Genomic DNA, 50,643 nt, shown 5'->3' on the forward strand with positions numbered 1-50,643 from the left:
TATGCCAGCCATAAGTCTCCAAGGTCTACAAAACGCCACGGAAAGCGGCCGAACAAAAGGTGCAGAAGCGGAGGAAAGGCACTCCACTGTGGACAAGAATCTCACCATACGGACGCGCTGCCACGATGTGGTCGCCGGTCCCAAACAGCGGACGCGGATCCCACACTTTGGCATCGTCGGGCGGCGCCGGCAGAGAGTCGATCTCTCTACAGGTTGTCGTTCGTGGAGGACTTGTTCAACTCGACGAACTCACCGCGATCCGCTTCGTCGAGGCTGTTCATGAGGCGACGGGTGTTCCCCCGATTGCCGTAGACATGCAGCGTCTCACGCAGGCTGCTGTACTCGTCGTACGAAATGATGATCGCCGCTTTGCCGCCGGGACGGGTGATGACCGTAGGTTCCTGGCCCCGGGAGTGCTGGCCCACGACGCGGCCAACGGATCGGCGCCGGCCGCGATAGACAGCCGATAAATCGGACTGGTCGCGGTTCTGCGGCGCGGGTAGAAAGGCGTAGGCCATCGCACGACCCGGGGAGACATACCGATGAGCAAGATCGAAGCGCGTATCGCCGAGCTCGGGCTGACGCTGCCGCCGCCGCTGCAGCCGCCGGGCGGCACCCGCCTGCCGTTTCACAACGTGCACGTGGTGGGCACGCTCGCGTACATCGCCGGGCACGGGCCGCAAGCCCCGGACGGGTCGCTGGCACGTCCGCTCGGCAAGGTGGGTGCCGAGGTCAGCGTCGAGCAGGCGTACGAGGCGGCCCGGCTCACCGGCCTGGCGATCCTGTCCAGCCTGTCCCGCACGCTCGGCGACCTGGACCGGATCGCGGCGTGGGGCCGGGTCTTCGGCATGGTCAACGTGGCGCCCGGCTTCGACCGCATGCCGGAGGTCATCAACGGCTTCTCCGACCTGCTCACCGAGGTCTTCGGCCACGAGGTCGGCGGGCACGCGCGCAGCGCGGTCGGGCACGCGGCGCTGCCGTTCGGCATTCCGGTGGAGATCGAGGCAGAGGTGCATCTACACGCGTGAGCACGGCACGAGCCCGGCCGCGGACGACGGACGGGCATCCGCGCTCGACGAGCTAGGCTGGGCGTACGCCGGATCCGCTCATCCTCGCCGATATCTCTTCGCCATCCCCGGGCGGAGCCGGAACGCTAGGGGGCGGCAATGGGCGGGCCTTGGTACGTGACCCGTGATCTCGGGGCGGGGCTCACGCTCACCCACGCGAGTTCCGGCCAGCTGCGGTACAACGGGCCGCCCAGCCTGGTGCCGCCCGGCGGTGACGTCGTCACGAACTTCTGCCTGCACCTGCACGGCGCCACCGAGCTGGTGCAACGCGACCGGCTGGCGGAGGTGGACGCCGGTCATGGCGTCATGTACGACCACAACCGCCCGTGGTCGATGCGGTTCACCCGGCCCGGCCAAGGACTGATCCTCCGGTTCCCCCGCGAACGGCTGCCCCTGGACCGCGGCGACGTGGACCGGGCGCTCGCCCGTACGATCGCTCCGGGCCTCGGGACCATGCGCATGCTGTCCGGTTATCTGCGCGAACTGGACGCGGTGGCGGCCGGCCTGAGCGAGTCACGTCTGCGCGAGGCCGGCCTGGTGGCGCTCGACCTGCTCACCATGACGCTGCGCGGCGTCGTCGACGACACCGACTCGGCGGCCACGGACGCGACGTTGCGGATGATGCGCCGCTACGTGCGCGACAACCTGCACGACCGCGACCTGACCGTGGCGACGCTGGCCCGCCGGCACCTGGTGTCGGTGCGGCACACGCACACGCTGTTCGCCGGGGCGGGCAGCACGCCCGGCGGCTACATCCGGGAGCAGCGCCTGCTGGCGGCCCGGGCGATGCTGTCGGATCCGCGGTACCGGGACGCGACGATCGCGGAGATCGCGGCCGTTGGCGGATTCCTCGAGCCGCGCACGTTCGAACGGGCGTTCCGCCGCCGGTTCGGCAGCACGCCGGGAGTGTGGCGCCGCGGCCGGGCGCAGAAAACGTCCGTCAGGGGGGCAGAGTCTGCCCTGGTATCGATCCCCCGGGCCGGGTGGAATCAGCGCTAACGGCCGGACGAAGGGGGATACATGGATACCGAAGTGACCGTCGCGCTGGTGCACGGCGCCTACGCGGACAGCTCGTCGTGGAACGGTGTCGTCGAGCGGCTGCTGGCCGAGGGCATCCCGATGCGGGCGGTGGTCAACCCGTTGCGCGGCATCGCGCTCGACGCGGCGTACGTGGCCGGTGCCTTCGGGCAGATCCCGGGCCGGGTGCTCGCGGTCGGTCATTCGTACGGCGGCGCGGTCATCACCAACGCGGCGTCGCGGGCGGAGAACGTGGCCGGGCTCGTCTATGTCGCGGCGTTCGCACCCGACGACGGCGAGACGCTGCAGGAGATCGAGAGCGGATCGCAGGACAGCGTGCTGCTGCCGAAGCTGCGTCCGTCGCACTACCCGATCGGGACCGGGCCGGAGACCGCCGACGAACTGTGGATCGACCCGGCGGCATTCCACGAGGCGTTCGCGGCCGACCTGAGCGAGCAGCAGTCCGCGGTGCTGGCGGCGACGCAGCGGCCGATCGCGGTCGCGGGCTTCACCGAGAAGACCGCCGACCCGGCGTGGAAGAAGCTGCCGTCCTGGGCGGTCGTCCCGACCGAGGACCACGCGGCGGGTTCGGACGTGCTGCTGTCGATGGCGAAGCGGGCCGGCGCGGAGATCACCGAGACCCCCGGGTCGCACGTGATCATGATGTCCCGCCCCGAGATCGTGGTCGACACGATCAAGAGGGCGCTGCACGCCGTCGCCTGAAAGCACGCTCCGGGCCGGCCCCCCACCGGCCCGGAGCGTTACCTCAGCTCACCTTCGTGCGCGCCCGCGACGAGCCGAACGGCGGCGTGCGGGTGCCGTAGACCCGCTCGGCGTAGTCGCCGTACAGCCGCGGCGCCGCCTCCGTGATCACCGGCCGCGCCTCTTCCGGGATGTTGTTCAACGCGTCCTGCACCGCGGACGGCGCGCCCTCGTACATGATGATGCCGAACATCAGCGGCAGCTGCTCCGGCGGCGTCTCGCCGGCGCCCTCGGCCACCATGCCGTCCCACTCGTCGGCTGAGATGTGCTTCTCGATGAGCGGCAGGACGAACCGCTCCTCCATGCCGAGGTGCTCAGTCAGGATCGGCAGCAGGTCTTCGAGCGTGTGCAGCACCGCGTCCCGGTGGGCGACACCGGCGTCGGTGCGCCAGGCGGCGATCTGCTTGGTCAGGTCCTCGCCGTACGCCGCGATCTTCTCGTGGTGGCCCTCCATGCCGTGCACCAGCGGCAGGATCTCCTCCGGGCAGCGCTCCAGCAGCCGCGGCCAGATGTGCATGTCCTCGCCGTGGTGGTGACGGTGCAGCACCGACGAGATCAGCTCGATGTGGTCGGAGATGATCTCGGCGCGGTGCCGGTCCCCCTCGAACACCCCGTGCACCAGCTCCGGCATGAAGCCGAACTCACGCCGGAACGCCGTGTGCACCATAACCATCTCGCGGGTCATCGCTCCGGGCACTTTTGTGTTGGTCATTTTTGTTCCCCCCTGGGATCTTCATCCGAGCAACAAACGGGGACGACATCGGGCCGGTTCAGGGGATGAAGCGCGGCGTGACCCAGGTCACGCCGTGATCTACCTACGCAGCGCGGAGCCGAACGGCGGCGTACGGGTGCCGTAGACGTGCTCGGCGTAGTCCCCGTACGCGCGCGGCGCCGCCTCGGCGATGATCGGGCGCACCTCCTCGGGCAGGTTGCCGAGCAGTCGGCGGACCGCGGCGGGCGCACCCTCGTACATCATGATGCCGAGGATCAGCGTCCTCTTCTCCGGCGGGAAGTGGTTGCCCTGATCGGCCGCCAGCTCGGCCCACTCCGACTCGGCGATGTGCTTCTCGATGAGCGGCAGCACGTACTTCTCCTCCATGCCGAGATGCTCCTCGAGAAGCGGCAGCAGCTCGTCGATCGTGCGCGCCACCGCCGCGCGGTTCTTTCCACCGGCGTCGGCTCGCCAGGCCGCGATCCCCTTGCTCAGGTCGTCGAGCAGTTCGTGGATCCGTTCGTGCTGGCTCTCCATGCCGTGCACGAGCGGCCGGATCTCCTCCGGGCAGCGCTCCAGCAGCCGCGGCCAGATGAGCCGGTCCTCGGCCGTGTGGTGCGCCTCGAGCACCATGTCGATCAACTCGATGTGGTCGGCGACCGACCCGGCACGCGCCCGGTCCCCGTCGAAAACACCCCGGACCAGTTGTGGCATCAAACCGAATTCGCGCCGGAATCCGGTATGCACCAAGACCATGGCCCGCGTCATCTCTCCGCTTTGCACTGCATCCCCTTTGTGACCCATTGCCGCCCCAAGGACAGAGACGCACACGGGTCAGCCGGGTTCATGTGGCGTTCATCCCTCCGCCCGCACCACCGCCCGGCCGGAGAACGCCAGTCCCAGCGCCCCGGCGACGGTGACCCCGAGCGCGATCGTCGTCAGCGCGGACAGCAGCAGCGTGTTCCGGCCGCCGACCCCGGCGACCAGCGGACCGCCGAGCAGGCTCCCGAGGGCGGTCGAGGGAATGGTCAGCGCGTTGCGGGCGGCCAGCACCCGGCTCCGCGCGTGCGGCGGACTGAGCTGCTGGAACAGCGTGGTGCAGATGGCCGTGAACGGCCCGTAGATCAGTCCGCCGACGGCGAACCCGACCAGCCCCGGCACGACCGGGCCGGTGAGCCCGAGGGGCAGCAGCGCCACTCCCCAGCCGACGACGATCACGACCACCACGAGCCAGGGCGAGAACCGGCGCAGCATCCCGGCCCCGAGCGCGCCCAGCGTGGCGCCCGCCCCGAAAACGGTCCAGTACAGGCCGAGCAGCCCCGCCGAACCGTGCATCTCGTCCGCGACGTGCACCGGCAGCGCGACCTCGACCGGCCCGTACAGGAAGAAGAAAACGCACGTCACGATCAGCAGGCCGAGCAGGCGGGGCTGACCGGAGATGGTGCGCCAGCCACCGGTCGTGGTTGCCTCCGGCACGGGCGCGACCGCCGGTTTGCGGCGCCACACCGTCAGCGCGAGGAACGCGAAGCTGGCCGCGTCGGCGCCGATCACCCAGCCCGGCCCGGTCAGCGCCGTCACCCCGCCGGCGAGCGCCGGGCCCACCACGATCGCCGCCTGCGTGAAGGTCGACAGAATCGCGTTCCCGGCCACCCGGTCCTCGTCCGGCAGCGATTCGGCGATCAGCGTGTACGCCCCGGCACTGCCCCACGCGTGCAGCAGGGACGAAACGGCGAGCAGGACGACGTACAGGATCGGGTTGAGCAGACCGGCGACCGCGAGTAAAGCGATGATGCCGAGCGCGACGGCCCGCAGGGAGGCGTCCGCCGCGACCAGCCGGAGGGCGGGCAGCCGGCGCACCAACCGGGAGAGCGCCGCCGCACCGACCGTGGCGGGCAGCGCGTAGGCGGCCACCGCGAGCCCGGTCCAGACGCCGGCCCGGCCGCTCGGGGCGATCTGCACGGCGAGCCAGGCCACCGCGACCATGCTCATGCCGTCGCCGAGCGCGGAGACGAGCATCGCGGGCATGATCGCGCGGAGGTCCGGGTGGCGCAGGACGCGTAAGACGTTCATGAACATCACTCTGCGGTGACGATCGCCGGACCCACATCCGTGCCGACCACGGAAAGCACCACGGAGCTTCCCGCACGGTCGACGCGGGCATGACGGCGGCCGCGTACGGCAGGATGGCGCTATGGCGGACATTTCGGAGTCGGCGTCGGCGCCCCGCGCACCGCTCGCACCGCTGTCACCGCTCTCGCCGCGGGAGGCCGAGGTGCTCGCCCTGCTTGGCGACCACCTGAGCAACGCGGAGATCGGCGCGCGGCTGTTCATCTCGGTGCGCACCGTCGAGTCGCACGTGTCGTCGCTGCTGCGCAAGCTCGAGGCACCCGACCGGCGAGCCCTTGCCAACCGCCCGTCCCGTACGCCTTCCGCACTGCCCGCCCCCGTGACCCCGCTCGTCGGCCGCGTGCCCGAGCGGGCTGCCCTGGCCGACACGATCAAGCTGCACCGGCAGGTCACTGCGGTCGGCCCCGGCGGCGTCGGCAAGACGCGGCTGGCGCTGGCGGTCGCGGCCGCGGTGGCGCCGGAGTTCGCCGACGGGGTGCGGTTCGTCGATCTGGTCCCGATCACCGATCCGGCGATGGTCGGCGCGGCGGTGGGCGCGGCCGCCGGTATCGGCGAGCAGCAGAGCCGCGACATGGACGAATCGGTCATCAGCGCTCTGACCGACCGGCACGCTCTGCTGGTCCTGGACAATTGCGAGCACGTACGCGACGGAGTAGCGCCCTTCCTGGAGAAGTTGCTCGCCCGCTGTCCCGAGTTGTCCGTTCTCGCCACCAGCCGCGCGCGACTGATGGTCCCGTTCGAGCGGGTCCACCAGGTCGGCCCGCTGTCCCTGCCGGACGCCGTGGACCTCTTCGAGGAGCGCGCCGCGGCCGTGGGCTGGCCGCTCGACCCCGGGCAGCACGACCGCGTGACCGAGATCTGCGCCGACCTCGACGAGGTGGCACTCGCGATCGAACTGGCCGCCGCCCGGCTTCCGGCACTGGGCCTGGACGGCTTGCTGAGCGTGCTCCCGGACCGCTTGCGCCTGCTGACCGGCGGCGCCCGCGCGGACGACCGGCACCGCTCGGTCCGCACGATGCTGGACTGGAGTCACGCCCTCCTCGACCCGGCGGACGCCGTGCTGCTGCGCCGCGTCGCGGTCTTCGTGTCCCCGTTCACGGCGGCCGCGGCCACCCGGATCGCCGCCCGCGCCGATGTTGTCGAGGGGCTGGCCCGGCTCACCGAGCAGAGCCTGCTGGCGGCGCTCCCGGCCGCGGACGGCACCCGCTACCGCATGCTGGAGATCATTCGCCAGTACGGGGTTTCGCAGCTCGCCGAAAACGACGAGCTGGCCGGCGCGTGGGCCCAGCACCTCATGTGGTGCTCGGCGCTGGCCGCCGCACTGGTCGCCGAGATCGGTTCACCGTCGTGGCGGGCTCAATTCGACGCGGCGGCCGACGAACTGCGCGCCGCCCTCGGCCGGACCCCGACCTACTCGCTGGCGATGTCCCTGGGCGAGCTGTCCTTCGCCCGGAACCTGCTCGGCGAGTCGCAGCAGCGGTTCGAGCAGGCGGCGGCCCTCGAGGGTGATCCGGTCGCGGCGCTGCGGTCCGCGGCCGCGGTGGCCGGCTGCCGGTTGCGCGGCGACGACATGTACCGGCTGCATCGCGCCGCCGCCGAGGCCTCGGGCCAGGCACGCGACCTGGCGAACGCGGCGACCAGCGCGTTCCGCTTCTCCGGGGTGTTCGAGCAGGTCCCGCCCTCCGCCGAGACGGCGGCGCTGCTGGGCGCGGCCGGTAAATTGGTGGCAGCCGATCCGGTCGACGTCGCCGCCGTGGCTTTGGCCGAGGCCGGGGTCGCCGCCGACGCGTTCGGCGCCAATCAGGGGCCGTCCTCGAACGCGGTCTCCACCACCCTGGCCGCCGCCGAGCGGGCCGTCGGCCTCGCCCGGCTCACCGGAGACCCCCTCGTCGTCTCCCCCAGCCTGGACGCGCTGGCCGGCGCGCAGAGCTGGGGCGGTGACAGCTTCGGCGCCGCCGCGACCGCGCGCAGCCGGGTGGAGATGCTCGCCCCGCTGCCGGTGACTCCGGAAAGCACCCACGAGCTGACCGACGCGCTGATCTCCGGCGTCGACACCGCCCTGGGCGTCGGTGACCTGCCGACCGCGCGGCGATGGGCCCGGCAGCTCGCCGCGATGCCGATGCTGGCCGAGGTGGGCCACCACGCCACGGCCTGGCTCATCGTCACCGACGCGCTGGCCAGGGACGTCGACGACGTCCTGGCCGCACGGTTCCTGGAGGCGTGGGAGCGCGCCGGCCGAGTACGAGCGCCGCGTCTGGCCGCCGCAGCGCACGCGATCGCGATGATTCACGGGCTACAGGACGAACCGGGCGAGCGGGCCGCGTGGCTGGCCGTCGCGGACGGGCTCGGATCGACCCCGACCCGGGCCGCCGGTTACGGGGCCGTCTTCGACGCGATCGTGGAACTCCACCATGGACGGCCCGCGTCGGCGTGGGAGCATGTCGCGGCCCCGCCCGAGGACGTGTGGAAGTGGGTCACGTGGAGCTGGCTGCACTGGTACGTGGCGCTGCGCGCCGAGGCGGCGGTGCTGTCCGGGCGTTCGGACGCGGCCGGCCTCATCGTCGCCGCCCGGCACGTCGTCGCGGGCAACCCGATCGCCGACGCCCAGGTGGAACGCGCGGCAGCCCTGCTCACCGGGGACGCGGACCGGATACGGGCCACCGCCGCGGCTTTCGAGGCGGCGGGCTGTTCCTATCAGGCGGCTCGGACGGGCGTACTCAATGGAATGTCTCTGCGAAAGCCGGGGTCATCGACCGGCCGCTGACCGGTTCGACGAACAGGTCGGTCAGGAAGAGGTCGGCGGCGAAGTCGAGGCTCACGCCGGTTTCCTTGCGGGTGGCGGCCTGCAGCACGGCACCGGACCGGAGGGCGGCACGGGCCACCGCGGCCGGTAACCGGCGAACCCGGCGCGGGTGGCCGGCCGCCGCGGCCATCCGGGTGAACATCTCGTGCCAGGTGACGTTCTCGTCGGCGACCGGGATGTTCTCGTTGCTGGCCTTCTCCAGCGCGTCCGCCGCCGTTTCGGCCACGACGGTCGCCGAGGTCACCGCGGTGCCGCCGGGCGGGGCCAGCAACGGGGACCGTGACTTGGCCCAGGTCTGCAGCGGGCCGGCCCAGTTCGGCAGCCGGCCGTTCGCGCGGCCGAGCACGAAGGGCAGCTCCAGCACGGCGAGCGGCAAACCGGGGCCGGCCGCGTCGCGTCCCTCGCGCGCCTGTTCGGCTCGGCAACGCACGTACATGTGGCGGTCCGACAGCTGCCATTCCGGGTGCAGGCGATCGAAGTACGTGTAGTACGAGCCCATCAGCACGGCCCGGGTCAGCCCTTCCTGGCGGGCCGCGGTCATCAGGCGTACGACCGGGTCGACCAGATCGTGGCGGAAAGCCGGATAGATCGGCTTGGGCAGGGGTCGTTGTTCCTCGGTGCGCAGGGCGACGACGACGCCGTCATGACCGGCCAGCAGCGGTCGCAGGTCGGTGGGCTGATGGAGATCCACCGAGTGATCGGCGTTGCTGCGGCGCGCCAGCGTGGTCACCTCGTGGCCGCGCTCGCGCAGCGTCCGGGTGATGTGGGTACCGAGGAGGCCGCTCGCGCCCGCGACAAGAATTCGCACCGCTCGATGTTCTCACGGCGCGGCGCGTGACACGCCGCGCCGTGAGATCACATCACTTGGCGTCGGCCAGCACCGTCAGCGCCTGAGCGGCCTGGAAGTACTTGTTGCGGCCCAGCTCGCCGATGGTCTTGATGCCGAGCGCCTGGCGGATGAGCGCCCCGCCGGCCTCGCTGACACCGGCGAGCGCCTCGACCGGCGCGTCGATGATCTCGGCCAGCGACTTGTCCTGCCAGGCCTTGTCGACGACCGTCGACAGATCGGCGTTGACTGCCATCAAGTTCTCCGTCCAGATGGGAACATTTTGCGCGGGCGAGCTTAGTGGATCAACGCTTGGCGGGTCCGGGCCGCCTGACGTTTGCGGCGTGTGTCTCGTCCCACCGGTATGAATATCGTTCTGTGGATCATCGCCGGGTTCCTGGCCACGGGCTTCCTCTTCGCGGGCACCACCAAGCTGCTGTTCACCCGGGAGAAACTGGCGTCGTCGCCGGGCGGTGGCTGGGCGATGCAGTTCAGCCCGCGCTTCATCAAGACGTTAGGCGTGCTGGAGATCCTCGGCGCCGTCGGCTTGATCCTGCCCGCGGCGCTGGACATCGCCCCGATATTGGTGCCGCTGGCCGCGGTGGGCCTGGCCATCGTCATGATCGGCGGGTCGGTCGTGGTGTATCGCCGGCACGACTACCGGACCGTCGCGGTGAACACGACCTATATGGCGCTCGCGCTCTTCGTGGCGTTCGGTCGCGCCTGACCGCGCCGGCGCAGGATCGCCACGGTCAGCTTGGCGACCACGACCTCGTAGAACGCGGCACCCAGGTTCGCGCCGCCGAGAAAGATGAGCGCCTCGTCCGCCGTGATCGTGTCGGTGACGGCCGCGGCCCCGAAAGCGGCCGCGTAATAGGGCACCTCCTTGGCGATCTCGGTGCCGGTGTACGCGACGGCGGCCGCCACCCGCTTTGCCCGCCGGCCGCGTACCAGGTCATACGCGGCCTTGGACAACACGTTCGTGCTCGTCCCCGTCGCCGCCAGCAGCTTCCCGTTGGCGAGCAGGTTCGCGCGCAGCCCGGCCGCCCAGGCCGCGTAGCTCACCACGAGAAACACCAGCACCCACCGATGTCCGAGGTCGTCGAGCAGCCCGGACGCGACCAGTCCGCCCCCGGCCACCGCCGCGAAGGCGTCCAGCGCCCAGGTGGACGCCGCGGTGGCCGCGATGCTGACGGTCCAGGCCGCGAACGGCGACATCGTCAGGCCTCGACGTGCGTGCGCATGCCCGTCACCCGCCGACGGCCGCGAGCAGGGTCTGGCGGCCCGGTCCGGGTAACGCGTAGGTCGGCGCGCCCCCGCCGAACTTCATGATCTTCTCGGCCATTCCCGGCTGGGCGACCAGATCGTCCGGGGTGGCCAGCATCGAGGCCAGCGACTGATATCCCCGGGCGACGTCCGGATCCACGAGCCCGGCCGCGATGATCGCCCGGCTGAACGCCCACTTCGGGTCGTCCGGCTGATAGGGCACTCCGGCGGCGTCCGCGTCGAGCTCGGCCAGCCGGTGCCGGTCGAACCAGAGCGTGCCGCGATACATCGGCTCCACGGCCGCCGCGGTCCACTCATGGAACAGGCTCGTCAGTTTGTCGTGTTCGTCAACCCCGGTTTCCCGTACGGCGTCGCGCAGTCCCTTCGCATGGATCAGACCCATGGTCGCGCCCCGGCCCAGCGAGGGGTTGGTGCACGCCCACGAGTCGCCGACCGCGAGCACGCCGGTCGCGATCGGTGCGCCGTCCACGACGAATTGGCGGTGGCGGTCCTCGATCCCGGCTATCACCTCGACGCCCGGAGTGGGGGTGCCGTCGGCCCAGCCGGCCGCGTTCGGATACTCCCGCAGGGCCGCGTGCCAGGTCTCCGGGTCGCGCAGGCCGCGCAGTGCCTTGTCGCGGCTGCTTGTTACGAAGGTGACGCTCCACGTGTCGTTGTCCGCCGGGAGGGTCAGGATCGAGAGAGACTCGTAGCGTTGCAGCATGGTGGCGCTGCCCTCCGGCCGCTCACCCTTTTTCATGAAATGTCGCCCGAAGTAGACAAAGCCGCTGTCTTCGCGCTCCTCCACCGGCCGGCGCGCACCCGCGGCCTCCAGCCACGACCCCAGCGCCGAACGCCGGCCACCGCAGTCGACGACCAGGTCGGCCCGTAAAGCATGGCCGCCTTCGGCCAGCACTCCGGTCACGCGCGGCACCGGTCCGCCGTCGGTGATCAGTCCGGTGACCGCCACCCCGCGCCGGACCGTTACGCCATCAGTGCGCGCCGCCACGCTCACGAGCACCGCCTCCAGAACGGGCCGGCGGCCGGTCACCGTCTCGAACCGTTCGTCACCGTCGCGCCACGGCCCCCGCAGATTCGCCGGCAGCAGGTCGAGTGGATTCATCCGAAGCCCGCCGACCGCCTCCAGCTCCTCGATCACCTCGGGCAGCTCGGCCTCCATCTCGATCCGCCACCGGGACGGCATCACATGCGCCAGCCGGAACTGGTTGACCCCCGGCCGTTGCCAGTCCTCCCACGCCCGAACCGCCGTGGGTGCTTCGTGCGGGTCCCGCTCCAGCACCGTGACCCGGTGCCCGTCCCGGGCGAGCAACATCGCCGTGGAAAGCCCGCACATGCCCGCGCCGAGAACGATGATCTGTCCCATCGGATGTCCCCCTGTGTTGGTGAGACATTGATGGTCGGCCTTCCGGCGGCTCACCTTCGAGGTCAGATGCCGGTCAATGGCTGTCCAAACGGGGTCCGGCGGCGGACAGTGGGGGGATCCGCAACCCGGGATCAGGGGAGGTCATCGGCGTGGCGGCACACTTAGGCGACCTGCTGGACGCCGCGCGCAGGCAACGCTTCGTCGGCCGCGAACGCGAGCTGGCCAGCTTCGACGCGGCATTATCCGGCCAGACCCCGACCCGGGTCCTGCTCGTGCACGGCCAGGGCGGCATCGGCAAGACCACGCTGCTGACCGAGTTCCGCGCGCGTGCGGTCGTGGCCGGCCGGCCCGTCGTACAGCTGGACGGTCGTGATGTTGATCCGTCACCGGAGGGTATGGCTGTCGCGGCCGCGGCCCCGCCCGGCGCCGTGCTGCTGGTGGACGGCTACGAACAGCTCACCCCGATCGACGCGTGGGTCCGCGACGACCTCATCCCCGGCCTCGGCGCCGACACGGTGGTCGTGCTCGCCGGCCGCGACTCACCGCCTTCGCCGTGGCGTACGGACCCTGGTTGGCGGCAGCTGGTCGCCGTGCACCGCCTGGACCCTTTCGACCCCGACGAATGCGTGCGTCTGCTCTCCGACGCCGGCGTGGCCGACGAGGACTGCACGCACCTGGTCCGCCTGGGCCGCGGCCACCCCCTGGCCATGGCGATGCTGGCCGACCTGGCCACCTCCGGCACGGTCCCGCACACCCTGGCCGACGCCCCCGACCTGATGTCGGCGTTGCTGGAGTCCTTCGTCCGCGACGCGCCCAGCGAGGCCCACCTGACGGGCTTGGCCACCTGCGTGATCACCTGGCTGACCACCGAGGATCTGCTCGACCGCTTAGTGGGCGCCGACGCTCCCGCGGTGTGGCGCTGGCTGGCCCACCGCCCGTTCATCACCAGCGGCCCACGCGGCCTGACCATCCACGACCTGGCCCGCGACGTCCTGGACACCGAGTTCGAACGCCGCATCCCGGAGCGCTATCACCGCTACCACCACACCGTGCAGGCGCACGTGATAGCCGGCCTGCGCAACGCGACCGGCTTCGACCGTCAGGTGCACGCGCAGCGCCTGCTGTTCCTGCTCCGCAACAGCCCGCTGGCCGAGGCCTTCGCCACGTTGCGTTCTCGTGGGTCCGCGTCGGTGGTCCCCGGGCGCCCTTCGGAGCACGACCAGGTCTGCGAGATCGTCGAACGCCTGGAGGGCAAGGCTGGGGCTGACCTGGCCCGGGCGTGGTTGTCCTCGCAGCCCGAGAACCTCAGTGTGGTCCGCGTCGGCGATCGCGTGGCGGGCTATGCCTACCAGCTGTTTTGCCCTTCAGGTTCACCTTTGGAAGAGCAAGACCCGGTCGTACGCGCGTGCCTGTCCCATGTCCGCCAGCACGGTCCGGCCCGCCCTGGGGAGCTGGTGAACATCGCGCGTTTCATCGGTGGGGCGGCCGAGGGCCAGCGGGACCCGTACGCCGTGCTGGCAGCGGGGGCGTCGTCCAACGTCGAATGGTTGACGCGGCCGTTGGCGTGGACGTTCTGCATCTTCGTGGACCGCGAGTATTGGGCACCGTTGTTCGACCATGCGGCGTTCAGCCCGATGTTCGAGCTAGATTTCGGCGGGAAGCGGCAGATCGCGTACGGGATAGATTGGCGCCGGTTGCCGATAGACACGTGGCTAGCCCTGATGGACGAGCGAGGCCATTCGGGTGGAAGCGGTCCCCCGCCGGCGGCTTTGCTCTCCCCGCCGCCGCTGGACCGCGCCCGTTTCGACACCGCGGTCCGCGAGGCCCTCCGCACGCTGCACCGACCGGATCAGCTTGGCACCAACCCGCTGATCGGCTCCGCGCTGGCGGCCACCCCAGCCGGCCCGGCTGTCGATCAGCTCCGGGCAACGCTGGAGGCGGCCGTGGCATGCCTGGCCAAGGAGCCCAAAGGCGACCAGCTGCGGGCGGTGCTGGACCGCACATACTTACGTCCGGCCGCGACCCGCGAGGCCGCCGCCGAGGTATTGGACCTGCCGTTCAGCACGTATCGCCGCTATCTGGCCAGGGCGCTGGAACAGCTGACCGATCTGCTCTGGATGGTGGAGATAGGTGACGTACATCTGGTCGCACCCGGGGCTGGCGATTGAGGCGCCTCCGTCGAATAGACCTCGTCGTGTACCTGTCGTGACCGCTGAACCCAGTCACCAGACCAGCTTTCCAGTAAATGATCTCGAGGTGATGTTGCGCCAACCCTTCCTGTCAGGGTGACATGAAGGTAGAGTCCAATCACGACCGCCGATGCACGGAAGTGGTTAGGACAGAATGATGAGCGCTGATCGGGTTGTGATCCTCACCGCCCTGAACGTCGAGTACGACGCCGTTCATAAGAGGTTGAGCCGCGCGAAAGCGCATTGGCATCCGGCCGGCACGCGGTTCGAGACCGGAAGGCTAAGACCTACCGGATGCCGCGCGGTGCTGGCCCTGGTCGGCAAAGGCAATCAGGCCGCCGCGGTCCTGGCCGAGCGGGCGATCGCGGAATTCGCCCCGTCCGCCGTGCTGTTCGTGGGGGTCGCCGGGGCCCTGCGGGACGGTGTCGGTCTCGGGGACGTGGTGGTCGCCTCACACGTCTACTCCTACCACGGCGGCAGAGCCGAGGACGACGGTGTGCGAGCTCGGCCGCGGAGCTGGGAGATCTCTCATCCAGCAGCCCAGCTTGCCCAGCATCTGATTCGAGCAGGCGGATGGTTGCCGGGGACATGTCCCAAGGTGCATTTCGGGCCGATCGCCGCGGGAGAAGTGGTACACGACTCGCGAGTCTCGGAGCAGGCCCGCTGGGTTCGGCAGCACTACAACGACGCCCTGGCGATCGAGATGGAGGCTGCGGGCGTCGCACAGGCGGGACACCTCAACCGATCGCTTCCCGTGGTCGTGATCCGCGGAGTCAGCGACTTGGCCGACGGCAGCAAGAAGAGCACGGACGGTGAAATCTGGCAGGTGCGCGCCGCGGACCACGCGGCCGCCTTTGCCGCCGTGCTAGCGCAGGACCTCGTGATTCGGCCTGACAACGATAACGAAGGCGAGCCGTCAACGAACGAAACGCGGCGCACCGCCACGTTCAGCAACATCGCGACCGGTAATGCCCGGGTGGGCGCACAGTTTGGGCAGGTGAACGGCAACGTCAGCCTCGGTGCCAGCGCACCTGCCGGACTGAGCGATCCGGCAGCCGACATCACTGCCCTTCGGAGTCTGATGACGAGGGCGCACCACAGCGGCCGCCTGGACGACCTCACATATGCGGCGGCCCAGGAGGAGTTGGACGCCGCACTCGGCTGCTTGGACGACTACAACACCGCCGTAGGAAGGAACCGAATCGCGATATCGCTCAAGAAGCTCCACGGCCTCGTCGGCGACGACAGCGAATTGGCCGCACGCGTCTCCGAAGTCATTTCAACGTTGAGGAGCGCGTCGTGACACAGCCGACGTTTGCGAACATCGCCGAGGACGACGCGCATGTAGGCGTACAGATTGGGATCCTGCACCTGGACGTCGATTACCAGCCACCGCCGGAGGCGTCACCCGAGCAGATCTTCCGCATCGGTGTGCGCTATCTCGATGCCCGGATCCTCGACGAAGCGCGAAAGCTCATCGAGGAGGCTGTGGCCCTGGGCTGCGTAACGACGAACGAGGTCCACTTTTGTCGGCTGCTCGCGCTGCTGAGCGGACGCTCACTACGCCACCTGGACCTCGACGAACTTGATCAACTCAGCTCGATCTGCCACCGGATCGGCCACGTCGACGGTGATGACTCCTGGGCCGTCGGCTTGCGGTGCATCCTCATGCTGCTCGACAACGTCGGCTCCGCCGACCCGGCGCTGACTGTCAAGAAGATCGAGGAACTGCCCGAACGACAACGGGCGCTGATTCTGGATCACCTTGGGGTGCTGCGTGAGGGGCCGCTGGAGGACCGCATGTGGCAGCTTTCGGCCGAACGGGCCAGGTCCGGGCAGCTGGCAGCAGACCGGACGGGGCGCGCCTGGATCTTCTTCCAGCCGAATCCAGCGAGGGCACGAGTACGCGAGGCCGGACGATTCTCGGTGCGGCTGGCGGACCTGGGGCGCGCCGCGCTGGGTGGACTCGTGTTCCTCATCGCCGTGGTCGAGGTTGGTTCGCTGGTGTTGCAGAGCGGTGGTCTGGTGCCGATCATCGCTTACCTGGCAGCCGTGCTGGGCGCCGTGATGTTCGCTTGGCAAGGGGCGGAATGGCACTTCAGGTATCGGCGGGTGCGCGGAAAGGATGCAGAGTTCGTTGCCCTTCCGCGAGACGAGACCGCACCGCCTGGAGGCTTCGCCAGAAGAGTGGACCGGCTCTTCGACGACTACTTCGGACGCTACGTACCGGGCGACACAGATCGGTCGACGTGGCTGCAACAAACTGCCGGGATCCGGCAGTGTCTGCGCGATGAGATCGTCGAGATCTACCGTGAGCAACGTATCCATGGCGACCAAATCGCTTGGCTCGTCCGCTACCTCGTAAGCGACGTTCGACAGCGCTGGGAGAACGGAACACTCGCTGCCTATCGCCAGCAACTGCGCACGCCTCTGCCGGTCATAGCCAGGTGTTTACTGGGCCTGGCAGCGATCGTTCTCTCCGGGTTGTGGATCATGCCGGCGGCGATCCGGGCCGCACCGCTCGCAGGCGCTTTGTGGACCATCCTGGCCGCGGCATCGGCATTTGCCGTCACCATCGGTGGTTTCCGCATAGACACCGAGAGGCGGCGCGTGCGAGCTGACAAGGACGAGTGCGCGGACAAACTGCGCGCACGCGAGGAGGCGTACAAACGATGGATGCGGAAGCTCGCCCGCAAGCCAACCGATGCGGAGATGGCAGGGTGGCTGGAATGTGACCGCAGAATTCTCATTGACGAGACGATGCGGCACTACAAGCTCAAGGCAAGTCAAGTGATCGCCCAAGGGTTCATCGAAGCACCCGGCCGATCCGCCAAGCGGGCCCGGATCCATCGCGGCCCTTGGCGCTACTCGAGGTACCAGCTCTTGCTCTTTCTCCTGACCGACGACGGCGTACGGCAGGTCGACATCGAGCTCGACTTCGAGAAGGTCCTTTTCAGACCCAGCGCCTGAACTACCGGTTCGACACGATCGCCGCCGTACGCATCAACGGGGCAGTACCGCAGCCGCAGACCTTCGAGCTGACGCTGTTCAACGGCGCACCGATCCGCGTACGGGTGACCGATGCCGGCGGCGAGGACGTCGAAGGGGGCGAGGATCCGTGGACTCTGTCGCGCGTCGCCCTGGACGCCTCGGGCCTGCCGCGCACTCTGGAGGTTCTCGAAGGCGTAGCGGCCGAGGGCAAGCAATGGATCAGCCGCAGAAATCAGCGAGCCAGCGGGCGGCTCACCGAACTCTCGGAAACGATCCACACCCTCGTCGAATGAACCACACGGGCATCGCCACAGACGGCGAAGGGAGGTGGCATGGATAGGCCATGATGAATTGCCACGGGGGTGGTGGTTCATGCTGGATGACACGGCCTTGAACGCAGGAGATCGGTGGATCGACGACTGGCAGGCCAAAATCGAGGCTCGGCTCGCACGCACTCGAGCGCTCACGGCCGGGTTACGCGAGGTTAAGGGCGTTGGCCGTTCCGGCGACGGTCTGGTCGAGGTCACCATCGACAGTTCCGGCGCTTTGATGGAGCTGCGCCTGGACGAGGATGTGCGGCGGCACTCCGCGCGCTGGATCGCCGAGCAGGTCATCACCGCAGCGAGATCCGCGAAAGGTGACCTGGCCCGCGCCGCGACCGGGGTGGTGCACGAGTCGGGCGAGAACGAAACACCGGAGGGCCGGGCGGTCCTGGCGGCGTTCACCGCCCGATTAGGTGAGTCTGGCGGGTGAGCCGGCCTGTGCAGGTAACTCCCGAGGCCCTGCGTCGGCATGGCACCCACCTCGACGCCGTCGCCGACGACCTCGCGACCGCTCGCCAGGCTGCCGACTCGACCAGGCCAGGCCCGGAGGCGTACGGCAAGCTCTGCGTGATTGTTCCCGCCATGCTGGACCAATTGCAGGCGCCGCTGGTTGGGGCGATCGATGCGGCGGCGCAGTCCGTGCGTGACACCGCGGACGCGCTGATCGGCGCCGCCTCCGACTATGAGTTCACGGACGAGACGGCAGCAGCCGCGATACGTGAGAGCGGCGGTGGCCGGTGAGCAACCCGCTTGTCGCGCCACCTGTCGAAACGCCGATAGAGTCGTGGTCTGGCCTTTGGATCGCCGAAGACATCGATCTCATCTATTCCGGAGTCAAGAACGACAGCTGGGTCGACGGTACGCTCGGCGTGACCGGCGCCGGCCTCGACGCGCTGGCGGTCATCAGCGACCCGGTCGGCGTCCTGTTGCAGTACGGCGTGGCTTGGCTCATCGAGCATGTCCGTCCGCTGAGCGAAGCGCTGGATTGGCTGGCCGGGGATCCCGGCCAGATCGCCGCGAGCGCGCAGACCTGGCGCAACATCGCCGCCGACCTGAACCTGCAGGCAGACGATATCAATCACGCTGTTCGCTTCGACCTGTCGGATTGGAACGGCGAAGCCAGCGACCAATACGGCGGGTGGTCGAGTCAGCAGCAGCAAGCCCTCGGCGCTCTGGCCCGAGCGTCGGAAACGATGGCAGCGATCACCGAGGGCGCCGGCTTCCTCATCGCAGCGGTCCGGCTCCTCGTTCGCGACGCGAACGCCACGCTTGTCTCCCGGCTCGTCGTGTATGCCGCGGAGGAGGTCGCTACCCTCGGGCTGGCGACGCCGCTTGTCGTCGAGCAGGCGCTTACTCTGATCGGTTCATGGACCGCGAAGATCGCCCGCTGGCTCCGAGCGCTGCTCCATAGCCTGCGCAATCTGCTGCCCGCGATACGCCGGGTCGGCGAGCTGCTCGAAGAGATCAAGACCATCCTCAACCGGCTGCTGAAGGCGAAGGAATCGACCTTCCTCAACCGGGTGAAGAAACGCGGAGCCGGACCGATTCAATTGTTCAACTTGGAGTCGGTGCGGAACATCGCAGCAAAGTACGGCATCGAAATCTCGGACTTGAACATCTCGCTGGGTAGCAGGACAACCCGAGGGGTCTGCGGGCGAACCCTTCCGGATGGCTCGATCGTGCTGTTCCCGACCGGCTTCCGCAGCGAGGAAGACTTGGCAAGAACTCTCACTCACGAACGGTTCCATCACGATGAACTCGCTGCTGGCAAGCCCTTCCCTAGAACCGACGCGGAGTTCGACGCCTTCGAGGACCGAGCCTACGCATACGAGGACCAGTGGTGGAACAATCAACTGATCCGTCCCTGACCGAAGGCCGATGATGGCGACATATGACGAGTGGCTCGACGCTTACAGCGCCGCCTATGACGCGCCTCCGGGCCCGTTGCCGGACGCATGCCCCAATTGTGGGCACCATAGTCTTCGATTGGTTTTCACCGGCGATCTGGATCGGTTGATCGGCTACGCACACTTCTGGTGTGACAACTGCCTGAACGGGATCGGCATCTCTCGCACGACCATCCCCGATGACGCCGTGGTTCAGGACATCCACGTGCCTCGAGAGGCTCGCGAGCCAAAGATCCCTAACTACACACTCGTTCAATAGCCCAGGCGCCGGGCCAATTCATGGGGTGAGCTCAGGCGTCAGGCGAATCGTCTTGCTCTGCGACAAAAACACCCACGCCCGACAGGCCCTCCACGAGCCCCTTGGCCTTCAGCCATTGCACGGCGTTCCGAACAACGGTGATCGACACCCCGTACTGCGCTCGCAGTTCGGCAGTGCTCGGCAGCCGGTCGCCCGGCCCGAGACGGCCAGACTCGATCTGCTCCGTAATGTCGTCGATGACCTCCTGCGTCTTGGACTTCGCCACGTTTACTCCCTGGTCCGCACGCAAAGTGGACCATGCAGGGAACGCCGCCCAGCGGGTGGCCGACTGCTTCTCGCAGTATGGCTACGCCTTCATCGAGGACGACAAGTTGAACGTCCTTGCCTCGACGCTGCGCGGGTTCCTGTCCGCCACCCGGATTCCTACCCACACTAATGAAGTGTGACCTCGGCAGCGCCGCGCCGCGTCCGGCGAGTCGCGCACGTAGGATCGCGCGCATGGCAACACCTGGTGACCTGGACGAACTGACCGCACGCGTGCACGCCTTCGCCGAAGAACGCGACTGGAAACAGTTTCATACACCCAAGAACCTGGCGATGGCCTTGGCCGGCGAGGTGGGCGAGCTGCTCGCGGAGCTGCAGTGGCTTACCCCTGAGGAGTCTGCTGAGGTCATGGAAAACCCGGAACTCGCCAGGCGGGTCCGTGCCGAGATCGGCGACGTCATGATCTACCTGGTCCGGTTGGCCGACGTGCTCGGCATCGACCTGGCGGACGCGGCACGCGACAAGCTCGCCGAGTCCGCACGCCGCTACACCGTCGAGGCCGCGCACGGCTCGGCCGCCAAAATCAGGCGGGATTGACGATGCTGTTCAACATCTTCAACGTGTCCGGATCCGTGGAATAGAGCACCACCCGTCGCATGGCACGAGTAAGCAGCACACGGTACTGGTTCCGCACCCGCGCCGCCTCCTCCGGATGTTGCTTCACCAGCCGGACCAGATCCTTGTAGCGGGACGCGGTGATGTCCACCTCCATCCGGCCCGGTTCTTCGTGCCAGGTGAGGTCGCCCCCGATGATGACGCCGCATCGCTGGAACTCGAACCCTTGCGCGGTGAAAACCGATCCGACCTGGTCGGCGCCGCGCGGGTTGTGGGCCCAGCCGGAGTGGTCCGGATACCCGTCGATGGCCGCATGAAGATTCCAGCGCTTCTTCCACCCGTCGATGTCAATGTCGAAGGGCACGTCTTCGATCGACTTGGCCGATTTCGGAAACTTCTGCCACTCCCAGCAGAAGCCGGCGAGCAGCCGCGCCTCGTCCTGCTCGGCGTCGTCCATGACCGCCCGCTCCAGCTCACGGGGTGACTGCGCCACCCGGACGCTGAATGCTTCCTCGTCGTGCCACACGATCGGCTGCCCGTCCACCAGGGCATCGACCCATTCCTCGTACGCCTGTGAGCCGCCACTGCGGTGCTGCTCAGTCAACTCGAAGACCTTGAATGACGCCCCGGTCCGCTCGGCCACCAGACGCGCATCGTCGATCGTGACGTGGTCCCGGTATGCCGACGCCTGATCCTCGTCGATGAAAAGCACCAGAACCCGAGCGGATTTATTCAGCTCGAAGAGTTGCGTTGTCTTGCTCGTCTCGAGTCTTGCCTGGAGTTCCCGCGGATTCCGGTGACCCCGGCGAACCGTGTACTCCTCCAGCCGGTGCGCCTCGTCCACGATGAGCAAATCGTGCGGGTGCTCCCAGTCCACCTCGTCCCAGTAGGTTCGTGCCGAGGTCACCAGCTGTCCCGTCGGCCGCCGGTCCCCGAGCCACCGAAAATCTGCCTTTCGCCTGAGCGCGGTACGGAGTGGCACCGAGTTGGTCGCATACGTGACCTGGCGTCCGGCGTCCGCATTCGCACCCAGAAGGTGCATGGCGATCCAGGTCTTACCCGTGCCCGGACCACCCTTGACCACGATCACCGCGTGGTTCCGATCGGCGGAAACGCTCAGCCCGGCGGAGACGGCATTCTGGATATGACCGAAGATGCCGTATTGCTGGTCGGTCAGAGGAAACAACTCCGGGTCACGAAAGACGACGGCAGCCGCCTCCAAGAGATCCGGGCCTTGATGGTAATGAGCGTCGGCCAGCCGATCCATCGCCCGGAGGCCGGACTGATCGGCGTCGAAGATCCGCTCAAGCCGCTCTCGAAAGCGCCGGCGCCCTTGAACGTCACCACTGAAGGTGCCGTTACCGCGCCGCCTTCCCGCGGCCCGCAACGTCGCGATCGACGACTCCGTGGCGTTGTGCAGAAAGGCAGCGGCATCGATGACCGTCTCGGCCGGCTCGTGCATCCCGGAGGTGAAGTTCCTGATGAACTGCGCGTACGCCGAGGCCTGGTCGAACGGGTGGCGCACCACGTCATAAGCGGTGCCGGCGTCCCGTACCTGCTCGAGCGCCGCGTTCCAGCCCGCACGCTCCCACTGCTTCAGCTCGACCACGAGATAGGCCGGCCGCCCATCGTGACCCAGACCCGCGACCACAGCATCAGCCCGGCTCCGTCCAGCTTGGTAAGGCTGATATTCCAGCGCGATCCACAGCCGCTCAAGCCCGGCATCGTGCAGCACATCAGCAAGCGCCGGCAGGCTCGCAATCCACGACCCGATTTCCCCGCTGTCGCGGCGCCCGATGGGAAACTCCTTGCGGTACAACCGCTGCGCGAGAGCGTCAATCCTTTCAGGCCGGGTGTCGGCATAGAAGTCGCGAACGGAAGCTGCATACGGCGCGCGGTGCACATGACCCCCCGACAGTTACCCGACTCACAGAATCTAGGCAGGCAGGAGGTAGGCGTTCGCCTACTAGGCAGCCTTCCAGCTGACAAACGACCAGAATGGAACGGAAACAGTTAAGGCTGCGCCGAGCCGCTCGCGAGGCTGTTGGCCGTGTGGCGGGAAAGGAGACCGCTCAATGCGGTGGCTTCTCGCACCGCGTCGTCGAAGAGCTGCAGTTTCCGGAACACCTCGCCGTGCCGGCGCTGTTCGACAACCGGGATGCGTGGCACCTGCGCTCGTCGTGGGTCGAATCTCGACGACCCACTACTGGAGGAACTGCTCGCCTGCCGCTCATTCGCCGACGTCCGCAAATAGCCGGCGAGAAACCACGGATCTAGTGTCTCCGGGTTGCCGCGCAACAGATACAACCCTCGGCCGAGCAACGCCCCTTCTTCGGTAACCACCCTGGCATGGAGACGCGATGCGAGAACCGGCACCACCACGTCACCCGGCCGAAGGTCTATCTCGGGAGTGGGAGACGGATCGGTACGCCGGGCAGGCGGCCTCGCGTTGGCGACGTCATCGCCGGTCAGCACCGGCCGGTCGACAGCCTCGGCACCGGCCTTGACCGGCCCGAGCAACTGCACCTGGCCGGCCCGAATGAGCTCGGCGACGGTGACCGCGGGCAGCGCCTCGCCGGGTTCGGTGCCCACCTCGGGAATGAGGCCGGGCAGCGTTTCCACGATGGCGGCAAGCCGCTCCCGGCCCTGCCGCAGGGCAGTCGCGGCGTCCACACCGCCCGCTGCGGCGGGGCTGTGCCGCCCCGGCGTGAGGTCAACCTCTTCATCGAGCAGGTCGATCACCGGGACCACGTTCCCAGCCTTACCGCCCGACTCGACCGCCTCGACGATCTTCCGATACGCCTCGTCGACAGAGTCGGTCGCCGCGTCCACCAGCACAATCGCACCGGCCGGCGTCGGCGTGCGCTGAAGAACCCAAAGATGTAAGCCGATGGCGTGCGGTGCGGCTGCCCCCGGCGGTAGCGCGATGATCGCCAGGATCGCTCCCCGTCGCAGGAGTTCGGCGCGAATGCGACGGCCGGCCCGCCGACTGGCCGCCGACGGTGGCATCAGTAAAACCGCGCGGCCATCCGGCTTAACGTGCGCGAGCGCGTGCTGTACCCAGGCCAGTTCCGGTTCGGTTCGGGGCGGAACCCCGAACTCCCAACGGCGGTCGTAGCCGAGCTCCTCGTGTCCCCAGTTCGTCAGCCCAAACGGCAGATTCGCCACCACCGCGTCCACTGCCAGATCGCCGTATGCGTCGTGCCGCAGCGAATCACCGGTACGGATGTCACCGGTCAAATCGTTGACCGAGACCCAAAGCTGAGCCAGCCGCGTCGCCGCGGAGTCATTGTCCTGCCCGTACACCACCCCTGCACCCGCGCGAATCGCCGCCCGCAGGAGCCGCCCTGTCCCGCAGGCTGGGTCAAGCACGGATCCGCCGTCGACCTTCGCGAGCCCGGCCATGAGATCGGCCAGCGGGTCGGGGGTGGTCACCGCACGCTGCCCCGGAAGATCCGCGAAGCGTCGCCATAGCTGTTCGAACGCTCCGCGCTTGCCGTGCCGGTCGGCCAATGCCGCCAGCTCGGGCCGCAAACCCTCAAAAGGCAGTTCCCGTACGCCTCCGAGATGCTCACCGGCGGCCGCCAGCGCTTCGGCAGGATCCCCCGCGGCCGCTAAGAGGTTGCGCCAGAGCCGGTCCTCGTCCGCGACCGCCGGAAGCTTGCCTTCGTCGACGAGCCAACGCTCGACCTGTTCGAGGTCGAACTGCGGGCTGGCCGCGGTGCCGCCGACGGGCACGGGAAACGAAGCATACCGTTTGCGCCAATTACTCACCGCCGCTCGCCCTACGTTGGCGAGGCGTGCGATGTCGGCGGCGGTAACCCGGGCTCTCGGCTGCACGAAGTGCAGTGTACACATCCCTGGCGTCAAGTCCTTGTTGACATAGTTTTCAAGGAGCGGAGATACGTATTAGATTATCGAGACGAAACGCGACGGCTCCCCGAGCACGCGACACGCGCTCGGCAGGTCGGCAAGGCGAGAGGCCAGCGTGGCCCTGGCGAGGGGCTCGGGAAGCGCCACACTGAACTTCAATCCGTCAAGCGCCTGCTTGCTCACCTCCGGCAGGCAGAGCCGCTCGGCGGCGTCGGCGATGGCTTCTCGCCAAGCCACCGGCGTGATGTTCTCACGAAGCCGGATGAATTGATCGCTAGGCCGCTGCAGCGGGTCGGTGATCTCGCTCAAGGTCGCGTTCAGCGTGGCGTTGGCCCGGTAGCCGGCCCAGGTCCACCAACGCAGATCCTGGTTGTCCGCGCGCACGATGACGTTTCCGCCGGGGTGCACCGCGGATGCGTTCTCCTCGCGCTGCACAGAAAGCTGATCCCGTGCCCGGCGGGTCATCCGCACCGGCGGGTCAGCACCCAGCAGGACGTCGCGCATCGCCCGGGTCAGCTCGAAGCCGGTGCCGGCGATGCCGCCCATGGAGGTCCAGCGCGCCCGCCCACCGGAGTCGGCAGGCTCGACGAAACACCGCCGGCGCTTCCAGTCGACGTAGGTCACCTGCCAGCTGCGCCCACCCAGCAGGAGGCGGCGAGGCCCGGGGATCTCCTCGGTGAGCACGCTCGGATCGACCTTGCCCAGCTCATCGCGGCCGGCCAGCACGACGAACTCGGGCGGTCCGAGGAATACCGCCGTCATGTTCATAAAATGGCGCTGCCCGAAACGCTTTTCCGCCTCCGGGCCGATGAAGTACATCCCGCCGTCTTCGTCGAGATAGCCCTCGCGAGCGAGGTGGCGCACGATCGGCTCGGCACTGCGGTCGAAGGGCGCCAACCCGTTCCACGAGGACGGCCACAGTTGGTCGCCGATCCGGTGCTCCTGGAGGCAGAGAGCCATGAGCTGCTGCGCGACGATGTGCCGGGGCTCCGGCGTAGGCGTGATTGGCTCGACCCATCCTCTGCCCCAAAGCTCCAGAAGGGCAGCCGCACGAACCAACGATTCACCGGAGACCGCAAGAAACAAGCAATTCCGTACGCTTCCGGCCCGTCGCCCGGTGCGCCCGAGCCGCTGCAGGAACGACGCCACGGTCGAGGGCGCACCGATCTGGATGACCCGGTCCAGGTCCCCCACGTCGATGCCCAGTTCCAGGGTGCTGGTGGAGACGATGACGCAGTCGCGAGCCTCGGCGAAGGCTGCTTCGGACCGACGTCGTTCGTCGGTGGAGAGCGAAGCGTGGGAAAGGAATGTGGTGATGCCGTGTCCGCGCAGCAACGCGCCGAGTTCTTCGACAGTCTGCCGCGCCTCGCAGAAGACGAGCCGCTTCTCCCCCGCGTGCAAGGCTGCGATGACCTTCGCTGCGTTCTGGAGCGAACCCACGTAGTCCAGCTCGATGTCGCCGGGCGGCGGCTCGGCGCCCACACTCGCCGGAGCCGTGGGTAGGTCCGGTGAGATGACCTCGGCCGGTCGCGTTCCGGCTCCCGCGCCTTGCAGCCACTCGAGCAGCTGCTCGGGATTCCCGACGGTGGCGGACAATCCGACCCGCTGAAGTGGACGCCCGACCAGGTGGGTCAGCCTTTCGAGTACCGCCAGCAGGTGCCAGCCTCGGTCATCACCGGCGAACGCATGCACCTCATCGACGATGACCGTCCGCAACCCAGCGAAGAAGGCACGATGGTCAACCTTGGTGCTGACCAGCATCGACTCGAGCGACTCCGGCGTGGTGAGCAGAATGTCCGGGCGATCGGCCAGAATGTTCTTGCGCCTGCCCTGGCTGGTGTCCCCGTGCCACAACGCAACGCGGCGGCCGACCCACCCGGCGTACCGCTCAAGCCTTGGTTCCAGGTTGTTGAGCAACGCCTTGAGCGGGCAGAGGTAGAGCACCGAGGTGCCGTTCCAGCGCTCGGTGGACATGCGCGTGAGGATCGGGAACGACGCCGCTTCGGTCTTGCCGCCCGCGGTTGGCGCGAGCAGCAGCGCGTCGTCCCCGGCGACGAGAGGTTCGATGGCGGCGCGTTGGAGCGGCCGAAGATCCGGCCAGCCCAAGGTATTGACAACGTGGTGGAGAACCGCCGGATCTAGCTCAGTGCTCACGTCGCAGACCCCTAGAGCTCCAGATTGACGTCGTCGGCGGAGGCCGCGTTGCGTTCCACGTCGGTGAGTTCGTCCGAGCGCACGGTCAGCGCGTAATGCTCACGCGGGTTCCAGTCGGGGAACTGGTCGACACGGTCGAGCACGTCGGCCACCAGCTTCTTCAGATACACGCGTGGCGCAATGCCGACCTGTCCGCCGAGCTTGCCGGTGACCGCCGTCGCCAGCTGGTGCAGGTAGTCGTCGTCGACGCGGTCGAGAACGGCCGAACTGCCGTAGATCTCACGGACGCGGACACCCAGCTCGACGAGCGCGTCGAGGGAAAACCCCGGGAGCCGGAGCTGGGTGGCTCGTGGATTGTCCCATCGGGTATCGGTGCCGAAGTCTGTTGCAAGCCGCTGTGCGAGTGGGGCGAGGCGTTGAACGCCTTGCGTGCCGTCGTAGAAAGCCGGTGTTCCGGTGATCACGAGGAACAGGCCGGGAAAGCGGCCCGAATAGATCTCGTCGATGAGCTGCCGCAGCGCGTTTAGTGCCTTGTCGCGGGCGTCCGAGCGGACACGCTGCAGGGTCTCCACCTCGTCCAGGACGAGCAGCAGTCCCGGGTGCCCGCTGTCACGCAGCACCGTCAGCAGGCCCTGCAAGAAGCTCAGAGCGGCGAAATGGTCCAGTTCGCCTTTGACGCCCGCGGCTCGACGGGCCGAGGCCGCGACATGTGGCTGCCCACCGAGCCACGCGGCCAATCCGTCCGCCGTTGCGTGGTCGCCGGCAGCGCTAGCGCCCCGGTAGCCGCGGAGGGCCGTCGCGAAACCCGGCGTGCTGCGGGAGATCTCGGCGAGGCGTACCTCCATCAGTTCGCCTACGGCTGCGGTCAATCTTGCCGTGTCGTCCTCGCCGATCGTCCCGGCAGCCAGCACATCCTCTTCCAGCGCGAAGATCCAGCCGTCCAGGATCTGTCGCAGAGCACTGGGCGGGAACTGCTCGGTGCTGAGGTTTTCGACCAGCCTCCGGTAGACCGTCTCCATCCGATGAAGTGGCGTTTCCAGCTCGGAGATTTGCACCTCGGCGGCCGCGAAGCCGCGACGTTTTGCCCGCTCGGCAAGCCAGCGGGTGAAGAACGTCTTACCGGCGCCATACTCGCCACGCACGGCCTTGAAGACGCTTCCGCCGCCGGCAACCCGGTCCACGTCGTCGTCCAGGGCGGCCTCGAAGCGGCCGAGCCCTACCGCGAGCGCGTCGAGACCGTTCGTCGGAACCACGCCGCGACGCAGGGCGTCGACGATGTCCTTACGCCGCCGTGCCGAGATCTCGGTACTCATGATGCCTTCAAATGGAACTGATCGATCAGCAGGCCCCGGTCGAGCTTCACTGTGACGCCGTCGGGGTCGACGGTAAGAACCGGATAGCCCTCGACCTGCAAGATTTTGCGCAGCGCGGTGACCACGCCGAGGATCCGGCCGGCCGGAATCTGCGCACGGGCGGCGAGGGTGTCCATCGTGGCCCGGTCGCCGTTAGCGACCAAGGTCCGCAGCAGGGCCGCGGCCCGCTCGTCCGGCAGGGGTGCCCGAGGATCACGCCGCTGCTTGTATACATCACTGGCGAGCAGCCCGGCAACGAAATCATCGGCCGGCTTGGCGATGTCGGCAGTTTTGGCGGGCGCCGGCGCCTCGAGGTCGAACAGGCTTTCCGTCTGTGCCTTCGGCTTGCGCGATGGCGAACGCTTAGCCGGGGCCGCAGTCGGTGTCTCGACGGCCAGTGACTCGCGCCACCACGCGGGGCTGGGCACAGGAGCCGCACCCCAGCCGGAAATGGCGGAGTCGTCGCCGTCGGTCAGAACGAGCAGCGGGATGACGACCTCGGCCTGGGACGCGCCGCCGTGATATCCGGCCTTCCGCGGACCGTATCGCAGCTCCTCCCGCCACGGCAGGACCACCGCGCCGTCACCCTTGGCCACCCGCGAGCCGCGGTAAAGCATCTCGCCGTCGGCGGGCGGCGGGTCGGCCGGACGCCACCGGTTCTCGCTGCTCGGGCTCGGGCGGTAGACGGCCTCAAGGCCACGGTCGACGACGTGGCCATGGTCAGAGACGATCACGACCACGCGACCGGCGGCCAGGGTGAGAAGGTCACGAACTCCCGGGATCGTGTCGCTCCCCCACACCGCCGTGCCCGGCTCACTGCGATCGAGTGCGTCGTCGATGGTGTTGACCACGGCCGCCACGAGCGGGGTCGAGGAGTCGGCGAGGGCTGTGGCCACGTCCGGTGCGATCGCTACGCCCGCCTGCCCGCGCAACTTGCTCTTGTGCAGGAGAACGCCGGTCGGATAGCGCTCCCGGAACGCTTGCAGCTCGGCGTTCTGTGAGCCGACCGCAATCCGCCCACTGAATAGGCTGCATCGGCTCACCTCGGTGATAGTTGGCAGCGCCGCAAGCACGCCCACGCGCGGACCGCCGTCAAGAGTCAACTCGGTCCAGGTCGCGGCCCGGGTAAGCGACTCGGCCAGCTCGGTGGCGGCGGCCATGCTCATGCCGTCCATGACCAGCAGGAGCACCTGGCGGCCCTGGTCAAGGATCGGCTGCACCACCCGGTCGAGGACGTCCTCGACCAGGATCAGGCGGCCCGGGTCCTGTTCACCCTGTGTCGCCGCGGCAAGCAGGTCCGCGAAACGGCGGTCGTGCCGGGCTCGGCGGGCGTCGACGGCCTGGTGAAGAAGGTGCAGCGCTTCGGCGGTCTGCGGGTCGGCGTCTCCGGCGAACACGTCCAGGCGTGCCCGGTCAGCCCAACCGTCGTCGTGCACCTGGCGCTGCAAGGCGTCGTACAGCGTGGCCGGCTCGGGATCCGGAGTGGCGAGCCAGCGCAGTAGCCGTACGGCCATTTGCATGGTCTTGAGCCGGTCCAAATCGCCGCCGCGATGTTCGCTGAGGCGCGCCAACGCCTTCTGGGCGGCTGCGATACCGGATTCGGCGGTCACCCCGGTGGTGGGTACGGCCATTCGGACGGCGGCCGCGACATCCCGCAACCGATGCACGAATCCACTCGGCAGCAATGCGCTGCCGCCGAGCAACGGGGTTGCCTCAACGTCGGCGGCGATCGTTTCGGCACGGGCCAGCATGCGGTTCGCCTCGGCGCCCGCTTCGCCGCCGCCCATCACGCGATCCACCCAGGCTTCGGCAGCGGCGGCAAACGCTGTCGCTTGCGCCTCCTCAAGCTTCATCCCACCGAACCACGGTTCGAGCCGGGCGCGGGAGACCGCGACCGCGGTGGCCGCCGCGGTGCCGGTCGGTCCCGGCCAGAGCACACCGGAAAGAAGACCGAGGGGTACGGCATCCACGCCGTTGCCGGCGCGGGCGGCGGCCATGATCGGCACCACTGCGGGTCCGGCCGTGTCCGCCAAGTACTTCGTCAGCCCGGCGATCACCTCGGGAGCGAGCTTGCTCAGCCGTAGAACGCGTCCGGCGTCGGTGCTCCATTCCATGAAACCGGCGCTGTCGATCTCGTTCCGATCGAGGCCGAAAAGTTCCGCGACGAGGCTACGCAGGGCGTGGTCACGCGTGAGGACCGCGCTGGGCGCGGGTGGCCACTCGTCAGCCGGTACATGGTCGATGAGCGCGTCGGCCACCCACCGGCCCAGGCCGGCCAGGCTCGGGTCGATCGCGGAGGCCTCGAACATCTCGACGACCACGTCCCACGGTTGCACCGTGCGGACGTGATGCTTGCTGAGGTGGGCCAGCAGGCCGTCGCCGAGGTCGTTGTCGGACAACTCGGTGAGCAGCACCACCCGTTCGCCGTCATTGCGATCGAGCAGCGCCGCTCGGGCGGCCAGAGGGGTTCGGCACGGGACGATGCGAACGGGCGTGCCGCCGATCGTGAGGGTCTGCTCCTCTTTCCAGACCGGTTCACCACGCAGCGCAAGGGCGGGGGCATCGTCGTCCTGATCGGACAGCCACGCCTCCACCTTGCGCCTGATCGCTGCCGGCTGGGCCACGGTCACTGCACCTCCCACGTAACGACCATGGACTTCCCGTCGGCCAGTTCTGCCTTGAGGCGCGCGGTCAGGTCGGCAAGCTGCGTCTCGTTGCCGACTTCGGCCTTTCCGTGTGGCTTGGCGCTGGGCATCGGCAACACGGGCGGCGTGGCCGGCGACTGGGTACCAGGTGTGGTCACCACAGCCGGCGTCGGAATCACCCGCGGCGGGTCGGACGGCGGCGCAACCAGCAGCCGGGTTGCGCTGTCGATAGCCGTCCGCAACGCGGCCGGGAGGTCGGCGGCGAGCGAATCGTGTCGAGCGCTGCTTCGCAATTGCTCGATGATCGCCGCGGCTTGGGGATCGGCGGCGGCCCGTGTGGAGACTGCTTCCAGCAACGGCCACTGTGTTGCGTCGAGGGCCTGCTTGACCGCAGCAGCCGTCTTGAGAACGTTGCCGATTGCCGTGTCGTCGAGATCGATCCGCGCGTCCGCCATCACGGTGATGCGGACCAGGTCGTCGCTCTCCTGGGCGAGGTCGGTGAGAAGAGCGGCGACGACTCGCGCATGATGCAGCCGACCTTGATCTGCCGTGGTCTCGAGGCCCAGCACGGACGCGTTCCGGCCGAGCGACTCAACGAGCTCAGCGACCGGCCTCCGGTAACGATCGGCCTGCTCGCGCAGCGTCCTGGCCAGAGCCGTGACGCCGGCCGCCGTGCGGTAGCCCTGCGTCGTCACACCGAAGATGCCCTGAGTCCGGCGGGTGGCAAGCTGCCAGATGTCCTCGTCGGGCAGCGTGATGTGCCGCAACTCCAGCTGGTCGTCGACGCCCTGCAACGAGGCGAGCGGTGCCGGGCTGCCGTGCTGGTACCAGGCGAGCTGCTGTTCCTCGGCGAACACCGCGATGATCAGGTTTTGCAGCTCGCGATCGAAGCCGCGTGCTTCCGGCACGTCGAGGAGCCGACGCAGCACGTGGACCGGGAAATGCTGTGTGTAGCCCTCCTCGGCCGCGCGGTGGCTGAGATGCCCGCTCCACCAGCACGTGCTTCCATTGAGGACATAACGGTGTTCGACCAGCTCACCGAGGCGGAGCGGGTTACAGATGCGCCGGATCGTCCGCTGGTCGGCCTGATCGACGGTGACACCTCGGGCCTCGTCGGCCACCGCCAGCTTCGCGTACTTGAGGACCCTGCCCAGCTCCGCGCGAGTCAGCGTCTTCTCGTCCTCGGGCAGCGCGGGCGTCCCCGGGTAGGACCATTTCAGCAGCTCGCCGGTGAGGTTGACGAACCCCTCGCGGAGCACGCCGCCGCGGGGGCTACCCACACGCAGTCCCTCGGTGAGCGAGTGCAGAATGGCCACATCGTCCGGCTCGACGACGGACGGATCGGCGACGGCAGCGCCGTAGGCCTGCTTGAGCGCGGTGAGCAGTGCTGACTCAAGCTGCTGCTGGCGTTGCTGGAAGTACGCCTTGGCACCTTCCCGCCACGCCTTGGACTGGTCGGCGGCGAGCTTCTCGATCCGGTTCCCGTCCGTGTTGTCCAACAGAAAGGTGACCTTGGCGAGGGTGGCGACGCGACCCATCGACTCGTTGCTGAAGAACAGCGGCATCCAGAAGACGGTGCGCGACCCCTTGGGCAGGGTCTCGATCCGGGCGAAGTCCTCGTTACGCCGGTGGCCGGGGTCGAACGGGTAGTCAACGACGATCCGCCAGGCGTCGCCGTCCGCGAGCACTGCTTGATCGGGCATGTTGTCCCGGTCGCGAACGTTGCCGAACCGCACATTGATCAGATGCTTACGGCCTCGCCATTCCCGCTGGTACGGGTATTCGCCGAGGTTGCCCGCCTTCGCGTCGAGTCCGAGTTCGGCGCAGACAAGGTCGCGCACGAGCTGCTGAAGGACCACGGCCGTGGTCTCGCGCGGCGGAACCGAGTCGAGCAGACGTTCGTAGTCGTCGTCTGCGATCTTGACCTGGATGACCGGGTCGGGCCCGTCGGAGAGATGCAGATCACCGACATCGGCGTTGAGCCGGCGCAGCCGGTCGAGAACGATCTGGCTCTCGTAGTTGGGCAGCGGCGACGCAATCGAGCCGAAGTTGAGCGCGTGCAGTTTCGCCGCGGTCAGGTTGTGCAGCGCAGGCACTTCGCTGACCAGGTAGCCAAGGATCAGCGTCTTGATCAGCTGGTCGTCGATCCGGAAGTCGTCGTTCTCGGCCGCTTGCGCTTCGGTGACGCCATGCAGGTTGAGCAGGAACGGCCGGAACCGGGTGCGGTAGGCGTCCCGGGCATTCTGGAACCTCTGCCGCAGTTGCGGCCGGTCGGGCAGCTCCCCGCGCAGCACCAGCGGCTCGAACAGTGCGGCCACCCCGATCAGGTCGTTGACCTGCAGGGTGTCGCGTCGCTCGACCAGCAGCTCGGTCATCATCTTGATCGCGGTGCGTTCCCGCTGAAGCGCCTGCGACAGCGCCACCAAAGTGGCGACTAGGGCGGGCGAGAACGGGTAGAGGCGCCGGAACGCGGTCGCGTCGGACCCGATGCCGGCGTCGCCGAACTGCGCCCCGAGCAGCAACACGTCCCACACGTCGCGTCGGTTGCGGACCGCGGCGAACGCGTCGTCGATGACCTGCCGCGCCGAGTCGTTCAGAGGCTTGAGCAGCCGCTTCTCGGTGATCTCGGGCAGGTTGGTGTCGGCCAGCACGATGTCCGAGCCGAGCCGCCCCTGCACGCTACGCATCACGTCGGCCAGCGCGGCCCGCTCGGTGCCGCCGACCTGCGGCCCGAGGAACTCCTCAAGGTTTCGCTGCCGCGCCACAAACGAGACGATCGGCAACGGCCGCGTCGAGTCGGATGACTCGACCAGCTTATTGAGCTTGGCACCCTCGGTCTGTACAAATGTGTGGTCAGCGATCTTCGTCGACAGCCAGAGGATCAGCTCGTCCAGGAAGAACACCAACGCGTCATAGCCAAGCGACTTGGCGTGCCGAGTGATGACCGCGAGCCCCGAGTCGAAGTCGAGGTATTCAGCGCTCTGCACCGCACCGGTGAAGAACGAAGTGGTCAGCGCACTGACGAGCCTGTCCCGAAGGGGCGTGCCAGGAAGCTCGGCGACCGCCTCGGCATAGGTCTCGGGCGTCAAGGCGACGGTCCGCGCTTGCTGCGCCGCAAGACCACCCCCGGACGGACCATCGGCGCCGCCGCGCAGCGCCTCGAAGAATCGCTCGTCCCCGAGGCTTTTGCGCAGGCGATCAGCGTCGGCGATCATCGCGTCGGACCGGTGCACCGCTGGGGGCGGCGCGTCCGGGTGCAGAAGCCGAACCTGCTTGAGGTAGCCCTCCAGCACGGCCTGCTCCACCGTGCGAGCCTCAAGCATGTGGAAGCTCAGGGTCAGGAACTTGCGGTCGCGCAGCACCGGATCGGTCTTGTCGATCGGCTCGGCCAGGCCGCGCACCGAGCGAGCCTCCGGATTGTGCTTGAGGATCTCCCGTAGCACGGCCATGAAGTGCGACTTACCCGAACCGAACGAGCCATGCAGGAACTTCGCCTGCGACCGCCCCGACTGCACCGCGTGCGCCACCATGCTCAGCGCCTCGTCAAAGTCGCGGCGCAGGTCATCGGTCACCACATAGCGTCCAAGGTCGGCGCCCTGCGACGCCGTAACCACGAAGTCCGAGTCGCCCACCGACACCGGAATGTCGATGAGGTCACGCAGCAGGGTCACCGTTCGCTCCCTTTTCAAGCCCACAGCCTGTCCAGCAAAGGCCGATCCTATGCCCGGGGTCCGACAGTTTCGGCCCGCCGGCCCTCACCCAAACGGTCATGCTGGCTCACGAAACGTACGCAGATCGCCGCGGTCGGCCCCGAGGTTCGCCAACTCCCCATCCAGGAAGGTGGTGAAGAACTTGGCCGGCGACCCAGGAAAGCCCGGCCGCGGCTCGTCGAACCACTGCTTCAGCCACGGCTCCAACTCAGCCACACCAGCAAGCAGCGGAAGCAAGCCTTCCTTGCCCCACCCTGCTTGCATCTTGCGGTCGAGATAGACGGTCGCCAGGGCTTGTGCTTGCGCGACGTGATCCCAGCCAGCCCACCCAAGCAACAGCGTCGCATCACCATCACGACCCGCACCCGGGTACGAGACAAACCGCTCCTTTGGCACGTCAAGCTTGCCCCGGTTACGCCAGTAACTTGTCTTGGCGAAGTCTCCAGACCCATATTTCGGGGGCACGGGGATGTCTATCTTCTCCCCGTCGTCCTCCCGGCGCTGCAACTCCCATGTCCGTTCCCACTGCACGCGTTTACGCAAACCGGTCGGGTTGTATCGCAACGACGGCAGATACGGCACGTGCTCGTCAGCGACCAGTCTGGAAAGCGCCTTAGCCACATCAAGCTGATCCGAACCAGCCCACAGGCTCAGCACTGACTGAAAATCATCATCCTGCCGCAGCCGATCGGCAAGCTGCACCACGGACAACGGCGTCGGCGCACCACCCCACAGGCCCGGTGCCTCAAGCCGGTCCAAAAGCCAGCGCCGCAGCGCCTCGGCTTGCATAGCGTCCCAACCCTTAGTGGCCCAGCGTCGCTTACACTCCGGCCGCTCAATCAGTCCGATATTCCTGTCGGACTCGATCACCGCGATGCGCTTCGCCACCACCGCTCGATATTCCTCTGGCCAATGCGAGGGCAGCTCAGTGATCGGCCTGGACCCGTGACGCTCAAACCACTGCGTCTCTATCTCACCTGCAGCGACCTCCCGCGCTAGCACGATCTCGAAGGCGCGCTCACCCAGTCCGATGGGCGGCACGTCATCAAGGCTCAAGTCGTCGTCAATAAGCCCATAAAGGTGGTACGTCTGCCAGTCCAGCTCTTCCTGCAACGCAATCATCCGCGCGCGCATCGTCGACCATGCGTCACGGGCCTGCGCCAATAGATCCCGGGTTGGCGCAGCCCCTCTCGAGATCTCCGTCGGATCCAAGGCTGCAAGGCGCGCCGCGCTCTGATCCAATATCGTTGCCAGCCTATGCGGGTACTCAGCTGGCAGAGGAAAAGACTCCAGCTTAGTCGCGTTGAACTGATATCGGTCCATCCAGCTTTCTGGCTGAATCCCGCGGCCGATTCCGCTGCCAGCCTTGTTGTGGCTGACCTGCTTAAGCCAAAAACAAGCCGTTGAGCTGTTCAAAACCCCGAGCAGCTGAAGATGATCGTCCTCCGTCGCAACACTCGTTAGTTTGATCACCGGGGCGGTTTGCTTGAAAACATTCCCACCGCGGTCCAACACGAAATGGTTATGCGTAGCGACTTCCGCAAACGCAATAGACAGCGGGCTTCGGAGCTTGGAGGCAGTAAGGCGTCCGAATTCGGACCACGATAGACCGGAATCAACTTTCGTCTGATTGCCAAACATCAGACTGTTTGAAATAGATGTCTTCGCCGGCCACATAAAGCGATGAAGCGGCTCGCACTCTCGCGTGTCAACAGGATTGAAATCGACATCATACGGAAAGGCCGCTTCATCTGGAACGGTTAGATCCCAATCTCGGATCCCATCCCCGAGGACCATCGGGCGATGATAACTCGCCGGGATCCTACGCCGGAGGAAGCTCTTGGTAGGTTGAACATAAAGGTCATCCTCAAGGGTGAAGGAAGTAATCCCGACAGAGTCCGCAATTTGCGCTATTTTCGACGGAGATCCAGCATTGATTTCTTCCATCAAGGCTGAGGCGCCGCCGCCAGTTAGGCTCCATGGGTGACGCGTCAGTACCGAACGGTCCAGATCGGTCGAACTAACCCACTGCGACTCCGAAGACGGTTCGTCGATTTGCCGGACGATAGCTGACCACACTAGACCCGCAGCAGGGTCGGCAGGCTGAGACGGTTCACCCCTAACACCGAGAATTGCGCGAATGTGGCCACTATAGCGCTGGCTAACTAGGCGGTTTTGGCCGATTAGAACGACGGTCGGTGTCCCGTGCCCAGGAACGTATGCACCCGAAACGTCGACAACCTCAATTAATTCGACTTCGCCAGCGAAGAATTCATTGATCAGCTTCTTGCCAAATTCTCGCTTCATAAACGAGTTGGCAGTAATCTGCCCGACGTAGCCCGCACCATCGCCATTGTTGTCTCCGCGCCGTCCAAGTTTAAAGAACAACTGCGCGAACGGAACCGTGAGGGCATATTTTCCCGAGCATGCCGAGTAACGCTTGCGGTATAGATCGTTGAGGGCCTTTTCCTTCACCGTAATGTACGGGGGGTTTCCGACGACGACACTGTACTGGTTCGGCCGAAGGTACTGAGCGAGTTCGTCGAAGTCTTCGCTGTAATAGGCGAAGGCCTTCTCCTCTTCCTCCCGATCCTGCTGGACGTCTACATCGAGCTGGCCTTGATGAGTTGACTCTTCTCGGCTCCAGCCCAGCAAAGAGTCACCCACAGCAAGGCGAAGGTTGAAGGTGGGTGCCGTTTCCAGCTCTTTCACGCCGCATGCGTTCAGCGCTGCGATCATCAACCGGAACCGGGCGACGGCCACCGCGAACGGGTTGATGTCAACGCCCGTCACCTGATCCAGTGCCCTCTGCACCAACTCCCGCACATCCGTGGCCGGTTCCCGCTCTTTCCAACGGTTGATCAGTCGGTCGAACGCCCCAAGCACGAAGTGTCCCGATCCGCAGGTTGGGTCGATCACCTTCGTCTCGACGAGACCGAACTCCTTGTACGCCGGCTCGAACGTCCGGTCGAGGATGAACTCCTCCACGAACTCTGGCGTCTGCAGAAGCGCATACGTCTCCCGAGCATGCGCCGACAGGTTCTGGTACAGATCTCCGAGAAAACGCGTCTCCAGGCCGGACGACTGCAATGACACGTACCCATCGCCACGACGGAAGAACTCCGAAAGCTTCTCGGCCGCAAGACCGGAGATGTCGAAACGCCACACCGGATTGTGCTTGTCGAAAATCTTGCCCGTCGGACGAAGCCCAGCCAGGTAAGTGAAGGCCTCGCGCAGCCAGTGTCGATCGTTGTTACGCGGGTTGGACACCAGGTAGCCCTGCCGGTCCTGCACCGCCCGCTCGGCCGGCGCTACCGACGTGGGGCCACCGATCCAGATCTTGGAGATAAGTTCGTTGTCCTCGCAGAACCGCACGAACACGCAACCCAGCACCCACGCCACCGCAGCCTGATCCAGCACATCCTCCAACCAGGACTCAAAGGTCCCGGCCGTCCGCTGCGCCTTCCCCGCCGCCTTCCACTCACCTTTCAGCGAGGACCGCAACTCGTCGTTCGCTGCTACAACCTCTCGGAGGTCGTCGACCAGGAACTTCACCTGGCCCTGCAGCGCCTTGAGTTCGATCATCTAGCGGTCCTCTCTCCAGCATGGTCAATCCAGATGTCCGGCAGCCACAGGGACTGGCTTACCGGGGAAGTCAGGGGAATCTGTTCGGCGTCCAGCATCGGCGGGTCCAGCCGACGCGCGGCTGTCAGCAGCAATCGGGCACCCGGGCGCGGGCGACTCGGGTCGGCCAAGTGCTGCAATACCTTCATCTGGCCGTACCGCGCCAGTGGCGCTGCCTCGGTCAGGAGCACCGGCTCGTTGGAGGTCAGCCGCTCCTCCAACGCGGGCACGACGTCGTGCTGCACTATCTCGGCAAGCGCGCGGAAGTCCGGGTCGGACGGCTTGCCCGTATCGGCAGCCACGATCGTCTCCCATGAGAACTCGGCCGTGCGCAGACGCTCGATCAGGAGCGCCGTGACATCAACCTCGATCAGGCCGAGCCGGCTGACCAGCGCACGCCGCGCAACGGTGAGCGTTCGCAACGAGGTCAACACCGCCAGATAGCCCCGCCTCTCGAGGATGGCCGCCAGCTTGGCGTCGGTGTCCGCGATCGCCGACGGACCCGCGAGCGGCGCAGCCGTTGAGCTGACCATCCGAGTGTTGCTGAACGAGAGCGTGCCAGATGGCGGTACGTACTGCTGGGTGTTGCCGTCCCAGCGGACCGGCACGCTCAGCTTCTCCAGCAAAGTGGTCAGGCGCGGGCGTTCCGGCAGCGGCTCCGCCAGCGGGAACCGGGCGCGCACCCGATCGCGCAGCTGCTCCACCGACAGACTCTGGCCAACGACGCTTCCCATCGCCAGCTTCAACGCACGCTCGGCCGGCATCCCGACCGGATAGAGCTGGCCCTGCGCGTTCACATCGGCCACGCCGTGCGAAGCCGCCGCGGCGAGCTGCAGCAACCGCTGGTCGCTCAGCACCGGCATGCCCTCTTCCCGAGTAACAGCGCGCAGACGCTCCACAGCGCGCTGCCGAGTCGGCAACGGTTCCTCGGCAATCATGTCTGCCGTAGCCTTGCCCAGCTGTACCGCATAGGCGAGCAAGCCAGCCGCCCGAGTCTCCGCGGTGGGGTCGTCGGGTTCCCGTCCAACGAGGACCGTCGGCGAGGTGCGGAACCGGTAGATGTCGACCCGCGCGTCCCCACCGAGCAGCAGCTCCGCCTCGATGGCTGCGCGCACCAGTCCGATCGCCTGCGCTGTCTTCTTAGGTTCCGCCGAGTACGAGCCACGGTTGGCGATCAGCGCCTCGGCGATCTCCTCGGCGGTCATCACCAGGCCTCGTGCGTCCAGCAAGCTGACGATCTCGTGGCGTACGGCCGCAAGCGCGGGATTGTCCCGCCAGATCTTGACGTGTTTGCGCAGCAGGACCGAGATCTGGGGCTGGGTCTGCCCGATCGCGGTGGCCGCCTCGGATTGCGCGAGCCAGTGCAGATACCGGCCGTCCGGCGTGGGGGCCTGGCCAAGCAGCATCGCCAGCGCGCCGTGATCCTTGGCGCGGGCGGAGGGCAGAAGACCCTCGCTCACCGCCTCAATCCCCCGAGGCAGCTCCCCGTCGTCGGGCGCCGGCTCGACCGCGCCGCCCAGTTCGACGCGCAGCTCGCGTACCCGAGCGTTGATCTCCTTGCGGGTCGCGTCGGGAACACCCTTGGCGCGGGTCAGCGCCGACGGCTCGTAATCCAGAAGCTCACCGACCGTGACGACGCCGAGGCGGTTGAGCGCCGACCGGGCGCGGGCGGTCAAGCCGACCGCCTCCAGCGAGGACGCTCGCGACAGCGGCTCCGGCAGCGGCGGGATCTCGCCAGGCCCGGCATCGTTAGGCTCGGGGATTTCGTGGAAGATCATCCGCCACGCGTCGGCCATCTGCTCGGCGGTATCGAAGCGCTCCCGCGCGTCACGAGCGAGCGCCTTGCCGAAGAACGCCACCAGCCGGTCAGCGACGTCGTGCTCGAACATCGCCGGGTCGAGGGTCACCTCGTCCTTGACGGTGGCCGGGTTAGCGCCCTTCGCCCAGCTCGGGAGGCTTCCGGTGGCCATCTCGAACAGGGTCACCGCGGCCGAGAACCGGTCGGCGGCCGCGTCATAACGCATCCGCCGGGGCGGGCCGAGGAACGGGTCCAGATAGGGCGGCGTGCCCGCGCCAAGCTGCTCGGCCGGACCGGCCGACAGCGAGAAGTCGAAAATACACAGGTGCGGCTGCCGGTCACTGCGACGCGGCCGGGCGGCCAGGTTGGCCGGTTTGATGTCGCGGTGCCGGATCCCTTCGGCCTCCAGGAAGGTCACGATGTCCAAGAGGTCGCGCCCGTATCGCTCGAGCAGATCCAGAGCGAGTCGCCGACCGCCCTGGAGGTCGTCGGCGAGGGTCCGCATCCCGGCGTTCTCCAGGACGAGCGTGGTAAGGCCACCCACCGTGACCGGCCCGTCCAGCAGGGCTGCCACCTGCCAGTGCTGGTGCATCCGGCGCAGTACGCCGGCTTCCGCGGTGAGACGGTCGGCGAACTGCTCGTCCCGCGCGACCTTGAGCACGACTTCGCGCTCACCATCCGTGGTCTCCTCGGTGACCAGCAGTGCGATGGCGGTCGCTCCGCTGCCAAGCCGGCTCTTGACGACCCGGCCGCCCTCCAGCACGTCGCCCTTGTGCGCCTCGAGCGGGTTGATGAAGACCTCGGGTTCGGGCGCGGTCAGCTCATCCCAGACCTGTTCGAGCTGTTCGCGGAACTTGGCGACGCTCGGCAACCGGTGCCCGGGGTCGCCGAAGGTGGCGTCATAGACGAGCAGGCCCAGGCTGCCCGGGATGCCGTCGATGGCCGCCGACAGGTGAAGGCCGCCGTCCTTGACGGCCGCCAGGAGGTCCTCGGGGGTGTCGGCCGGCGATCGCCCGGTGAAGATCCGGTACGCGATGGCGCCGAGCGAGAACACATCGAGGGGAATGCCGGGTACGTCAATCCGGTGCGCCGCCTCGGGTGCCTGGTAGCGGCGTACCTCGTCGTCGAAGAACACCTCCAGGCCGGCGCCGTCGGTGGATGACGCCCGGGTCATCCGGGTGGCGTCGGCGAGACGGCCGCCCGCCTGCCATTCGGTCACCAGCAGCTGGGGCCGCGTGCTCTCCGGCTTGCGGACGTAGACAGCCTGCGGGTTCAAAGCTCGGTGGGCCAGGCGCCGGCTGTGCGCGTACGCGATGATCTCGGCGAGGTCACCGACCAGTTGGAGCCGCTGCGCCATCGTCAGCGTGTCCTGATGCTGCAACAGCCACTGGTCGAGGCGTACGGACTCGGGGTCGTGGTTGAAGACGACAGCCGGACCGAACGAGTGGTCGACCAGGTCGAGCGCCTGCGACACGCCGGGGTGCTGGATGCCCTGCAGCAGCCGGAACTCGCGTTCGGCGGCCCGCTTGATGATCGGGACGTCCTCGCTGGCGGCGCGGCTGGTCAGATAGAACCGGACCCGGCGCGTGATCTGCTGGTCGATGACGTGTTTGGCGAGGAAGTCCTGCCAGCCGACGCCCTCGGCGAACGGCTTGCCGAAGAGGAGCAGCTGGCCGATCTTCCGGTCCGCCACCGACGGGCGGATCTTGGCGCCGCGGACCAAATCGACGATCTGCTGGCCGCGGTCCGAGTCGATGGCGTGGCCCGGCCTCGGCATCTCGAGCAGGAACTGCTTCAGGCTGGGCAGACCGGAGTCAGGGTGGTTGTCGAGTCCATAGACGTGCTGGGCGCCGATCGGGTCGAGCCGGGAGCGCATGTTCTGGGCGTGCAGGAAGACCGCCGCCCCGACGAACGGGACAAGGCGCTCCTTGCCCTGTTGCTTCGCGTAGTAGCGGATCAGGCTCGCCAGCCGCTTGGCCTTGCGGTTGGCCAGGATCAGCGGGTTGTCCCACGGCTCGAGGCGCTGTCCGGACTTGCGGCGGACCCACTGGGTGCCGCCGCCCGAGACCTCACCCTGCCAGTGCTTCAGTTCGACGATGTAGAGGGCGCTGCGGGTCAGGACCAGCGCGTCGACCTCGTTCAGCGAGCCGTCGGTGCCGAGAAACTCGACATTCGCCCAGACGTGGAAGGGATCCTGGTCCGGAAGATATGCCGCGAGCTCTCGCAGTCCGTCTTTCTCCCACTGGTAGCTGCTGGGGTTGATCTCTTCCCAGCGTGGCGAATCCAGCCGCACCACAGCCTCCATCTACGCAGCCGAGGGTTTGGAGGTTACTTCTCAGCGCAGCCCCCGGAGGCAAGTACCGTATACGGCGCGCCCGAACCCGATCGCCCAGCCTGTGCGGCCGAGCCAGAACAAGACTTCCGTCACGGGAGATCACCCGATAGGCCGATTGAGCCGGACTTTTGGCGCGGAACGTGCGCGGCGTCGGTCCGGATCGACGTGAGCAGATCGGCAACCTCCGCCGGACTCGGCTTGGTGCCGCCGGGCAATCGGCGCACCTCCGCCAGCAGGTCCGTCAGCGTCCGGCGCGCGGTGTCGCGCTGGCCGGCGCTCAGCTGGAGCAGGGCGATCTGCTTGCGAAGTTCGAGCGTGCGAGCATCGTCATCACCGTGGGCAGCACGGCGATCACCCAGCAGGCGGTCGAGTTGTTCGAGCGCTTGACCGGCTCGGCCGGTCATGGCGCGGCAGATCGCGGCTTTGACCCGGCAGTCGAACACAAGGTCGACGCCATCGCCCAAAGCCGCGGCGAGTGCCTCGTAGACCGGAGCGGCACGGTGGTAGTCGCCGCCTTCGAAGAGCGCGTCCGCGAGCTCGTACCGGATCCGGACCACATCTCGGTCGGTGCCGCCGAACGCCTCCTGCGCGGCCGCCTCCACATTGACGAGAATGTCCGCCGCCTGGCCGAACCGAGACTCCTTGACGAGGCGATGGGCTGCCTTGCGTGCCTTCGCCAGGTCGTGCCTGGAAATGCCTTCAGTTCTGGGCTGCGTCACCGGCGGTTGTGCCAGGCGGTCGCTCGGCGGCGCAGTGGCCTGTGAACGGTCCACCATGTGCGCATACATCCGGACCGGACTCTCCTGCCCGGGCGCTCGCAGCGCTCCAGGCAGCGGGCCGAGGTCGGCCACGAAGGGCGACAGCCGCCGGTACACCTCTGAGGCGTCGGCGGGGCGGTCCTCGGGTCGTTTCTGCAAGAGCTGAAGGATGAGCCGCTCGAGCTCGGCCGGCACGTCGGGACGTACCGATCGCAGGCGCGGCGGCGGGTCCTGCACCTGCTGTGCCATGACCGCGTAGGCGGTCTGCCCGGCGAAGACGTGCCGGGCCGACAGCATTTCGTGCAGCGTGCAACCAAGCGCATAGAGGTCGGTGGCCGGCTCGCTGAGGCTGGCCTCTACCTGCTCGGGCGCCATGTACGCGGGTGTGCCGACCGGCTGCCCGGTGATGGTTATCCGGGAGAAGTCGGCGAGACTCGGCGCGACGGCCAGCCCGAAGTCGAGCACCTTCACGCAACCGTCCGGCTCCAGCATCAAGTTGCTCGGCTTGAGGTCACGGTGGACAAGCGACGCCGCGTGCGCCGCAACGAGGACGGCGCAAACCTGGGCCGCGATCGCCGCGGCCCAGCCGACCGGAAGCGGCCCCTGCTCGGCAATCAGGTCGCCGACGCTGATGCCATGGACGCGCTGCATGACGAGGAACGGCCGGCCTTCGTCCACGCCTACGTCATAGATGGCCGGAACTCCGGGATGGTCGAGCCGTGCGGTGATCCGTGACTCACGCACGAATCGCCGGATGTGGTCCTCGTCGGGCACACCCTCGGGCACGCGGACGAACTTGACCGCGATCTCGCGGTCCAGCTTGACGTCGTGGCCGAGCCAGATCTCACCCATGCCACCGCGAGCGAGCGGGTCCTGCAGTTCGTAGCGACCGTCGCTGAGTTTTCGCCCCGGTTCCACGACTCCCCCGTTCCGCCGATCGGCCATCCGTGGCCGCGCGGCACCGGCCATCTTCGCTCACCTACCGATCCAATTCCACTGATCCTCACCCTTCGTGTACACACACGATACTCGATAACTTTGTTGACAGAGCTTTCACGCGATGCTTCCATTGACACCGGCAGCCGCTCAAAGACCCTCACCTGGGAGACCTCATGTCCAGCCCGCAGTACGCTCCCCCGCCTCAGCAGCCGCCTGCTGTGAAAAAGCGCCGCGGTCGGGTATTGGTGATCGCGGGAATCGCGGTCGGTGCCGTGATGCTGCTGTGCTGCGGCATCGGCGTCGCCTCAATCGCCGGCAAGGACGACAAGACGAAGACCGCCGCGGTCTCGATTCCGTCCGAGCACGCGGCCTCGGCCACGGCTGTCGCGACCACTGAGCCGACCTCCACCGAGGAGACCCCGACCACGGCTCCGACCGCCACGAAGCCCGCCCCGAAGCCGCGTGTCTACAAGGGCCGCGGCGACGACATCGTCGAAATCCCGCCCACCACCGACCTCGCCGTCGTCGTCTTCGATTGCCGCTGCAGCAGCAACACGGTCCTCAAGAGCGACGGCCCCGAAAGCCTGCTGGTCAACGAGATCGGCGCCTACAAGGGCAAGCGCTGGATCAACATGGCGGACGATTCCCAGACCAGCCAGTTCGAGATCGAGGCGTCCGGCAGCTGGACCCTGACGCTCGGCACGGTCGACCAACTCGCCCGCAAGGCGCCCTCCGGCAAGATCACCGGCAAGGGCGACGACGTCGTGGTTCTCGGCGGTGCGGCCACGAAGGCGCGCATCACGCACACCAAGGGGCAGTCCAACTTCGTCGTCGAGGCGTACAACCTCGAAAGCGGCCAGGGCGGCCTCCTGATCAATGAGATCGGCGGGTACTCCGGGACGCGGCCGCTGCAGGCGCCCGCTCTGGTGCAGATCACCGCCGACGGCAACTGGTCCATCACCCCGGCCTGAGCGAGGGAACGCATGAACGAGGAAATCGCCCTCTTCCACGACCTGGCCGCGCGGCTCGCCGCCGCCGCGACGTCTCAGCCCGTCACAGACCTGGTCCTCGCCGCCTACCAGGGCGACGATGCCCTCGACGACGTGCTCGGCGGCGGAACACCGTCCCGGCCCGGCTCCGGCGACGAGACCACACCCGAGGAGACGACCAATGTCTTCCTCGAATCCATCAAGGTCACCGGCTTCCGCGGCGTCGGGCCGGCCGCGAGGCTCGGCCTGCAACCGAAAGCCGGCCTCACCCTCGTCATCGGGCGCAACGGTTCGGGCAAGTCCAGTTTCGCCGAGGCCGCCGAACTGGCGCTCACTGATGACTCGATGCGCTGGGCCCAACGGCCGGTGGTCTTCCGGGAAGGCTGGCGCAACCTGCACCACGACGGCGACGCCGAGATCACCGTGAAACTTCGCGTCGACGGCAGCCCGAAGCCGGTGACCATTCAGCGTCAGTGGGACTCGCGTGCCGTGGATCCCGCGGATGCGGTCGTCACGGCGTACGTGGGAACCGCTCGTCAGAAGGAGCTGCCCGCGTGGCTGGGCCACGTCGGTCTTTATCGTCCGTTTCTTTCGGCGCGCGACCTCGAACGGGTGATCACCGCCAAGCCGTCGGAGCTCTACGACGCGCTGGCGCCAATCCTCGGGTTGGATCCGCTGTCCGCGGCGGAGGGACGTCTGCAGCGGCGGCGCAAGGAGCGCGACGACCGAGCCAAGGCGTTGAAGAGTCAATTCTCCGAGCTGTGCAGGAACCTCGCGGCGGTAGACGACGAGCGGGCTAGGCACGCCCTTGCGGCTCTCGGGGCGCGACCGGCCAAGGCCGACATGGCGACGCTGACGGCGCTCGCCGAAGGTGAGGCAGAGGACGCCGACGTCCGCGAGATGGCTGCGGCTCGTCAGTTGATCGTCAGCGAGCTTCCGGACGTGGAGGGCGCGTTGACCACGCTAGCCGAAGCGCAGGTGTCGGTCGAAGGACTCGCCGGCACCTCGACCGCGACGGCCGAGCGCACCGCGGACCTGCTGCGGCGCGCGCTCGACCAGCATGCGGCCGAGGGCGACCAACCATGTCCGGTGTGCCGCGTCGGGCGGCTCGACGCGAGCTGGCGGCTGGAAGCCGAGGCGGAGATCGGTCAGCTCAGTGCGGTCGGCGCTCAGGCGCGGGCGGTGCACGAGCGCCTGGCGATCAGCCGTCGTGCCGCAGATCAAATGCTTGCTTCCGTACGCTCGGAGCTCAGCTCGGCAGCAAATGCCCTGTCCGAGGTGTTGCCCGAACCGGCCAAGCGGCTGAGCGACGCTGTGGCGGCGCTGCCCCCGACGGTGGACTCGGTTGACGTGATCCGCGCCGCCTTCCGGCGGGTGGCGACCGAATACGCCGTGCTCGCCGAGGAGGCGACCCGATGGGTGGTCCATCGGCAGAACGTCTGGCGCGAACCCGCCGCCGCGCTTCGCCGCTGGCTGGACGCTGCGGCCATCGTGACCGCTGAAGCGTCGGAGCTGCGCCTCATCACCAACGCTCGTACGACATTGACCGCGATGACCTCGGAGATCAGGGCGGCGCGGCTGGCGGCGTTCGTCGGTCAGTCCGAGCACATCTGGCAGCGGTTGCGGCAGGAGAGCAATGTCGAGCTGCACGAGATGCGCATGGAGGGAACCAGCACGCAGCGGCGCGTCCGGTTCCCGGTGGCGGTCGACGGCGCGGAGGCGAACGCCCTCGCCGTCATGAGCCAGGGCGAGCTGCACGCGCTGGGGCTGGCGGTGTTCCTGCCGCGGGCTTGTGCGGAGGCAAGCCCGTACCGGTTCGTCATCATCGATGACCCGGTGCAGAGCATGGACCCGGCCAAGGTGGACGGCCTTGCCGAGGTGCTCGGCGAGATCGCGCTGACCCGCCAGGTGGTGGTGTTCACGCACGACGACCGGCTGCCGCAGGCCATCCGCAGCCTGGGCCTCGAGGCGACCGTCTGGGAGGTCGGCCGGCGGGAGGGTTCGGTGGTCGAGCCTCGCAAGGCGGCCATCCCCGCTGACCGCTACCTGGACGATGCCCGCGCTCTCTCCGCGGCGGATTCGCTGCCGGAGGATGCACGTTATCCGGTGGTGGCCGGATTCTGCCGTTCGGCGCTCGAAGCGGTCAGCATGGACCACTACCGAGAACGGCACCGCCGGGAGGGCACGACCTATGACGAGATCGAGAAGGCGCTGGCGGGCGCGGTCAAGGTTATGCAGCTCCTCACTCTCGCCCTGCTTGACGACCCCGGTCGGGGCGGTGAGCTGTACGCCCACATGAACCGGCGATACGGCAGCTGGGCGACGAACACCGTCAAGGCGGTCGCCGAAGGAACCCACGGCACGCGGCGGATGGCGATGGACGCGATGGTTGCGTACACATCGGACCTGGTGGATCAGTTGCGATGACGACGACCTACCTGAGCACGGCGGACAAGCTCTTGACCACGGTCGTACCGGGCACGCGCGGGGCTTGGCCTCGCGCGTATGCCTGGCTGCTGCGCCTCGAACTCGAGGCGGTCCTGGATGAGTTCTGGACGCGAGTGCGCCCCGACATCGGCGAAACCCAGGCACAGCGTCCGAAGCTGCTCATGTTGACCGCGTACGCAGGGCCCGACATCGGCCGGAGTGCGAGTTATCTGTGGTGGGCGCTTTCGCGGGCCGGCCACCATCACCGGTACGAGCTCGGCCTCACCGTTTCCGAGCTGCTCCGCCTGCGCGACGAGTTGAAGCGTTTGACCGGACAACTCATCGACGGACCGCCGCGTCACGTGGTGTGACAGATTGCATCATTGAACACCGGTTCAGAGGTCGAACTCCCCGCCTTTCACTCCGCTGATAAACGCCGTCCACTCGCGTCGGGTGAATATGTGCGGCGGCTTGGTGCGGTCCTTCGTGTCGCGGACCGCCACGCCGTCTTCGGTGATCGCGACCTCGACGCAGTTGCCTGTTGAGCCTGACCGCGAACTCGTGCGCCACTGCGCGCCGGACAGATCCATGTCGCGCCTCCTCCCCTATGCCGTCAGTTCGTTAGAGATCTTAGTAAGCTCGGTTCGCGTCTCCTTGGGCCCGAGCGCCGTCGCTTGAAGCTGTTCGTACGCGGCGGCGTAGGCGGAGATCTCGGCTGGGCGCTCGAGATACAACGCGCCGGTGAGGGTGTCGACGTAGACCATTTGGTCTTCGGCGGCATCGGGGTACGGCTCCGGCAACGGCGGAAAGTTCAGGATGACGAAGCTGCCGTCGAAGCCGACGCCGGCCGAGTACGGCAGCATGAGGATCTGGACGTTGGCGCTCTCGCTTACCTCGATCAGACGATCGATCTGGGCCTTCATGACTGCCGCTCCGCCGACAAGACGACGTACCGCTCCCTCGTCGACAACGACTCGCAACAGTGGAGGATCTTCCGACGTCAGGATCGCTTGGCGTTCCATGCGCAGGGAGACCTGCCGCTCCCCCTCGTCAGGTCGCACGGGGATCGGCCCACCCATGATTGCGGATCTTGCGTACTCCTCTGTCTGAAGCAGGCCAGGGATCATCTGGCACTCGTAGGTCCGGATGACGGAGGCCTCCGACTCCATGCCGACGTAGGTCGAGAACCAGTCCGGCAGGATGTCGCTGTACCGCTGCCACCAACCACGCTGCTTGGCCTGCCTTGCGACAGCAATGACGGCCTCAGCCTGGTCGCTTTCGACTCCGTAGAGGGACAGCAGGGCACGTACGTCGTTCGGGTGCGGCCGAACTTCGGCGGTCTCAATCCGCGACAGCCAGCTGGCGTCATGGTCCACGCGACGAGCCGCCTCGGACGCTGCGAGGCCCGCTGCGTCGCGGAGTTGTCGCAGCGTCAGGGCGAGCCGGCGTCTTCTGACCGTAGGGCTCTGGCGTTGGGTCATGGCTCATCCTGCCTTCTCGCGGCGTTGCATACAACACTATTGCCTATGGCAAAATCCGCCACGCAAATCGTAATGCGCATATTGCGGATTGCATGCTGCTCGTGGAACGGTGGACGAAGGCGCGGCGGTCGAGTTCCCCCTGTTCTCACCGCCGTGCCTCCCCCGGAAGGAGCGAGACGTGCTGCATGTCCGTAAGCGGTTATGGCTCAAGCCTTGGAAGACGGGATGCTCCTGTGGCTGTCCCTGGTTTCCCTGCCCCGACCAGATCAGCGTGGATAGACCCAGTAGTCAGCCGACCGTTGAGCCTGCGGCAGACGCCAGACGAGCGACCCCAAAGCCGCGAGATCTCGTAGAGGCGGACATTGTGGAGGCGGTGGCCGACCTCCTCGTCCAACGCGGCTACTGCTTCGTGCCGGACATGATGCTTCCCGAGATGAGGCGGGCGCTCCAGCCCTTCTTGAAGGCCCGCAGTTCAGTAGGCACGGCAAGCAATGACGGGCAGGAGAGCGCGTGGTGACGCGTCAGCTTGGTCAGGACGTGACGTGAAGACCCCTGAAGTGACGGACGTCCTGGATCGCGAGATCTTCTCGGACGCTGAGGCCGCGCGGCTCCTGCGTGTGGCCCTGCCCACGCTGCGCTACTGGCTTGAGGGCGGTGACCGACGCGGCCGGGGCCATAAGCCGCCCCTGCTGCACTACAAACCTCGTGTCACGCACGTCGTGACGTGGGCCGAGTTCGTGAGCGCTGGCATGCTGCGACAGTTCCGCCATCCGCAAGGGATGCCGGTCGAGCTGCGGACCTTCATTGACCTTCTCCGCGAGAACTTCGGCGTGCCGTACCCGCTCGCAGATCGGCGACCCTACGTCACGCACCGGAAGCTGACGCTGGAGGCTCAGTCCGCCGCCGGACTTGACCCGGGTTACTGCCTGGTGGCCGTCGTCAGTGACGACCTACTGCTAACTCCGCCCTCGGCTGCCTTCCTGGATCGAGTGATCTGGGACGGCGAAATCGCGATGGAATGGCGTCCAGGTTACGACCCCCAGACGCCGGTGCGGATCTCGCCTGCCGTTCGGTTCGGCCGGCCATCGATCAAGGGCATCAGCACCAAGGCGATCTGGGAGCAGGATGACTTCGGTTCGGCTCCAAAGGAAATCGCTGAGATGTACCAGCTCGACCTCAACGACGTTCGCGGGGCGCTTGCCTACGAGAACTCTCAACGTGCCTCGCAAAATGCGATCGCGCGAGGACACGCCAGCTGAACTGCCGGCCGGCCGTCGGAACGTTCTCCGGAATGCCTGGTATGTCTTCCACTGGAATCGCCAGCGCCGTCTCTGACCCGACAGCCGCGAGCTCCCGGCTCCGGATCCATGTCTAACAGCGACACGTACTTACTATCCGGGTCGAGTGGCGAGCTCCCGTACCCCTTCCGGCCGCTGTCGCACCGTGTTCATCGTGGATATCGTCGGCCGTCGTGGAAGATCGTTCTTACCCGGCCGGCGGCGTGGATATGCGGCACCTGATCGAGGTGCACCGGGAGAGTTTCGCGCCTGCGCGGCCGCGGATCGCGACGGCGGAACCGTTGCCCGACCGGGATGCGGTGTATCGGCACTTCGAACAGCATGCTTTGCGCCGTGTGGGCTGGCTCGATCGGGCTGGGCGTGCGCGGATGCGGCAGGCAGCGGCCGAGTACACCGAGTCGTGGATGGCGGAAAAGGGGGCCGAGGCCGAATCACAACGGGCCGCCCAACAGGCATGCTTCGACGATCAGTGGCGACTGTTGGTCGACAACGACGAGGACACCGTCGTCGGCATCTTGGCGGCCGCATTCGAAGCGGTGCCGGGATATGCACCCGTTGCGGGTGTGCGCCTCGAGAACGACCGGGTCGGACTGGCACTGACAGCGGCCGCGGACAGCGTCCTTCCGGCGGCGCTCAGCGGTGAGCGGCGCGCGCGGGCGTACGAGGCAATGGTGAAGAGTCACGCCCTCGCCGCGGTGAAGCACGCTTTCGCATTGGCACCAGGTCTGAGGTCCGCGCGGGTGGTCGT

38 protein-coding genes are annotated in these 50,643 nt (G+C 67.5%); 18 read left to right on the plus strand and 20 right to left on the minus strand.

The window, feature by feature from the left end; all coding sequences use genetic code 11:
* Positions 1–206: 206 nt before the first annotated feature.
* Complete coding sequence (locus HH310_RS41165; RefSeq protein WP_169181203.1) at positions 207–518, minus strand: type II toxin-antitoxin system Phd/YefM family antitoxin; 312 nt, start codon at positions 516–518, stop codon at positions 207–209.
* Positions 519–542: 24 nt separating this feature from the next.
* Between HH310_RS41165 and HH310_RS41170 the strand changes: the two genes are divergently transcribed.
* The 3 genes from HH310_RS41170 to HH310_RS41180 all read left to right on the plus strand — a co-directional run bounded on the left by HH310_RS41170 (position 543) and on the right by HH310_RS41180 (position 2,807).
* On the plus strand, positions 543–1,028 hold the full coding sequence (locus HH310_RS41170; protein ID WP_169181204.1) for a RidA family protein: 486 nt from the start codon (positions 543–545) through the stop codon (positions 1,026–1,028).
* Between the two features lie 156 nt (positions 1,029–1,184).
* Complete coding sequence (locus HH310_RS41175; RefSeq protein ID WP_169181205.1) at positions 1,185–2,066, plus strand: helix-turn-helix domain-containing protein; 882 nt, start codon at positions 1,185–1,187, stop codon at positions 2,064–2,066.
* Between the two features lie 21 nt (positions 2,067–2,087).
* On the plus strand, positions 2,088–2,807 hold the full coding sequence (locus HH310_RS41180; RefSeq protein WP_169181206.1) for an alpha/beta fold hydrolase: 720 nt from the start codon (positions 2,088–2,090) through the stop codon (positions 2,805–2,807).
* Between the two features lie 43 nt (positions 2,808–2,850).
* Here the strand turns inward: HH310_RS41180 and HH310_RS41185 are convergent, their stop codons facing one another.
* The 3 genes from HH310_RS41185 to HH310_RS41195 all read right to left on the minus strand — a co-directional run bounded on the left by HH310_RS41185 (position 2,851) and on the right by HH310_RS41195 (position 5,628).
* Complete coding sequence (locus HH310_RS41185) at positions 2,851–3,558, minus strand: hemerythrin domain-containing protein (protein ID WP_169181207.1); 708 nt, start codon at positions 3,556–3,558, stop codon at positions 2,851–2,853.
* A gap of 99 nt (positions 3,559–3,657) precedes the next feature.
* The gene (locus HH310_RS41190) at positions 3,658–4,362 is read right to left on the minus strand and encodes a hemerythrin domain-containing protein (RefSeq protein WP_312034654.1); all 705 of its coding nucleotides are present in this window, start codon (positions 4,360–4,362) and stop codon (positions 3,658–3,660) included.
* Positions 4,363–4,413: 51 nt separating this feature from the next.
* A complete protein-coding gene (locus HH310_RS41195; RefSeq protein ID WP_248294918.1) occupies positions 4,414–5,628 on the minus strand; it encodes an MFS transporter in 1,215 nt (404 codons plus the stop codon).
* A gap of 121 nt (positions 5,629–5,749) precedes the next feature.
* Between HH310_RS41195 and HH310_RS41200 the strand changes: the two genes are divergently transcribed.
* On the plus strand, positions 5,750–8,449 hold the full coding sequence (locus tag HH310_RS41200) for a LuxR C-terminal-related transcriptional regulator (RefSeq protein WP_169181210.1): 2,700 nt from the start codon (positions 5,750–5,752) through the stop codon (positions 8,447–8,449).
* Here the strand turns inward: HH310_RS41200 and HH310_RS41205 are convergent.
* On the minus strand, positions 8,403–9,296 hold the full coding sequence (locus HH310_RS41205; protein WP_169181211.1) for an NAD-dependent epimerase/dehydratase family protein: 894 nt from the start codon (positions 9,294–9,296) through the stop codon (positions 8,403–8,405). The genes HH310_RS41200 and HH310_RS41205 overlap by 47 nt on opposite strands.
* A gap of 52 nt (positions 9,297–9,348) precedes the next feature.
* Positions 9,349–9,570, minus strand: coding sequence for a hypothetical protein (locus HH310_RS41210; protein WP_169181212.1), 222 nt, complete (start codon positions 9,568–9,570; stop codon positions 9,349–9,351).
* Between the two features lie 108 nt (positions 9,571–9,678).
* On the opposite strand from HH310_RS41210, the gene HH310_RS41215 reads away from it, so the two are divergent.
* A complete protein-coding gene (locus HH310_RS41215; protein WP_169181213.1) occupies positions 9,679–10,041 on the plus strand; it encodes a DoxX family protein in 363 nt (120 codons plus the stop codon).
* On the opposite strand, the gene HH310_RS41220 is transcribed toward HH310_RS41215, so the two are convergent.
* Together HH310_RS41220 and HH310_RS41225 are read right to left on the minus strand one after the other, a co-directional pair.
* A complete protein-coding gene (locus HH310_RS41220; RefSeq protein ID WP_169181214.1) occupies positions 9,999–10,532 on the minus strand; it encodes a hypothetical protein in 534 nt (177 codons plus the stop codon). The genes HH310_RS41215 and HH310_RS41220 overlap by 43 nt on opposite strands.
* 31 nt (positions 10,533–10,563) lie before the next feature.
* A complete protein-coding gene (locus HH310_RS41225; RefSeq protein WP_169181215.1) occupies positions 10,564–11,964 on the minus strand; it encodes an NAD(P)/FAD-dependent oxidoreductase in 1,401 nt (466 codons plus the stop codon).
* Positions 11,965–12,113: 149 nt separating this feature from the next.
* Here HH310_RS41225 and HH310_RS41230 point away from each other — a divergent pair, with 149 nt between their 5' ends.
* From HH310_RS41230 to HH310_RS41260, 7 genes are all read left to right on the plus strand, one after another.
* Positions 12,114–14,132: an ATP-binding protein gene (locus HH310_RS41230; RefSeq protein WP_169181216.1), complete on the plus strand. Its 2,019-nt coding sequence runs from the start codon at positions 12,114–12,116 to the stop codon at positions 14,130–14,132.
* 178 nt (positions 14,133–14,310) lie between these two features.
* Positions 14,311–15,456 carry a 5'-methylthioadenosine/S-adenosylhomocysteine nucleosidase gene (locus tag HH310_RS41235; protein ID WP_169181217.1) on the plus strand — a complete coding sequence of 382 codons (1,146 nt, stop codon included), beginning with the start codon at positions 14,311–14,313 and terminating at the stop codon, positions 15,454–15,456.
* On the plus strand, positions 15,453–17,123 hold the full coding sequence (locus HH310_RS41240; RefSeq protein ID WP_169181218.1) for a hypothetical protein: 1,671 nt from the start codon (positions 15,453–15,455) through the stop codon (positions 17,121–17,123). Before HH310_RS41235 ends, HH310_RS41240 begins: the two co-directional genes overlap by 4 nt.
* Before the next feature lie 104 nt (positions 17,124–17,227).
* Positions 17,228–17,437, plus strand: coding sequence for a hypothetical protein (locus HH310_RS41245; protein WP_169181219.1), 210 nt, complete (start codon positions 17,228–17,230; stop codon positions 17,435–17,437).
* A 79-nt stretch (positions 17,438–17,516) separates the two neighbouring features.
* Positions 17,517–17,897 (plus strand): YbaB/EbfC family nucleoid-associated protein, encoded by a 381-nt coding sequence (locus HH310_RS41250; RefSeq protein ID WP_169181220.1) that lies wholly within the window; start codon positions 17,517–17,519, stop codon positions 17,895–17,897.
* Positions 17,894–18,208 carry a type VII secretion target gene (locus tag HH310_RS41255; RefSeq protein ID WP_169181221.1) on the plus strand — a complete coding sequence of 105 codons (315 nt, stop codon included), beginning with the start codon at positions 17,894–17,896 and terminating at the stop codon, positions 18,206–18,208. The genes HH310_RS41250 and HH310_RS41255 overlap by 4 nt, the downstream gene beginning before the upstream one ends.
* Entirely contained in the window at positions 18,205–19,335 is a 1,131-nt protein-coding gene (locus tag HH310_RS41260) for a WXG100 family type VII secretion target (RefSeq protein WP_169181222.1), read from the plus strand. Before HH310_RS41255 ends, HH310_RS41260 begins: the two co-directional genes overlap by 4 nt.
* A 329-nt stretch (positions 19,336–19,664) precedes the next feature.
* Here the strand turns inward: HH310_RS41260 and HH310_RS41265 are convergent, their stop codons facing one another.
* Positions 19,665–19,898 (minus strand): winged helix-turn-helix domain-containing protein, encoded by a 234-nt coding sequence (locus HH310_RS41265; protein ID WP_312034655.1) that lies wholly within the window; start codon positions 19,896–19,898, stop codon positions 19,665–19,667.
* A 233-nt stretch (positions 19,899–20,131) separates the two neighbouring features.
* Here HH310_RS41265 and HH310_RS41270 point away from each other — a divergent pair, with 233 nt between their 5' ends.
* Positions 20,132–20,494 carry a nucleotide pyrophosphohydrolase gene (locus tag HH310_RS41270; protein WP_169181224.1) on the plus strand — a complete coding sequence of 121 codons (363 nt, stop codon included), beginning with the start codon at positions 20,132–20,134 and terminating at the stop codon, positions 20,492–20,494.
* Here HH310_RS41270 and HH310_RS44570 read toward each other — a convergent pair.
* The 9 genes from HH310_RS44570 to HH310_RS41315 all read right to left on the minus strand — a co-directional run bounded on the left by HH310_RS44570 (position 20,481) and on the right by HH310_RS41315 (position 43,730).
* Positions 20,481–22,415, minus strand: coding sequence for a DNA/RNA helicase domain-containing protein (locus HH310_RS44570; protein WP_169181225.1), 1,935 nt, complete (start codon positions 22,413–22,415; stop codon positions 20,481–20,483). The two genes, HH310_RS41270 and HH310_RS44570, sit on opposite strands and share 14 nt — an antisense overlap.
* Positions 22,416–22,525: 110 nt before the next feature.
* Entirely contained in the window at positions 22,526–24,352 is a 1,827-nt protein-coding gene (locus HH310_RS41280; protein ID WP_169181226.1) for an N-6 DNA methylase, read from the minus strand.
* 69 nt (positions 24,353–24,421) lie between these two features.
* Positions 24,422–26,539, minus strand: coding sequence for a DEAD/DEAH box helicase (locus HH310_RS41285; protein WP_169181227.1), 2,118 nt, complete (start codon positions 26,537–26,539; stop codon positions 24,422–24,424).
* A gap of 11 nt (positions 26,540–26,550) precedes the next feature.
* The gene (gene brxD / locus HH310_RS41290) at positions 26,551–27,852 is read right to left on the minus strand and encodes a BREX system ATP-binding protein BrxD (RefSeq protein WP_169181228.1); all 1,302 of its coding nucleotides are present in this window, start codon (positions 27,850–27,852) and stop codon (positions 26,551–26,553) included.
* A complete protein-coding gene (gene pglZ, locus HH310_RS41295) occupies positions 27,849–30,533 on the minus strand; it encodes a BREX-2 system phosphatase PglZ (protein WP_169181229.1) in 2,685 nt (894 codons plus the stop codon). Before pglZ ends, brxD begins: the two co-directional genes overlap by 4 nt.
* Positions 30,518–34,207: a phage resistance protein gene (locus HH310_RS41300; protein WP_169181230.1), complete on the minus strand. Its 3,690-nt coding sequence runs from the start codon at positions 34,205–34,207 to the stop codon at positions 30,518–30,520. Before HH310_RS41300 ends, pglZ begins: the two co-directional genes overlap by 16 nt.
* Before the next feature lie 96 nt (positions 34,208–34,303).
* On the minus strand, positions 34,304–37,831 hold the full coding sequence (gene pglX / locus HH310_RS41305; protein WP_169181231.1) for a BREX-2 system adenine-specific DNA-methyltransferase PglX: 3,528 nt from the start codon (positions 37,829–37,831) through the stop codon (positions 34,304–34,306).
* Positions 37,828–41,961 (minus strand): BREX system serine/threonine kinase PglW, encoded by a 4,134-nt coding sequence (gene pglW / locus HH310_RS41310; RefSeq protein ID WP_169181232.1) that lies wholly within the window; start codon positions 41,959–41,961, stop codon positions 37,828–37,830. The genes pglX and pglW overlap by 4 nt, the downstream gene beginning before the upstream one ends.
* A gap of 131 nt (positions 41,962–42,092) precedes the next feature.
* Positions 42,093–43,730, minus strand: coding sequence for a serine/threonine-protein kinase (locus HH310_RS41315; RefSeq protein WP_248294919.1), 1,638 nt, complete (start codon positions 43,728–43,730; stop codon positions 42,093–42,095).
* Positions 43,731–43,945: 215 nt separating this feature from the next.
* Between HH310_RS41315 and HH310_RS41320 the strand changes: the two genes are divergently transcribed.
* Genes HH310_RS41320 through HH310_RS41330 form a run of 3 tightly spaced genes read left to right on the plus strand, consistent with a single transcriptional unit; the run spans position 43,946 to position 47,487 of the window.
* Positions 43,946–44,671 carry a hypothetical protein gene (locus HH310_RS41320; protein ID WP_169181233.1) on the plus strand — a complete coding sequence of 242 codons (726 nt, stop codon included), beginning with the start codon at positions 43,946–43,948 and terminating at the stop codon, positions 44,669–44,671.
* Positions 44,672–44,683: 12 nt separating this feature from the next.
* Entirely contained in the window at positions 44,684–47,116 is a 2,433-nt protein-coding gene (locus HH310_RS41325) for an AAA family ATPase (protein ID WP_169181234.1), read from the plus strand.
* Positions 47,113–47,487 (plus strand): hypothetical protein, encoded by a 375-nt coding sequence (locus HH310_RS41330; RefSeq protein ID WP_169181235.1) that lies wholly within the window; start codon positions 47,113–47,115, stop codon positions 47,485–47,487. The genes HH310_RS41325 and HH310_RS41330 overlap by 4 nt, the downstream gene beginning before the upstream one ends.
* Positions 47,488–47,511: 24 nt before the next feature.
* On the opposite strand, the gene HH310_RS41335 is transcribed toward HH310_RS41330, so the two are convergent.
* Both HH310_RS41335 and HH310_RS41340 read right to left on the minus strand, forming a co-directional pair.
* The gene (locus HH310_RS41335; RefSeq protein WP_169181236.1) at positions 47,512–47,706 is read right to left on the minus strand and encodes a DUF397 domain-containing protein; all 195 of its coding nucleotides are present in this window, start codon (positions 47,704–47,706) and stop codon (positions 47,512–47,514) included.
* 15 nt (positions 47,707–47,721) lie between these two features.
* Positions 47,722–48,597 carry a DUF5753 domain-containing protein gene (locus tag HH310_RS41340; protein ID WP_169181237.1) on the minus strand — a complete coding sequence of 292 codons (876 nt, stop codon included), beginning with the start codon at positions 48,595–48,597 and terminating at the stop codon, positions 47,722–47,724.
* Positions 48,598–49,139: 542 nt separating this feature from the next.
* Here HH310_RS41340 and HH310_RS45680 point away from each other — a divergent pair.
* Entirely contained in the window at positions 49,140–49,856 is a 717-nt protein-coding gene (locus HH310_RS45680) for a DUF433 domain-containing protein (RefSeq protein ID WP_169181238.1), read from the plus strand.
* A gap of 248 nt (positions 49,857–50,104) precedes the next feature.
* Positions 50,105–50,643, plus strand: a 539-nt coding sequence (locus HH310_RS41350; RefSeq protein WP_169181239.1) for a hypothetical protein, incomplete at its 3' end; no start/stop codon positions are given.

This window comes from Actinoplanes sp. TBRC 11911, from assembly GCF_012933445.1.
Lineage (GTDB): Bacteria > Actinomycetota > Actinomycetes > Mycobacteriales > Micromonosporaceae > Actinoplanes.

Excerpts from the sequence above, each read along its gene's own strand:
- HH310_RS41165 (WP_169181203.1), bottom strand. The coding sequence starts at position 518 with ATGGCCTACGCCTTTCTACCCGCGCCGCAGAACCGCGACCAGTCCGAT.
- HH310_RS41250 (WP_169181220.1), top strand. The coding sequence starts at position 17,517 with ATGCTGGATGACACGGCCTTGAACGCAGGAGATCGGTGGATCGACGAC.
- HH310_RS41315 (WP_248294919.1), bottom strand. The coding sequence starts at position 43,730 with ATGGCCGGTGCCGCGCGGCCACGGATGGCCGATCGGCGGAACGGGGGA.
- HH310_RS41215 (WP_169181213.1), top strand. The coding sequence starts at position 9,679 with ATGAATATCGTTCTGTGGATCATCGCCGGGTTCCTGGCCACGGGCTTC.
- HH310_RS41340 (WP_169181237.1), bottom strand. The coding sequence starts at position 48,597 with ATGACCCAACGCCAGAGCCCTACGGTCAGAAGACGCCGGCTCGCCCTG.
- HH310_RS41270 (WP_169181224.1), top strand. The coding sequence starts at position 20,132 with ATGGCAACACCTGGTGACCTGGACGAACTGACCGCACGCGTGCACGCC.
- HH310_RS41335 (WP_169181236.1), bottom strand. The coding sequence starts at position 47,706 with ATGGATCTGTCCGGCGCGCAGTGGCGCACGAGTTCGCGGTCAGGCTCA.
- HH310_RS41235 (WP_169181217.1), top strand. The coding sequence starts at position 14,311 with ATGAGCGCTGATCGGGTTGTGATCCTCACCGCCCTGAACGTCGAGTAC.
- HH310_RS41225 (WP_169181215.1), bottom strand. The coding sequence starts at position 11,964 with ATGGGACAGATCATCGTTCTCGGCGCGGGCATGTGCGGGCTTTCCACG.
- HH310_RS41330 (WP_169181235.1), top strand. The coding sequence starts at position 47,113 with ATGACGACGACCTACCTGAGCACGGCGGACAAGCTCTTGACCACGGTC.
- HH310_RS41220 (WP_169181214.1), bottom strand. The coding sequence starts at position 10,532 with ATGTCGCCGTTCGCGGCCTGGACCGTCAGCATCGCGGCCACCGCGGCG.
- HH310_RS41200 (WP_169181210.1), top strand. The coding sequence starts at position 5,750 with ATGGCGGACATTTCGGAGTCGGCGTCGGCGCCCCGCGCACCGCTCGCA.
- HH310_RS41190 (WP_312034654.1), bottom strand. The coding sequence starts at position 4,362 with ATGGGTCACAAAGGGGATGCAGTGCAAAGCGGAGAGATGACGCGGGCC.
- HH310_RS41325 (WP_169181234.1), top strand. The coding sequence starts at position 44,684 with ATGAACGAGGAAATCGCCCTCTTCCACGACCTGGCCGCGCGGCTCGCC.
- HH310_RS41195 (WP_248294918.1), bottom strand. The coding sequence starts at position 5,628 with ATGAACGTCTTACGCGTCCTGCGCCACCCGGACCTCCGCGCGATCATG.
- pglX (WP_169181231.1), bottom strand. The coding sequence starts at position 37,831 with ATGATCGAACTCAAGGCGCTGCAGGGCCAGGTGAAGTTCCTGGTCGAC.
- HH310_RS41210 (WP_169181212.1), bottom strand. The coding sequence starts at position 9,570 with ATGGCAGTCAACGCCGATCTGTCGACGGTCGTCGACAAGGCCTGGCAG.
- HH310_RS41185 (WP_169181207.1), bottom strand. The coding sequence starts at position 3,558 with ATGACCAACACAAAAGTGCCCGGAGCGATGACCCGCGAGATGGTTATG.
- brxD (WP_169181228.1), bottom strand. The coding sequence starts at position 27,852 with ATGAGTACCGAGATCTCGGCACGGCGGCGTAAGGACATCGTCGACGCC.
- HH310_RS41180 (WP_169181206.1), top strand. The coding sequence starts at position 2,088 with ATGGATACCGAAGTGACCGTCGCGCTGGTGCACGGCGCCTACGCGGAC.
- HH310_RS41170 (WP_169181204.1), top strand. The coding sequence starts at position 543 with ATGAGCAAGATCGAAGCGCGTATCGCCGAGCTCGGGCTGACGCTGCCG.